This window comes from Rhizobium leguminosarum (assembly GCF_004123835.1).
Classification (GTDB): domain Bacteria; phylum Pseudomonadota; class Alphaproteobacteria; order Rhizobiales; family Rhizobiaceae; genus Rhizobium; species Rhizobium leguminosarum_M.
Genome location: NZ_MZMU01000028.1, coordinates 57,672 through 114,182 on the forward strand (window position 1 = coordinate 57,672; position 56,511 = coordinate 114,182).

54 protein-coding genes and 1 pseudogene (1 of these 55 cut by a window edge) are annotated in these 56,511 nt (G+C 61.0%); 34 read left to right on the top strand and 21 right to left on the bottom strand.

Going from position 1 to position 56,511, the window contains the following annotated elements; all coding sequences use genetic code 11:
* On the bottom strand, positions 1-2,178 hold the 5' portion of the coding sequence (locus B5P46_RS33835) for a PAS domain-containing protein (RefSeq protein ID WP_129422523.1). The gene continues 1,458 nt to the left of window position 1, outside the view; only the first 2,178 of its 3,636 coding nucleotides appear in the window; its start codon is at positions 2,176-2,178; the stop codon falls past the left edge of the window.
* 351 nt (positions 2,179-2,529) lie between these two features.
* Here B5P46_RS33835 and B5P46_RS33840 point away from each other — a divergent pair, with 351 nt between their 5' ends.
* From B5P46_RS33840 to B5P46_RS33900, 13 genes are all read left to right on the top strand, one after another.
* On the top strand, positions 2,530-3,282 hold the full coding sequence (locus B5P46_RS33840; RefSeq protein ID WP_129422524.1) for an SDR family oxidoreductase: 753 nt from the start codon (positions 2,530-2,532) through the stop codon (positions 3,280-3,282).
* Positions 3,283-3,370: 88 nt separating this feature from the next.
* Positions 3,371-3,604, top strand: coding sequence for an AbrB/MazE/SpoVT family DNA-binding domain-containing protein (locus tag B5P46_RS33845; protein ID WP_129422525.1), 234 nt, complete (start codon positions 3,371-3,373; stop codon positions 3,602-3,604).
* Positions 3,601-4,005, top strand: coding sequence for a type II toxin-antitoxin system VapC family toxin (locus B5P46_RS33850; RefSeq protein WP_129422526.1), 405 nt, complete (start codon positions 3,601-3,603; stop codon positions 4,003-4,005). The genes B5P46_RS33845 and B5P46_RS33850 overlap by 4 nt, the downstream gene beginning before the upstream one ends.
* A 118-nt stretch (positions 4,006-4,123) precedes the next feature.
* The gene (locus B5P46_RS33855; protein ID WP_129422527.1) at positions 4,124-5,440 is read left to right on the top strand and encodes a hypothetical protein; all 1,317 of its coding nucleotides are present in this window, start codon (positions 4,124-4,126) and stop codon (positions 5,438-5,440) included.
* A 271-nt stretch (positions 5,441-5,711) separates the two neighbouring features.
* Complete coding sequence (gene repA, locus B5P46_RS33860) at positions 5,712-6,905, top strand: plasmid partitioning protein RepA (RefSeq protein WP_129422528.1); 1,194 nt, start codon at positions 5,712-5,714, stop codon at positions 6,903-6,905.
* Positions 6,906-6,909: 4 nt separating this feature from the next.
* Complete coding sequence (gene repB / locus B5P46_RS33865) at positions 6,910-7,911, top strand: plasmid partitioning protein RepB (RefSeq protein WP_129422529.1); 1,002 nt, start codon at positions 6,910-6,912, stop codon at positions 7,909-7,911.
* Positions 7,912-8,065: 154 nt separating this feature from the next.
* A complete protein-coding gene (gene repC / locus B5P46_RS33870; RefSeq protein WP_129422530.1) occupies positions 8,066-9,370 on the top strand; it encodes a plasmid replication protein RepC in 1,305 nt (434 codons plus the stop codon).
* Positions 9,371-9,479: 109 nt separating this feature from the next.
* Positions 9,480-10,364, top strand: a complete 885-nt coding sequence (locus tag B5P46_RS33875; protein WP_129422531.1) for a dihydrodipicolinate synthase family protein — start codon at positions 9,480-9,482, stop codon at positions 10,362-10,364.
* Positions 10,365-10,371: 7 nt separating this feature from the next.
* The gene (locus tag B5P46_RS33880) at positions 10,372-11,049 is read left to right on the top strand and encodes a GntR family transcriptional regulator (RefSeq protein ID WP_206735447.1); all 678 of its coding nucleotides are present in this window, start codon (positions 10,372-10,374) and stop codon (positions 11,047-11,049) included.
* Positions 11,050-11,104: 55 nt separating this feature from the next.
* On the top strand, positions 11,105-12,433 hold the full coding sequence (locus B5P46_RS33885; RefSeq protein WP_129422533.1) for an ABC transporter substrate-binding protein: 1,329 nt from the start codon (positions 11,105-11,107) through the stop codon (positions 12,431-12,433).
* Positions 12,433-13,371 (top strand): carbohydrate ABC transporter permease, encoded by a 939-nt coding sequence (locus tag B5P46_RS33890; protein ID WP_129422534.1) that lies wholly within the window; start codon positions 12,433-12,435, stop codon positions 13,369-13,371. The genes B5P46_RS33885 and B5P46_RS33890 overlap by 1 nt, the downstream gene beginning before the upstream one ends.
* The gene (locus tag B5P46_RS33895) at positions 13,371-14,186 is read left to right on the top strand and encodes a carbohydrate ABC transporter permease (protein WP_027664817.1); all 816 of its coding nucleotides are present in this window, start codon (positions 13,371-13,373) and stop codon (positions 14,184-14,186) included. The genes B5P46_RS33890 and B5P46_RS33895 overlap by 1 nt, the downstream gene beginning before the upstream one ends.
* An 18-nt stretch (positions 14,187-14,204) precedes the next feature.
* The gene (locus tag B5P46_RS33900) at positions 14,205-15,188 is read left to right on the top strand and encodes a sugar kinase (RefSeq protein WP_129422535.1); all 984 of its coding nucleotides are present in this window, start codon (positions 14,205-14,207) and stop codon (positions 15,186-15,188) included.
* 25 nt (positions 15,189-15,213) lie between these two features.
* Here B5P46_RS33900 and B5P46_RS33905 read toward each other — a convergent pair whose 3' ends face one another.
* The 4 genes from B5P46_RS33905 to B5P46_RS33920 form a co-directional block, all read right to left on the bottom strand.
* Positions 15,214-16,059, bottom strand: coding sequence for a carbohydrate ABC transporter permease (locus B5P46_RS33905; RefSeq protein WP_129422536.1), 846 nt, complete (start codon positions 16,057-16,059; stop codon positions 15,214-15,216).
* 5 nt (positions 16,060-16,064) lie between these two features.
* A complete protein-coding gene (locus B5P46_RS33910) occupies positions 16,065-17,003 on the bottom strand; it encodes a carbohydrate ABC transporter permease (RefSeq protein ID WP_129422537.1) in 939 nt (312 codons plus the stop codon).
* Between the two features lie 88 nt (positions 17,004-17,091).
* On the bottom strand, positions 17,092-18,339 hold the full coding sequence (locus tag B5P46_RS33915) for an ABC transporter substrate-binding protein (protein ID WP_129422538.1): 1,248 nt from the start codon (positions 18,337-18,339) through the stop codon (positions 17,092-17,094).
* A gap of 143 nt (positions 18,340-18,482) precedes the next feature.
* Entirely contained in the window at positions 18,483-18,806 is a 324-nt protein-coding gene (locus tag B5P46_RS33920; RefSeq protein WP_129422539.1) for a hypothetical protein, read from the bottom strand.
* A gap of 33 nt (positions 18,807-18,839) precedes the next feature.
* On the opposite strand from B5P46_RS33920, the gene B5P46_RS33925 reads away from it, so the two are divergent.
* On the top strand, positions 18,840-19,874 hold the full coding sequence (locus B5P46_RS33925; protein WP_129422540.1) for a LacI family DNA-binding transcriptional regulator: 1,035 nt from the start codon (positions 18,840-18,842) through the stop codon (positions 19,872-19,874).
* A gap of 19 nt (positions 19,875-19,893) precedes the next feature.
* Here B5P46_RS33925 and B5P46_RS33930 read toward each other — a convergent pair whose 3' ends face one another.
* The gene (locus B5P46_RS33930; RefSeq protein WP_129422541.1) at positions 19,894-20,829 is read right to left on the bottom strand and encodes an alpha/beta hydrolase; all 936 of its coding nucleotides are present in this window, start codon (positions 20,827-20,829) and stop codon (positions 19,894-19,896) included.
* Positions 20,826-21,974: a Gfo/Idh/MocA family protein gene (locus B5P46_RS33935; RefSeq protein ID WP_129422542.1), complete on the bottom strand. Its 1,149-nt coding sequence runs from the start codon at positions 21,972-21,974 to the stop codon at positions 20,826-20,828. Before B5P46_RS33935 ends, B5P46_RS33930 begins: the two co-directional genes overlap by 4 nt.
* Positions 21,975-22,258: 284 nt before the next feature.
* On the opposite strand from B5P46_RS33935, the gene B5P46_RS33940 reads away from it, so the two are divergent.
* A complete protein-coding gene (locus B5P46_RS33940; RefSeq protein WP_129422543.1) occupies positions 22,259-23,077 on the top strand; it encodes a sugar phosphate isomerase/epimerase family protein in 819 nt (272 codons plus the stop codon).
* A gap of 92 nt (positions 23,078-23,169) precedes the next feature.
* Here the strand turns inward: B5P46_RS33940 and B5P46_RS33945 are convergent, their stop codons facing one another.
* Positions 23,170-23,931, bottom strand: a complete 762-nt coding sequence (locus B5P46_RS33945; RefSeq protein ID WP_003550157.1) for a DeoR/GlpR family DNA-binding transcription regulator — start codon at positions 23,929-23,931, stop codon at positions 23,170-23,172.
* 243 nt (positions 23,932-24,174) lie between these two features.
* On the opposite strand from B5P46_RS33945, the gene B5P46_RS33950 reads away from it, so the two are divergent.
* The 8 genes from B5P46_RS33950 (at position 24,175) to B5P46_RS33985 (ending at position 32,033) form a co-directional block, all read left to right on the top strand.
* The gene (locus B5P46_RS33950; protein WP_128461455.1) at positions 24,175-24,975 is read left to right on the top strand and encodes a class I fructose-bisphosphate aldolase; all 801 of its coding nucleotides are present in this window, start codon (positions 24,175-24,177) and stop codon (positions 24,973-24,975) included.
* Between the two features lie 3 nt (positions 24,976-24,978).
* Positions 24,979-25,920, top strand: coding sequence for a PfkB family carbohydrate kinase (locus tag B5P46_RS33955; protein WP_129422544.1), 942 nt, complete (start codon positions 24,979-24,981; stop codon positions 25,918-25,920).
* Between the two features lie 340 nt (positions 25,921-26,260).
* Entirely contained in the window at positions 26,261-27,406 is a 1,146-nt protein-coding gene (locus B5P46_RS33960) for an ABC transporter ATP-binding protein (protein ID WP_129422545.1), read from the top strand.
* Positions 27,407-27,526: 120 nt separating this feature from the next.
* Positions 27,527-28,603 carry a Gfo/Idh/MocA family protein gene (locus tag B5P46_RS33965; RefSeq protein WP_129422546.1) on the top strand — a complete coding sequence of 359 codons (1,077 nt, stop codon included), beginning with the start codon at positions 27,527-27,529 and terminating at the stop codon, positions 28,601-28,603.
* Positions 28,603-29,448: a sugar phosphate isomerase/epimerase family protein gene (locus tag B5P46_RS33970; protein WP_129422547.1), complete on the top strand. Its 846-nt coding sequence runs from the start codon at positions 28,603-28,605 to the stop codon at positions 29,446-29,448. The genes B5P46_RS33965 and B5P46_RS33970 overlap by 1 nt, the downstream gene beginning before the upstream one ends.
* Positions 29,445-30,254 (top strand): alpha/beta fold hydrolase, encoded by an 810-nt coding sequence (locus B5P46_RS33975; protein ID WP_129422548.1) that lies wholly within the window; start codon positions 29,445-29,447, stop codon positions 30,252-30,254. The genes B5P46_RS33970 and B5P46_RS33975 overlap by 4 nt, the downstream gene beginning before the upstream one ends.
* 4 nt (positions 30,255-30,258) lie before the next feature.
* Positions 30,259-30,960 carry a ribulose-phosphate 3-epimerase gene (locus B5P46_RS33980; protein ID WP_129422549.1) on the top strand — a complete coding sequence of 234 codons (702 nt, stop codon included), beginning with the start codon at positions 30,259-30,261 and terminating at the stop codon, positions 30,958-30,960.
* A 116-nt stretch (positions 30,961-31,076) separates the two neighbouring features.
* Complete coding sequence (locus B5P46_RS33985; RefSeq protein WP_129422550.1) at positions 31,077-32,033, top strand: ROK family protein; 957 nt, start codon at positions 31,077-31,079, stop codon at positions 32,031-32,033.
* 26 nt (positions 32,034-32,059) lie between these two features.
* Here the strand turns inward: B5P46_RS33985 and B5P46_RS33990 are convergent, their stop codons facing one another.
* The 5 genes from B5P46_RS33990 to B5P46_RS34010 all read right to left on the bottom strand — a co-directional run bounded on the left by B5P46_RS33990 (position 32,060) and on the right by B5P46_RS34010 (position 37,237).
* Positions 32,060-32,455, bottom strand: a complete 396-nt coding sequence (locus B5P46_RS33990) for a DUF4112 domain-containing protein (protein WP_129422551.1) — start codon at positions 32,453-32,455, stop codon at positions 32,060-32,062.
* Positions 32,456-32,625: 170 nt separating this feature from the next.
* Entirely contained in the window at positions 32,626-33,699 is a 1,074-nt protein-coding gene (locus tag B5P46_RS33995; protein ID WP_129422552.1) for an alcohol dehydrogenase family protein, read from the bottom strand.
* A gap of 14 nt (positions 33,700-33,713) precedes the next feature.
* The gene (locus tag B5P46_RS34000; RefSeq protein ID WP_129422553.1) at positions 33,714-35,093 is read right to left on the bottom strand and encodes an aspartate aminotransferase family protein; all 1,380 of its coding nucleotides are present in this window, start codon (positions 35,091-35,093) and stop codon (positions 33,714-33,716) included.
* Between the two features lie 29 nt (positions 35,094-35,122).
* Positions 35,123-36,619 carry an NAD-dependent succinate-semialdehyde dehydrogenase gene (locus tag B5P46_RS34005; protein ID WP_129422554.1) on the bottom strand — a complete coding sequence of 499 codons (1,497 nt, stop codon included), beginning with the start codon at positions 36,617-36,619 and terminating at the stop codon, positions 35,123-35,125.
* A 120-nt stretch (positions 36,620-36,739) separates the two neighbouring features.
* The gene (locus B5P46_RS34010) at positions 36,740-37,237 is read right to left on the bottom strand and encodes an Lrp/AsnC family transcriptional regulator (RefSeq protein ID WP_129422555.1); all 498 of its coding nucleotides are present in this window, start codon (positions 37,235-37,237) and stop codon (positions 36,740-36,742) included.
* Positions 37,238-37,337: 100 nt separating this feature from the next.
* On the opposite strand from B5P46_RS34010, the gene B5P46_RS34015 reads away from it, so the two are divergent.
* The 10 genes from B5P46_RS34015 to doeB all read left to right on the top strand — a co-directional run bounded on the left by B5P46_RS34015 (position 37,338) and on the right by doeB (position 47,045).
* Positions 37,338-38,723, top strand: coding sequence for a PLP-dependent aminotransferase family protein (locus B5P46_RS34015; protein WP_129422556.1), 1,386 nt, complete (start codon positions 37,338-37,340; stop codon positions 38,721-38,723).
* 122 nt (positions 38,724-38,845) lie between these two features.
* Positions 38,846-39,631, top strand: coding sequence for an ectoine/hydroxyectoine ABC transporter ATP-binding protein EhuA (gene ehuA / locus B5P46_RS34020; RefSeq protein ID WP_129422557.1), 786 nt, complete (start codon positions 38,846-38,848; stop codon positions 39,629-39,631).
* Positions 39,632-39,687: 56 nt separating this feature from the next.
* Entirely contained in the window at positions 39,688-40,536 is an 849-nt protein-coding gene (ehuB, locus tag B5P46_RS34025) for an ectoine/hydroxyectoine ABC transporter substrate-binding protein EhuB (RefSeq protein ID WP_064248671.1), read from the top strand.
* A 179-nt stretch (positions 40,537-40,715) separates the two neighbouring features.
* Complete coding sequence (gene ehuC / locus B5P46_RS34030) at positions 40,716-41,375, top strand: ectoine/hydroxyectoine ABC transporter permease subunit EhuC (RefSeq protein WP_003550191.1); 660 nt, start codon at positions 40,716-40,718, stop codon at positions 41,373-41,375.
* 4 nt (positions 41,376-41,379) lie between these two features.
* Positions 41,380-42,039, top strand: coding sequence for an ectoine/hydroxyectoine ABC transporter permease subunit EhuD (ehuD, locus tag B5P46_RS34035; RefSeq protein WP_003550192.1), 660 nt, complete (start codon positions 41,380-41,382; stop codon positions 42,037-42,039).
* A gap of 2 nt (positions 42,040-42,041) precedes the next feature.
* Positions 42,042-42,821: an ectoine utilization protein EutA gene (eutA, locus tag B5P46_RS34040; protein ID WP_129422558.1), complete on the top strand. Its 780-nt coding sequence runs from the start codon at positions 42,042-42,044 to the stop codon at positions 42,819-42,821.
* A gap of 4 nt (positions 42,822-42,825) precedes the next feature.
* Positions 42,826-43,827 carry a hydroxyectoine utilization dehydratase EutB gene (gene eutB, locus B5P46_RS34045; protein ID WP_129422559.1) on the top strand — a complete coding sequence of 334 codons (1,002 nt, stop codon included), beginning with the start codon at positions 42,826-42,828 and terminating at the stop codon, positions 43,825-43,827.
* Positions 43,824-44,816, top strand: coding sequence for an ectoine utilization protein EutC (gene eutC, locus B5P46_RS34050; RefSeq protein ID WP_129422560.1), 993 nt, complete (start codon positions 43,824-43,826; stop codon positions 44,814-44,816). Before eutB ends, eutC begins: the two co-directional genes overlap by 4 nt.
* 32 nt (positions 44,817-44,848) lie before the next feature.
* Positions 44,849-46,030, top strand: a complete 1,182-nt coding sequence (gene doeA, locus B5P46_RS34055; RefSeq protein WP_129422561.1) for an ectoine hydrolase DoeA — start codon at positions 44,849-44,851, stop codon at positions 46,028-46,030.
* Positions 46,031-46,037: 7 nt separating this feature from the next.
* Positions 46,038-47,045: a N(2)-acetyl-L-2,4-diaminobutanoate deacetylase DoeB gene (gene doeB / locus B5P46_RS34060; RefSeq protein ID WP_129422562.1), complete on the top strand. Its 1,008-nt coding sequence runs from the start codon at positions 46,038-46,040 to the stop codon at positions 47,043-47,045.
* A 43-nt stretch (positions 47,046-47,088) separates the two neighbouring features.
* On the opposite strand, the gene B5P46_RS34065 is transcribed toward doeB, so the two are convergent.
* Positions 47,089-48,906, bottom strand: coding sequence for a methyl-accepting chemotaxis protein (locus B5P46_RS34065; RefSeq protein ID WP_129422563.1), 1,818 nt, complete (start codon positions 48,904-48,906; stop codon positions 47,089-47,091).
* Between the two features lie 238 nt (positions 48,907-49,144).
* On the opposite strand from B5P46_RS34065, the pseudogene B5P46_RS34070 reads away from it, so the two are divergent.
* Positions 49,145-49,255: pseudogene (locus B5P46_RS34070) on the top strand (plasmid stabilization protein); the annotation flags it as partial.
* Between the two features lie 108 nt (positions 49,256-49,363).
* Here the strand turns inward: B5P46_RS34070 and B5P46_RS34075 are convergent.
* From B5P46_RS34075 to B5P46_RS34105, 7 genes are all read right to left on the bottom strand, one after another.
* Positions 49,364-49,612 (bottom strand): hypothetical protein, encoded by a 249-nt coding sequence (locus B5P46_RS34075; protein ID WP_129422564.1) that lies wholly within the window; start codon positions 49,610-49,612, stop codon positions 49,364-49,366.
* A 255-nt stretch (positions 49,613-49,867) separates the two neighbouring features.
* The gene (locus B5P46_RS34080) at positions 49,868-50,959 is read right to left on the bottom strand and encodes a DUF5666 domain-containing protein (RefSeq protein ID WP_129422565.1); all 1,092 of its coding nucleotides are present in this window, start codon (positions 50,957-50,959) and stop codon (positions 49,868-49,870) included.
* Positions 50,956-51,855: a DUF6502 family protein gene (locus B5P46_RS34085; RefSeq protein WP_129422566.1), complete on the bottom strand. Its 900-nt coding sequence runs from the start codon at positions 51,853-51,855 to the stop codon at positions 50,956-50,958. Before B5P46_RS34085 ends, B5P46_RS34080 begins: the two co-directional genes overlap by 4 nt.
* A gap of 155 nt (positions 51,856-52,010) precedes the next feature.
* Positions 52,011-52,385, bottom strand: a complete 375-nt coding sequence (locus B5P46_RS34090) for a hypothetical protein (RefSeq protein WP_129422567.1) — start codon at positions 52,383-52,385, stop codon at positions 52,011-52,013.
* An 11-nt stretch (positions 52,386-52,396) separates the two neighbouring features.
* Complete coding sequence (locus B5P46_RS34095) at positions 52,397-53,443, bottom strand: flagellar hook-associated family protein (protein ID WP_129422568.1); 1,047 nt, start codon at positions 53,441-53,443, stop codon at positions 52,397-52,399.
* Positions 53,444-53,445: 2 nt separating this feature from the next.
* Positions 53,446-54,906: a flagellar hook-associated protein FlgK gene (flgK, locus tag B5P46_RS34100; protein WP_129422569.1), complete on the bottom strand. Its 1,461-nt coding sequence runs from the start codon at positions 54,904-54,906 to the stop codon at positions 53,446-53,448.
* A 13-nt stretch (positions 54,907-54,919) separates the two neighbouring features.
* Complete coding sequence (locus B5P46_RS34105; RefSeq protein ID WP_003550208.1) at positions 54,920-56,212, bottom strand: flagellar hook protein FlgE; 1,293 nt, start codon at positions 56,210-56,212, stop codon at positions 54,920-54,922.
* Positions 56,213-56,511: the final 299 nt, after the last annotated feature.

The following is a 56,511-nucleotide window of genomic DNA, read 5'->3' on the forward strand; positions in this document are numbered from 1 at the left end:
CCAGAGCAGGCTCGGAACCATGTCCACGAGTTGGGAAAGCTCCCGTTCCCGGTCGCGTAGCGCTTCCTGCGCGCGCATCTCATCGTCGATGTCGACGGATATGATATACCATTGCATGATCGCGCCGCTTTGATCGCGCAGCGGCTCGGCTCGGCCATCGACCCAGCGATAGGCTCCGTCGAAACGGCGCATGCGATATTTTATCGAGAAGGGATCGCCGCTGGCGAGGGAATGATGAACCGTCTCCAGCAACCTCGATGCGTCATCGGGATGGACGAGGGTGTGAATGACCGAGGAGAGGCGGCTCATGCCGGGCCTGTCCATATCGCCAACATCGAGACCGAAAAAGTCGATCAGGCGCTTGTTGAAGAACACCGGCTCGCCTTCCGGCGTCAGGCGCCTGATCTGGACCGGGACCAGGTCCACGAGCTGCGACAGCTCGCGTTCGCGGTCGCGCAACGCCTCCAGCGCGCGCACCTCCTCGTCGATATCGAGGGAGACGCCGTACCATTGCACGACCGTTCCGTCGTCATCGCGCCGCGGCTCCACCCTGCATTCGGCCCAGCGGTAGACGCCATCCTTTTCAAGCCAGCGAAACCGCATCGCGGAGCCGCCGCCGGTTTCGAAACAGGTCCTGAGCGTGCGCTGAACGTCGGGAGCGTCTTCAGGATGAACCAGCTGCTGCAGCAGATCGTCGATGCGCGGCGCGCCGAGAGCGTCGAAGTTGGCGATGACGGAGCGGAAATGGTCCTGGTATCGTTTGTTGAAGTAGATTGATCCGCCCGCGGGCTCGACGCTCCAGATGCGGACCGGCACGGCATCGATCATCTCCTGAAGCTGTCGTTCGCTTCGCCGCAGCGCCTCTTCGGCATGGACCTGATCATCGATGTCGTGACAAAGGCCGTACCACTGGACGATGTTTCCGGCCTGATCGCGCATCGGCTCGGCGCGGCTCGACATCCAACGAAAGAGGCCGTCGGCGCGCCGCAGCCGATACCGCATGACGAAGCTCTCGCCGGTGGCGAGGCAATGGCGAAGGGCGTCCCTGAAACCGGCTGTATCATCGGGATGAACGGTGGCCTGCAGGACCGCCTCCAGCCGGCTCATCCCTGGTCTGTCCGAGTCCGCCACGTCAAGACCCAGGAAATCGACCATCCGCCTATTGAAGAAGGTCGGTTCGCCCTCGGGCGTCAGACGCCAAACATGGCTCGGAACCATGTCCACGAGTTGCGAGAGCTCCCGTTCCCGGTCGCGCAACGTCTCCACGTTTTGGCGCAATGTGAGCACTGCCAGCTGGTGCTGTCGGGATATGGCGGCGACAATCAGCGCCGAAAATGCCGAGATGGCCAGAAACAGCTGCAACATGATCTGATTGTGTTTCTGGGATTCGGGATCACCGGCAAACTGGCTGGCGCCTGTTATCGTGAATACCGCCGTGATCAGAGCAAGCAGAGCGAGCGATACCGCGGCGCCCTTGAACTCGAAGCGGACGGCGGCCCAGAGAAGAGGCGGCATGATGATATAGGCGAAAGGAAGGTAGCCGCTCAGTGAAAGAGCCGCGACACCGAGAAAAATGAGCCCCAGGACGCAAGCTTCCACCCATTGCGCGGCCGAGAACTGCGTCTTGCTGCGCCAGCTGTGAAAGAGGACCAACGCCAGCGGCGAAACGATGAGGACACCGGTTGCGTCTCCGATCCACCATAGCGGCCAGGCCGTCGTGAAGGATTGCGATTGGATCGCGAACCAGGCAAGCGTGGCACTTCCCACGGTCGCGCTCACGATCGGCGCAATTCCGGCAGCCAGGACGACGAATGTGAGAACTTCCTGCAGAGTTTCCATCTGAACAGGGTGCTTCAAGGTCCGGTTCACCAGCCATGCCGCGACCATTGCTCCAAGAGCGTTGCCGACATAAATCAGGAAGGCCGCAGGCACGGGGCTGTAGAACCACAGGAAATTGCTGAACATCTCTGCCAGGCAGCCCGCCAGGATCCACCATGGCCAGCTGTGCCTGGAGGCGAGGATGAGGGTCGCGACGAAAAGCCCGCCCGGAGGCCAGATGGAAATACCCGTTCCCGGCACGATTGCCAGCGACTGTGCGAAGCCGCAGGCGAGTACATAGGCGAGGAAGAAAAGCCCCAGATGCAGGAACCGGGGACGGTGCAACCAGACGCTCAGCATCAACTGCTCCTGCCGGACAGAGAAAACCGGGGGATCATCGGCATTTCCTGCAGCAGTCGTTCTCGATTTCGGGGCTGGCGAGCTCATGGTACAAAGCGTAATCCCGCCGCACCACAACCGCAACTCATGGAAACCCATGCATTGCGCGGGAATGTAGCCGGAATTTTCGGGCGAACGACGGATCGGAAGGCTGTTATGGTTTCCCGATGGCGCATCCTAGACTTCAGGCTGGTTCCGCTATGCCCTACGGCTAGGGCGCCAGACCTCAGGCACGATGGAAGGCGTCCGGCTTTCCGGTCATTGTCGATCCGCGTGAGGCATTGCAGAAAACATGCAACAAAGGATGCCGATATGAAAGTCACGGTGGTGGGAGCAAGCGGTCTCATCGGAACGCGGCTCAGCGAGAAGTTGCGCCGATCGGACCACGACGTCGCGGCCGCATCATTGTCGCTGGGCGTCGACACGGTTACCGGCAAGGGTCTGGACGTGGCGATGGCGGGAACCGAAGTCGTTGTGGACGTGACCAATGCCGCATCCTTCGGTGACAGTTCGGCGTTCGATTTCTTCAAGGCGTCGACGAAGAACTTGCTCGCAGCCGCGGCGGAAGCCGGCATCCGGCACTATCTCGCACTCTCCGTCGTTGGCACGCCGCGCCTCGTGGAGAGCGACTATTTTCGTGCGAAAATGGTGCAGGAAAATCTCATCCGGGCGTCAGGTCGACCCTACACGATCCTCCGCTCCACGCAATTTTACGAGTTTATAAACGGATTGATCGACATCGGTGCTGAAGGCAGTGTCTTTCGGTTGCCATCGGCCTTCATGAGGCCGGTCGCGGCCGGGGACGTCGCTGCATTCCTGGCGGAACTGGCAGCCGGTGCTCCCTCGGGCGATGTCGTCGAAATCGGCGGCCCGGAGCAGCTCGGCATCGATGAAATCGCCCGGATCTATCTCGCCGCGAACGAAGACGAACGGCAGGTGATAACCGATCGATCCACGTCGTATTTCGGCGTCGAACTGACCGACGACGCACTGATTCCCGGCGCCGGTGCGCGTGTGGCGCGCCAGACGCTTTCCGACTGGCTCTACCAATCGATGGCCGCTTAACAACCTGTTTCTGCAGCAAGCGCTGGGCTTGAAATTTTCCTACGCAAGTAATACTTTCTAACAGGAGAGTATTACAAAGGCGCCCGATATGGCCACGACCGTTACCGCAAAAGGGCAGGTGACCATTCCAAAGCGGGTCCGGGATCTGCTTGGCATCGTTCCCGGCAGCCAAGTCGATTTTCATCGCGCTGCCGACGGCAGTGTGGTTCTGACGCGTGCTGATCAGAAGCGGCCGGCCAGTCGCTTCGAGAAGCTGCGCGGCCATGCCGGCAAGGGCCTCGATACCGACGCCATCATGGCTTTGACGCGTGGCGAAACGTGACGCTCGTCGACACCAATGTTCTTCTGGATCTCGTGACCGATGACCCCAAATGGTCGAGTTGGTCCATAACCCAGCTCGAGACGGCGAGCATCGAAGGTTCCCTGCTGATCAATGATGTCATCTATGCCGAACTTGCGGTTCGATACGACAGGATCGAAGCGCTCGAGACTTTTCTGGAAGAGGCCGGCCTCGAGATGAAGCCCATGCCGAAGGCCGCCCTGTTTCTTGCGGGCAAGGTCTTCACGCAATATCGCAAGGCAGGCGGGTTACGCACCGGTGTGCTTCCCGATTTCTTCATCGGCGCTCACGCAGCCGTAGAACAACTGCCGCTATTGACCCGCGATGTCGGCCGCTATCGCACCTATTTCCCGTCATTGAAATTGATAGCGCCTGTTTCCTAAGCTCCCTGATAGGGCGTGTGTCGAAGCATTCAATAAACCTTCATGAAGCTCAGGGTTGAAATGGTTGCGCCCAGCTCCAAATCCCGTCGGCGGTAGTCGAAACGCGAGGGGAGGGCGCATGGGCAACGCGCATATCGATCGGATCGGCCGGGGCAAATCGGCCTTGGGCTTCGTTCTCGTCATTTTCTGCCTTCTGTCCTGCTCCCAGGCATTGGCGGCGCCTGCCGATATTGGCGGCCTGACGGTGACCCTGCCCGATGCCGCTTCCGGCTGGAGGAAAGCCGGCAAGGGCAATCTGTTCATGCTGCAGAAGGATTTTCCGGAAACCGAGGACGACAAGCGCGGCAGTGCGTTAATCCAAATCACCAAGCCGCTCTCGGCAGCGCGCAATTCTCTGCAGGCCGGCATGAAGACCTTCGTCGCGACGCTTCCCGACATGGCAAAGGAAGATATCCTGATCAAGCATTATGGGGTCACGGTGAACGGCTACGACATCCGCGTGGAAGAACGCTGCTGCGTCCATCAGAAGAACGTGACCATTAACCAGATCGTCGTCGGCATCGCCGGCGACGAGAGGCAGACCTATCTGCAGCTCGTGCTGCTGAATGTGAACGGCGACAGAAGCAGTAGCGCCGAGGCCGATTTCGCAACCCTCGTGCGCTCGGTGAAGCTTGATCCTTCCGACAAGGATTTCGATCTCGTGCCGGCGAGCGATGACGGCGGGCTGGACGGCGTTTTCACCCATCTCGATACCGGTCTCCGGCCGAATGTCTTCGGTGGTATGGATTTCTATTCGGACAGCACGATCACCATGTTCGACCCGAAGGGCCTGTTCAGCACGGAGCTGCCGAAAGGCGGCCGGAGCATTGCCGAACATTGCAGGGAGACCCCGACCGATTGCGGCCTCTACAAGCTTGCCGGCGGAGGTTTCTTTTCCTCCGCCGGGTCGTCGATCGAAATGCGCAGAGTCACCTCTGCCTACGGCACGATCGAGATCGAGACGAAACCGTTCTCGAAAAAGGGTGAGGATCTGGTGATTTCAGACGCAGATTATCGCGCCGTGCCGCCATTTGATGAGGGCACGACGCTCGACGGCGAATGGGTCTCCACCTTTGCCTCGAGCGGCATGACTGCGACTTCATCGGGGTCGGTGGCGTCCAGCCATACGCTGACGCTTCATCGAAACGGTACTTTCGAACGCACAGGCTGGTCCGGCGCCTCGATGACGAATGAAATCGGCGGATCGCGATCGGGCGTGACCACATCAGGCAACCGGCCGGGCGCAAGCGGACGCTACAAGCTTTCCGGCTACCGTCTCGACCTGACCGACGCCAGCGGCAAGACGGAAAGTATGAGCATATTCGAACCGGACAAAGGTTCCGACGGGCTTCTGGTGATCAACGGCAACAACTACCTGAAGGACGATGGGAAATAGAGGCAGCGCCCAAGCTATTGATAAATCGGGATTATTCGGCGACGTGATCGACCACCCAGTCGGCTGGAAAGCCACCGTAGTTATCATTCACTTCGAGTCATCGGCAATGCGCGAATCACTTGAAATCTGGCTCATGTCGCCAGCCGTCTCGATAGGCTGAAACGGACGGTTTGGTTAAGCATTTGTAAATTGGTAACGAATCGAGGCATATAGTAACTGCGCAACTGAAGCGCTTTCGTTCAAAATTGCGCAGTTACCTGGGAAAAAGATCATGCAGCCGAGTCTTGCTCTTCAAGACGATCAAGAGCACCTCCCATCGCTTCTGGCAACAGATGCGAAGGAGTTATCCTATCAACTTCAGCAGCATCAGGCAAAAATCTTTCCCCCGCTCTCGCAAAAGACCATCAGAACATTTTCGCCGGCGGAAGCTGCTGCCTTCATCGGCATCGGCGAAGGTTATCTCCGCCAGGTGGCCGCCGACGGCCATGGGCCGGATCCTCTCGCAAACGGACGGCGGCTTTACAGTGCAACCGATATGGATCGAATTCGCCGGGTCCTCGACGAGCGAAACGGAACGCCGAAATATGTGCCGGCCCGCAGGCCGGGCGAAAAACTCCAGATCATCTCGGTCATGAATTTCAAGGGTGGCTCGGGCAAGACGACCACCGCGGCCCATCTGGCGCAGTTCATGGCGCTCAGGGGCTACCGCGTGCTCGCCGTCGACCTCGATCCGCAGGCCTCCTTGTCCGCCTTGTTCGGGCATCAGCCGGAGTTCGATGTCGGAGAGGGCGAAACGATCTACGGTGCGATCCGATATGAGGAGCCGCGCCCCATCGCCGACATCGTGCGCGCCACCTACACGCCCAATCTGCATCTCATTCCGGGCAATCTCGAGCTGATGGAATTCGAGCACGAGACCCCAAAGGCGATGGCGTCGGGCACGGCGGAGACGATGTTCTTTGCCCGCATCGGCGAGGTCCTGACGGAGATCGAAAGCCTTTACGATGTCGTGGTCATCGACTGCCCGCCGCAGCTGGGATTCCTGACGATGTCGGCGCTCTGCGCGGCAACCTCGGTATTGATCACGGTCCACCCGCAAATGCTGGATGTCATGTCGATGTCGCAGTTTCTGACGATGACGAGTGAGCTGATGTCGGTCGTGGAAAAGGCCGGCGGGCGTACCAGCTATGACTGGATGCGCTATCTCGTGACGCGGTTCGAGCCGAACGACGGACCGCAAAGCCAGATGACCGGTTTCATGCGGGCGATCTTCGGCAATCGAATGCTCCGCAACGCCATGGTGAAGTCGACGGCGGTCGCCGACGCCGGCGTCACCAAACAGACACTCTACGAGGTCGAGCGGTCGCAGTTCACACGCGGAACCTACGATCGGGCACTGGAATCCCTCAACCTCGTGAACGGCGAGATCGAGGCGCATATTCGCTCGACCTGGGGGAGGAAATAGATAGATGGCGCGCAAAAACCTCATCGAAATTTCCGCTCCGAACCCGGCAAGGGCGGACGCGGTCGCGCCGCGCGACAATCGTCCGATCGCTGGATTCGTGCCGCAGGAGCGCAGTGCCGCGCCTGTCGGCGGCATTACCAAGACGCTCGGCAACATTACCGAGAAAATGGAGCGTGCGAGTGAACTGGAACGGCAGCTTGCCACCGGCCAGACTATCGTCGAACTCGATCCCGGCCTGATCGACGCTTCCTTCGTCAGCGATCGATTGGCGATCGATGCGGCCGAACTCGCGCAACTTGTCGAGCAGATCCGCGAGCATGGGCAGCAGGTTCCGATCCTTGTCCGCCCGCATCCCGAAACCAGGGGACGCTATCAGGTCGCCTACGGCCATCGGCGCCTGGCTGCCACCCGAGAAATCGGCATCCGGGTGCGCGCGGTCGTCCGCGATCTCACCGACGGTCAACTGGTCGTCAGCCAGGGACAGGAAAACAGCGCTCGAACCAATCTCTCCTACATCGAGCGCGCGCTCTTCGCATCGCGGCTCGAGGAACGCAGCTTTGGCCGCGATGTCATCATGGCGGCTCTCGGCGTGGACAAGGCGGCGCTGTCGAGAATGCTGATCGTCATACGACAGGTCCCCCTGGGGCTCGTCAACGCCATAGGTGCGGCACCTGATATCGGCCGCCGGCGATGGTTGGAACTGGGCGAGCGGCTTGAGAACGCCGACGTCGAAAAGATCATCGCGGAGTTGTCCGCGGACGACGCGCGCAAAATTTCGAGCGACGAGCGGTTTCAGCGGGCACTCGTTCTGGCAACGAAGAAGACGGCAGCGCCGAAGCCGGCGGTGGCCAAAACCCAGGTTAGTGGCGTGCCTGTCATGATCAAGAAGACAGCATCCGGTGCGACCTTTATCTTCGACGGCAAGACCGCGCCCGGTTTCGATCAATTCGTCCAGGAAAGGCTGAAAGGCCTGTTCCAGGAGTTCAACAAGGACAGAGGAGCGTAGCGCGCAAAAGAAAAAGGCCCCCAACGACGACGCCGTGGAAGCCCTTCTCAGATCTTAAGCACATCGAGAATCGCATTTCCCCGAATCACAGTCAAGCGTCTTAGGCGCCAAATTGGTGGATGGTTTTCTTTTGCCTGAACGAAGGTGAAGGCAAATGGAGAGTGGATATGTGACGACGCCCTTTGGGCGGCGGCCGATGTCGCTTGGCATGCTGGCAAGCCAGCAACTGGCCGAGACCATCGAGCCGGGAATGAAACGCAGCAAATGGAAGCTGTTCAGGGCGATCTGCGAAGCGCGGCCGGCGCTTGGCGTCACCGATCGGGCGTTGACGGTGCTCGACGCGCTTTTGACCTTTTACCCCGACGACGAAATCTCCGAGGAAAAGGGACTGATCGTCTTCCCGTCGAATGCGCAGCTTTCGTTGCGCGCTCGAGGCATGACGCCAGCCACCCTCAGGCGGCATCTTGCCGTGCTGGTCGAGGCCGGCCTGATCCTGCGCAAGGACAGCCCGAATGGCAAACGCTATGCGCGCCGCGACAGGGCAGGGGCCATCGGCGAGGCGTTCGGCTTCAGCGTCGCACCGCTTCTGGCCCGTGCTGTCGAAATCGAAAGCTTGGCTGCCCAGGCGGTTGCCAACCGGGAACTATTACGGGTGACCAGGGAACGCCTGACGCTGTGCCGGCGCGATATCTCCAAGCTGATAGCGGCAGCGCTCGAAGAAGGGGTTTCCGGTGATTGGGAAGACATTTCGGTGATGTTTCGAGCGCTTCTTGCCCGAATTCCACGCGTGGCGACCGCCGAAGACCTGGCACCGCTGCTCGACGAGATGGGGCTGCTGCGCGCCGATGTCGTCAACATGCTGGAAAGACGGATAAAAACAAAAAAAATAGACGCCAATGAGTCTCAAATTGAGCATCACAAACAGAATTCAAACCCCGACTCCACTTATGAACTTGAACCAAGCTTCGAGACGAAGCAGGGCGAAAAGGCAGCGGCCGATAAAGACCCGAACGCCGGGCCGTCGGACGAACGAAGATTGAAACAGCAAAAGCCGGCCGGCGGGATGAGCAACAGGGCGGGGGTCGCGGCCGATCCGGGCGCCGGACCAGGCCTGAAATCCTTCCCGCTCGGCCTCGTCCTCCAGGCCTGCCCCAGTATTCTCGATTACGGGCCTGGCGGAAGCATCGGCAATTGGCGAGATCTGATGTCGGCCGCCGTCGTCGTGCGTTCGATGCTCGGCGTCAGTCCCTCAGCCTATGAGGAAGCCTGCTCGGGCATGGGGCCGGAAAACGCCGCAACCGTGATCGCCTGCATTCTGGAAAGGGGAGGGCACATCAATTCGCCCGGCGGTTATCTCAGAGATCTGACCCGGAGGACCGAAAGGGGCGAATTTGCGATCGGCCCGATGCTGATGGCGCTCGTGCGGGCGAACGGGCCGACGGTGAGGCATGCCAGTTGATCGTGAGAAAGCGACTGCCTGGACATTCGTGTAGGCAGCGCGCAATCACCTCTTTACAGCTAACATGTTAGTTTGCTACATCTGATCCGTTGATTGGGAGGAAGCATATTTGACACAAAAATTCGGGCTCTCTGTTGCTCTTGCCACGCCGTTCGACAGCAATGGCGATATCGCGATCGAGGCGATGATCGAGCAGGCACGGCGGAGCCTCGCTGCCGGATGCTCGAGTGTGACCCTGTTCGGGACGACGGGTGAAGGTTCTTCCATCGGCACGCAGGAACGTGAGCGTGTTCTCGCTTCCATGCTCGATAGCGGAATAGCAGCAAAGCAGATCATCGTCGGCGTGCTGGTCGACGCGGCCGAGGATGCGGCGATGCAGGCCGGCCATGCGCTTTCCAAGGGAGCCCGCAATATCCTTCTTGCTCCTCCTTCCTATTTCAAGAACGTCAGTGACGATGGCGTCTTCCAGTGGTTTTCGGCCGTCTTCGCCATCCTCGGCGACAAGGCGCGAGACATTATCGTCTACAACATTCCCTCGCTCACCATGGTTCCGCTGACCGTATCGTTGATCGGCCGGCTGCGGACCGCCTTTCCCAATGTGGTTACGGGCGTCAAGGATTCCTCCGGCGACTGGCCTTTCACGGAAACACTATTGAAGGCGCATGGCGATCTCGTCATCCTGGTGGGGGACGAACGTCATCTGGCGAAGGGCGTGCGGCTTGGCGGCCAGGGTGCGATCTCCGGCATGGCGAATTTTGTGCCACGCGAGGTCAAGCTGATGGCGGAGGAAGGCATGGACGATTCCCGCATCGAGGATTTTGTGGAGGAACTGCTGAAATTTCCGGTGACTGCCGCCGTGAAAACCATGGTCACTCACGTGACGTCGGATGAAATCTGGCTTGCGGTTCGTCCGCCACTCGTCTCAATATCCGCGGAAGGGCAGGCGCAACTCTTTCTTGCCTTCGACACTCTTTTCCGCTCGAAAGCGGCATAGGGCGGACATGTTTCTGGGAGAGGCGATGGACGGACCGGACGAGCAGCCGACACTGCGGGAAAAGGCGTATGAGAGCTTCACACGCCACCTTCTTGCGCGTGACGTGCGCCCCGGCCAATTCGTTTCGCAGCGCCGCCTCGTCGAGTTGACGGGGCTGACGCTTGGCGCCATCCGCGAACTCATCCCGAGGCTCGAAGCCGAAGGGCTGATCAAGACGGTACCCCAGCGGGGGTTGCAGATCGCGCATATCGACCTCAACCTCATTCGCGAGGCATTCCAACTGCGTGTGTTCCTGGAGAAGGAAGCAGTCGCGCTTTTCACCCGCTCTGCGTCCGACGAGACGATCGCCAGGCTTTTGAAACAGCATCGGGATATCGCCGACGCCATTCGAAATGGGGATGGATCGCACGAATTGGAAGTGCATGCGCAGGCTGTCGATTGGGGCATGCATGACGCCTTTATCGATGCTTTGGGAAATACCATCATCTCGAACGCCTACAGAGTGAACTCGATCAAGATGCGCCTGATCAGTCAGGACCGTTTTCGCATCGATGGTCACGTCGGACCTGTCATGGTTGAGCACCTAAAGGTGCTCGAGGCGATCGACCGACGATCGGCGGAGGACGCCGTCAACAGCCTTGTCGCACACATCAATCATGCAAGAGATCGTGCGCTCAGGATATAATCGGAAATAAGCAGCCGGGGGTGAGGAGATCGCCGGCAAAAGGAGGAGGAATCACATGTCATCGTTTTTGAACCCGACGAGACGCGGCTTTCTGGCGGGTACGGCCGCTTTTGGCGCCAGCAGCATGCTCGGCGTGCGGTTGGCATCGGCTGCCGTCGATTGGAAGCGCTTTGCCGGCACGACCCTCGAAGTCAACCTGGTCAAGAGCCCGCGCAGCGAAATACTGCTGAAGTACCTGTCCGAATTCGAGGAACTCACCGGCATCAAGGTCAATGCCGAAGCGACGCCCGAACAACAGCAGCGTCAGAAGACGACCATCGAGCTGAGCTCCGGCAAGCCCAGCTTCGATGTCGTGCACATGAGCTACCACGTCCAGAAGCGGCAGTTCGAAAAGGGCGGCTGGCTTGCCGATATCGGCGGTTTTCTCAAGGACCCCTCACTGACCGACCCGTCTCTGGTTGAAAGCGACTTCGCCGAAGCCGGCCTGACTTTTGCCAAAGATCCGGGCGGCGTTCTGCGTTCGCTTCCATTCTCGGTCGACTACTGGATCATCTATTGGAACAAGGCGCTGTTCGAGAAGAAGGGGCTGGCCTACCCGACGACGTTCGAAGAACTCGCCAGCGCTGCGGAGGCGCTCACCGATCCTTCCACCAACACCTACGGCTTCGTCGCCCGCGGCCTGAAGAACGCCAATACGCCGGTGTGGACGTCGCTGCTGCTTGGCTATGGTTCGAGCCCGCTCGGCCCTGATGGCAAGCTGCGCACGACATCGCAAGAAGCGATCGATGCGGCCAAGCTTTACCAAAGACTGATGACCAAGACAGCCCCTCCCGGCGTCTCCGGCTTCAACTGGGCCGAGGCACAATCTGCCTTCCTGCAGGGCAAGATCGGCATGTGGCTGGATGGCGTCGGTTTTGCGCCGCCGATCGAGAATCCGGAAAAGTCGCGCGTCGTCGGCCAGGTCGGTTACGGCATCATGCCGAAAGGTCCGAAGGCACAGGCCGCAGGCACCTTCGGCGACGGGCTTGGCGTCGTCGCGGCAAGCCAGAAGAAAGAAGCCGGGTACCTCTTCTGCCAATGGGCGATTTCGCATGAAATGGGTGCACGTCTGCTGCAGGCCGGCGCCGGCGTTCCTTTCCGCCAGTCCGTTCTCGAGGATGCGAAGGTCCGCGAAGGCGTCAAGATGCCGGGCGCATGGCTTGATGCCGTCGTCGGTTCCGGCAAAATCTCGCAGCTCGCGCTTCCGGTCATTATACCGGTCACCGAGTTCCGCGACGTCTATGGTGTCGGTCTCACCAACATGATCGGCGGCGCCGATCCCGAAACCGAACTGAAGGCAGCGACGGCACAGTTTGAACCCGTCCTGGCGAAAAGCGAGGGATAATGGCCTCGACAAGCATCGAAACGGCGGCAGTGGCCAAGACGTCGAAAGGAAGGAGCAAACCGGATCGGTTTGCTCCCAACTACTGGCCTTTCGTTATCCCGGCGCTCATCGTCATTGCGGCCGTCATCGTTTTTCCATGGGTGTTTACGCTTTGGATGAGCGTCAACAGCTGGACGCTTGGCCAGTCCCAGGTCTTTGCGGGACTGGACAACTATGCCCGGCTGGTCGTGGACATGCGCTTCTGGGACTCGCTGTGGCATACGGTGCTCTATACGACGCTTTCCGTGGTGGTCCCCCTTTTCCTAGGGACGCTCGCCGCACTGATCTTCGATGCTCAATTTCCGTTGCGCGGTCTTATCCGTGGCATATTCGTGATGCCGATGATGGCTACACCCGTCGCCATCGCCCTCGTCTGGACGATGATGTACCATCCGCAGCTTGGCGTCCTCAACTATCTCCTCTCCTTCATCGGCATCGGCCCGCAGGAGTGGATCTATAATCAGAGCAGCGTCATCCCGTCGCTGGTGCTGGTCGAGACCTGGCAATGGACGCCGCTTATCATGCTGATCGTGCTCGGCGGTCTGGCGGCGGTTCCACGTGAGCCCTATGAAAGTGCTGAAATCGACGGAGCCAATGTCTGGCAGAAATTCCGCTATCTGACGCTGCCGATGATCGCGCCGTTCCTGATGATTGCCGTGATCATCCGCAGCATCGATGCGGTGAAAAGTTTCGACATCATCTATGCCATGACCCAAGGCGGTCCCGGCACGGCGTCGGAGACGATCAACATCTATCTCTACAACACCGCTTTCGCCTACTACGACATCGGCTATGGCTCGGCCATGGCGGTTGTCTTCTTCATCCTCATTGTCCTGCTTTCCTTCGTCCTTATGATGCTGCGGCAGCGGGTGAACTGGTCCGACGGGGGGGCACGCTGATGAAGCGCAAGACGCTCGATCGCATCGGACTGCTGTTTGTTGCCCTGGTGATGATCTCGCCGGTCGTCCTGTTCTTCCTCTGGATGATCTCGCTGTCGCTAAAATATGAGATCGACAACGGCGCCTACCCGCCGATCTTCATTCCAGAGCGCTTGGCCTGGTCGAACTATCTGAAGGTTTTCGAGGAGAACAATTTCTTCCTCTATCTTTGGAATTCGGTGCTGGTGACGGGTGCCGCCACGCTTCTGGCGCTGCTGATCGGCGTGCCGGCCGGATATGGCATCGCGCGGTTGAAGGCGGAGAAGTCCGCGATGGTCATCATGATCGCGCGCATGACGCCGGGCCTTTCCTTCCTGATCCCGCTCTTCCTGCTGTTTCAGTGGCTGAATCTGCTCGGCACGCTCCTGCCGCAGATCATCATCCATCTCGTCGTCACCGTGCCGATCGTCGTGTGGATCATGATCGGTTATTTCGAGACGACGCCGATGGAGCTGGAAGAGGCTGCAAGCATCGACGGCGCAACGCCCTGGCAGGTTTTCCGCCTGGTCGCCTTGCCGATCGCCAGGCCGGGCATCGTTGTCGCCTTCATTCTGTCGGTCATCTTCTCGTGGAACAACTTCGTCTTCGGCATCGTGCTCGCCAGCCGCGAGACGCGCACGCTTCCTGTCGCGGTCTATAACATGCTGTCTTTCGAACAGGTCAGTTGGGGCCCGCTCGCCGCAGCCGCATTGATCGTCACCTTGCCCGTGCTGATCTTGACGGTGTTTGCGCAACGGCAGATCGTGGCGGGTCTGACGGCCGGAGCCGTCAAGTAAGCGGGTGAGACAACGAACTTGACGACTTCTTCTGCCTTCGAACCGCCTCCCGGTCCGGCGCGCCGCGTTCTTTGTGTCGGCGCGGCGGTGATGGATACCCTGTTTCGGGTCCGCTCTCTGCCCACCGGCCAGGGCAAAATTCTGCCCTACGACATGCTGCAGATCGCCGAGGGCATGGCGTCGAGCGCCGCCTTTGCGGTCGCCCGGCTGGGCGGCAATGCCAGCCTCTGGGGCGCAGTCGGCAACGATGCCACCGGCGAACGCATCATTGCCGACCTCGGCAACAGCGGCATAGACACGAGCGGCATGCTGCGCGTGGACGGCGCCCGCTCGGCCGTCTCGACCATTCTCGTCGATGATCAGGGCGAGCGCCTGATTGTGCCTTTCTACGATGCGGGCCTGCACGAGACGGTCAAGCCGGTCACAAGAGAGGACGTTTCTTCTTTCGATGCGGTGCTGGTCGACGTCCGGTGGCCGAAGCTTGCGTTGCGGACGCTGTCTGCGGCCCGAGAGGCGGGCAAACCGGCCATTCTCGATGGCGATGTCGCAGGCGATGGCGTAATCGAGATGCTTGCACCGGTTGCGAGCCACATCGTCTTCTCGCAGCCGGCGGCCGAGCGGCTTGCCGGCGGAACGGCCGAGCTGGTGAAGGTCGTCGGCCTTCTGAAGCGAAAGTTCGAACATGCCTTCATCAGCGTCACCGCTGGCGAAAAGGGCTCTTTCTGGTTCGATGACCGAACCGGCGAAATCGTCCATCTTACCGCTCCGAAGGTGAGGGCGGTCGATACGCTCGCAGCCGGCGATATTTTTCATGGTGCTTTCGCGCTGGCTGTCGCAGAAGCCTTGCCGATCGAAGAGACGATGCGCGTGTCATCCACTGCAGCGGCTCTCAAATGCAAGGTGTTCGGCGGTCGTACCGGCGCGCCAACCAGGGCCGAGGTCGGCGCTGCCCTGCGGGATTGGGACGTCGGCGTTAGCCGCAGCACTCTGCTCCCGCTATGAGTTTCGAAACACGATCAGCGCTCCATCAGCTTTTGACTGAGCCGGCGGTCATGCCTGCCAGGAAGTAGCGTTGAGCAACCAGGTAAAGCACCAGAAGGGGAAGGGAACCGAGCACGCTCATCGCCATCATCTCGTTCCATTCGAAGGCGTGCTGGCCCATCAGAAGCTGGATGCCAATCGGAACCGTCCGGAGGTCCATCGATTTTGTCAGCGTCAGCGCGAAGAGGAATTCGTTCCAGGCCAGCAGGAAGGTGTAGACCGCGGTGGCGACGATCCCCGGGATGGAAACGGGAACGATGACGCGCCAAAGCGCCGTCCAGCTTGAACCGCCGTCGACAAGGACGGCCTCATCCAGCTCTTTCGGCAGGGTGTTCAGGTAGCCTGTCATCAGCAGGACGGCGTAAGGCAGAGTGAAGACCATGTAGGTGAGGATCAGCGCCAGATAGGTATCGAAGATCCTGAAGGCGACCACCATTCCGAAATAGGGGATGAGAAGGGTGATCGGCGGAACGGTCTGGGTGCTGATGATGAAGATGTTCAAGGTGTTCTTGAACCGGAACGAATAGCGGCTGAAGCCGTAGGCGGTTACGATCGCGACGACCAGGGTCAGGCCGGTGACGACGCCGGCGACGAAGTAACTGTTGATGAAGAAGCGCACTTTCACTGGATCGTTGAAAATCGTCAGATAGGCGGCCACCGTAAAATCATCCGGCAGCAGCCGTGGCGGAAGGGCGAAGATTTCGGTATTCGATTTCAGCGAACTGAAAAACATCCACACGATCGGAAAGGCCGAAAAGACGAGGCCGATCGCCAGGCCGAGATAGGTCAGGATGGTCGGCAATACCGAGCTCTTGAAGGAACGCTTTGCCATGGCGATCACCTGCGCTGCTGGTGTTTGATGTAGAAGTAGGTGACGCTCATCGAGATGATGAGGATGATCATTGCGCTCGCCGAAGCCAGCGAGAATTCATACTGCGAGAAGGCGAGTTTGTAAGTGAAGGTGGAGAGCACTTCCGTCGAATAGATCGGGCCGCCGCCCGTCGTCATCCATACGAGTGGAAAAACCTGCATCGTCCAGATGAAGTCGAGGAGCGCGATGCTGATGATGATCGGCATCAGCTGCGGAATGGTGATGTACCAGAACTTTTGGAATTCGTTCGCGCCATCGATACCGGCTGCCTCGTAAAGCTCCTTCGAAATGCCCTGGAGGCCGGCGAGCAGGCTGACCATGTAGAGCGGATAGCCTGCCCAGATGTTTGCGAAGGTCAAAGCGTGGATGGCGGTGCGCGTGGAGGAGAACCACTCGACCTTGAAGTTGATGATATGGAGCGCCATCAGCACGCTGTTGACGACGCCGTTCGGGTCAAGCAGCAGGCGCCAGATGATGGCGATAATGACGGCCGTGAACAGCCAGGGCAGGATGAAGAGCACGCGTAGGATGCTGCGAATGAGCGGATCGACGCGGTTGGTGTTCAACAGCAGCGCGAAGGCCAGGCCGATGATGAAGTGGAAGATGACGCTCATGATCGTGAAATAAAGCGTCTGCACGACCGACTGCCAGAAGACCGGATTCTCGAAGATGGTCATGTAATTCTGGACGCCCGCGAAGGCAGCGTCCTTTTTCATGATGGCGCCGTCCATCAGTGAATATTTGAAGACCATCACCATAGGAAATAGCATCAGCAGAACAAGCAGCAGGGTCGCCGGCGAAACGTAGAAATACGGCACCAGCTTCCTCAAGGTGCTGTAACGAAGCCATCCTTTTCTTCGCGCTTTGGCTTGCGCAGCGACCAGAGCCGTAGCCGAATGATTCATGAGCTGTGACTTTCTATTCTGCCGAAATTTGACGACTTGCACCGGCAGCGCCTGGTTGCGCCGCCGGTGATCCGTGAAAGCGACGTGCTTAGAACTTCGCCAGCCAAGCCTTCTCAGTGTTGGCAGCTGCCTCCTTGGCTGACTGCCCGCCGTCGAACATCTTCTGAACTTCGACGTTCATGTCGCGCATCAGCTCTTCGGCAACCGGAAGGCCGACGAATTCGTTCGCAGGATAACCGCTCTGGAAGATTTTGAAGGCTTCCGCGAAGATCGGGTCCGAGGCCACGAAGTCCGGCTTGGCATGGACGTTGCCGGGGAAGGCGTTGGCAATCGAGACGAGACGGCCGTTGACGTCAGGGCTCATCAGGTATTCGACCAGCTTCCAGGCTTCTTCCTTGTGCTGGCTGCCTTCGCTGATGCCGATGCCCCAGGAGGCATAGGGCATGCCGCGCTTGCCGGTGTAGCCGTCAGTGGCCGGCAAAGCGGAGATGCCGAAATTGAGCTTCGGATTACGCTCGCGGATGAGGTTCACATGGGCGAGGGAATCCACCATCATGCCGACGCGGCCATTGACGAATTCCTCGACCTTGTCCTGTTCCTTCTTGGCAAAAATGCCCGGAGAAATAACGCCTTCCTTGTTGAGGGAAGCGATATAGTCGAGCGTGCCGACGACGGCGTCATTTTCGAGGTCAGGCTTGCCGTCCTTCAGCATCGAGGCGCCGGAGGCCCAGACCCAGGACATGACGTCGTTCTGGATTCCGCTCGGAGACTGCAGCGATAGCGGCAGGACCCAGCCGTACTGGTTCTTCGAGGCGTCGGTCATTTTCTTCGCGGCTTCGGCAAATTCCGTGCGCGTGGCCGGCAGCTTGTCGACGCCGGCGGCCTTGGCGATATCGAGGTTCACGAAGACGGGGTAGACGAAGGATGCCAGCGGGAACATCACGCTCTTGCCATCGATCTTGACGATGTCGGTGATCTGGCTCTTGTCGTATTTCGCCTTCTCCATCAGTTCGTCCATGGAGGCGATTGCGCCCTGCTTGGAGAGCCCGTTTACCCAGGCACCATCGAGGCCCACCACGTCGCTCAGCGTTCCGGAGGCTGCGCCGACGACGATCTGGTCACGCGTTGTGGCATAGGGACCGCTGACCAGCGTCACCTTGATGCCTGGGTTTTTGGCTTCGAAATCGTTCATGATGCCGCGCAGAGCGCCCGACGGCATTTCGGGTTCCCACCATTGAATGAACTCGATGGTGGTGTCGGCAAATGCCGATGTGGCGCAGAGCGCCCATACCGCCACGGCAGCCCGCATCGTCACGCCGAATTTTCTGATATTCATTTGTGCCTCCCAAAGATTGTCCGTTAATCGATCCTCCTCAAGATCGTAGGCAAAGTAGGTTCCCTGAAGCCCCTATCTGTCAACGAAGAACTGCGATCAGGAAAAGATGGGGGGCCGGCATTCACCGCGCGTGTTGCGTTAAATCATTGATAAAAAATCATAAAATTGATTGACATCATCAGTGTTTTTCTGCAGCATTTGTATTGCTTGTGACGCATTTTTTCTTTACTTTCGTAAACAAATGAAAGTTTACCCAACAAAATGAAAAGCGTGGCACCCGGCTTCTTCATTGCAAATTTTCGAATTTTAGGTGCCGAAACAAGCGCCTTTTGAAACCACGCGGCGCAGACTGCACAAGTCGCAAATGGAGGGAATATTTCGATTTTCGAAAGGGAGGGCAGAGCCTGTACAAAAAGTGAGATTTGGCGCGTCGGCGGATCTGCCGTTGAGTGCGAAATCGTTCCCAATCAGTTGTCGTCGTCCCGCCAATAAGGAATTGAATGGCCAAGAAAAGTTATAAATCGATGGACGACTTCGCGAGCGCCTCCGGCGTGTCGCGTCCGACCTTGTCGAAATATTTCGATGATCCCTCGCAGATCAAGGAGGTGACCCGCAAGCGTATCGAGGCGGCTCTCAAGAAGTCGCATTTCGAGCCGAACCTTTTCGCGCGGCATCTCAATCGCAAGCGGACCAGGAATATCGGGATTCTGGTCCCGACCATGTCGGATCCCTTTTATGTGCAGGTCGTGTCGCTGATCGAGCTGGAGTTGCGCGAAAAGGGATTCTGGCCCGTCCAGATCTCGTCGCACACGCGGCCGGAGCTGGAGGCGGAGGCCGTGCGGACCTTGCTCTCGCTGAAGGTCGCGGGTGCGATCGTGGCGCCGCTCGGAGCCGGTTCGCGCCGTTCCGCGCTGGAAAGGCTGAGGGATGCCATCCCCGTCGTCTGCTTCGACAATCCTGCCGACGCAGACCTTCCGTATGTCGGCAACGACAACGCGCAAAGCATGGCAGCCATTGTGCAATATCTCTGCCGGTCCGGTGAGCCGCCGATTTTCCTGGAAATTCCGCATATGACCGAAAATGCCGGTGAGCGGCAGGCGGGTTACCTCGCGACGATGGCGAGGGAAGGGCATTCCCCGCTGGTCATCGATTGCGACGCACCACCTTCCTGGGAATTCGAGCGTCTCGGATACGAGCAGATGCAGAGAATTCTTGTGAATGGCGGTCTTCCGGGCAAAACGCTGCTATGCGCCAACGACCGCTTTGCTTTCGGCGCGATGGCAGCCGCGTTCGCTTCGGGACTGAAAATCGGCCGGAACGACGCTTGCGACGTGCGCATCGCTGGGCACGACGACCACCCGCTAAGCCGATATACCTGTCCGTCGTTGACGACGATGGCCCAGAACGCGCCCGAGATCGCGGCGAAATCCGTGGAGCTTTTGCTGGCACATATCGAAAGCGAGGACGATGGGACGACCCCTGTGACGAACAGGGTAATCCTCGAAGCGACGCTGGTCATGCGCGACTCGGCTTGAGACCGAGCGGATTCCCGCTTCAACGGGCAAGCGCAGGGTCCATGGCGCGCCATGCCGTTGCGATGGCTTCGAGGGCCTCTTGCCCCTCCGGTATGGCCCGTCTCTTCGACACGAAGCCATGGATCTGTCCGGGCCAGGTCCGGGTCGTTGCCTTCGCCTCGGTGCTGAGCCGCTCGGCATAAGCGGCCCCTTCGTCGAACAGCACGTCATGTCCGGCAAGGATCACGAGGGCCGGCGCCACGCCTCGCAGCGACGCTACGTTCAGCGGCGAGGCTCGCCAGTCCGACCGGCTCGCGGCGGCCGGCAGATAGTGGTCGCGGAACCATTTCATCGCGGCTGCCGTCAGGCCGAAACCCTCTTCGTAACGTGAGTAGCTGTCGGTTGTCTGCAACTGGTCGGTCACCGGATAGATCAGCACCTGTCCGATGACAGGCGGCACCTGTCCGTCCCGCGCCAGCAGGGCGACGACGGCGGCCAGATTACCGCCGGCGCTATCGCCGGCGACGACAACCCGCAAGGGATCGATGCCGAGCGCGTCAGCCTGCTCCGTCATCCAGACGAGTGCGGCGGCGCAGTCGTCAATGGCAGCGGGAAAGGGATGTTCCGGGGCGAGGCGATAGTCGGGCGAAACCACGACGGCGCCTGCCATATTGGCAAGCGTCCGGCAGATATCCTCATGGGTTTCCGGCGCTCCGATCACAAAGCCGCCGCCATGGAGATAAAGCAAGGCCGGTGCGCCCCGGCGCGGCGCGGTCCGTCCGCGCCATATCTTCAACCTGATTGCGCCCAGATGGCTTTCCACGATCTCGGCCACGTCTTCGAGCGGCCGCTGGATGTCTGCGAAACTATCCAGATATTGCTGCCGCGCCAGCGCCGGCGTGCAGTTTTCGACCGGCGTTTCCGGATCGCCAGGCCATGCAAGCGCGCGTTTGGCGGATTCATCCAGTTGTGTCATTTGAGCAAACTCCTCGCTTCGTCTTCCCGCAATTCCCTCGGCTGCGCGACAATACCCGAAATGGTCTGCGCGGCTCCGGTTTCGCCGGCACGCAGGATCGCTTCCATGACTTCGAGCACATGCAGCGCCAGATCGCCCGAAGCGCGGGGGTTACGGCCTTCGATGATTGCGCGTGCGAGATCGGCAAGACCAAGCATGCGATAGTTGGCACGATCAGGTGCTGCGATCGGCCAATTGACGGCACCGAAGAGTTCGCCTGATGTATCCGTTTCCTGCCAGGGCGCGCCGCGGCCGGAGAGCGCGACGGAGCCTCCGAAATTGTCGGGGTCGGGCAGGCGCAGCGAGCCTTCGGTCCCGTGGAGTTCGATGGGATGGTTGGAATGGCGGAAGACGTCCCAGGAGGTACCGAAGGTGACTGCAGCACCGCAATCGAATTCCAGCAGCGACAGCACGCTGGTCGGCGTGCCGACCTTGAATGTGGTGCCCTGCTTCGGTCCCTCCGCCGTGATGAGCCGCTCTTCCTGCCCGCTTGTGGCGACGGCCTGCACACGACGGATCGGCCCCATCAGATTGACCATCATCGTGAGATAATAAGGCCCCATATCCATGAGCGGGCCTGCGCCGGCCTGGTAATAAAAGCTGGGATCCGGATGCCAGTGCTCCATGCCGCGCCCCATCATGAAGGCTGTCCCGGTCACCGGCTTGCCGATGGCGCCGGCTTCCATCTGCCGCCGGGCATGGCGTCCGGCCGCGCCCAGGAACGTATCTGGCGCCGAGCCGAGCATGAGGCCCTTCGCGGTGGCCGCATCCACCAGCCGGCGTCCTTCCGCGGCCGTGACGCCGAGCGGCTTCTCCGTGAAGACATGCTTGCCTGCCGACAGCGCCCGCATCGAAACGTCAAAATGTGCAGTCGGGATCGTCAGATTGAGGATGAGGTCGATGTTCTTGTCGTCAATGAGGCTATCGACGTCAGCCGCACGCAGATCGAACTCCGCTGCGCGGCGCTTGGCGGCGTCTGCGTTGAGATCTGCACAGGCGATGATTTCGACGCCACGGAACAGCGGCGCGTTGCGCATATAGGCGAGCGAAATATTGCCGCATCCCACAACGCCGATCCTGAGTTTCATACCATTGGTCTGTGCCATCTAAGAACCTGATTTTACCGTTGCGGGTGCGAAGGGTTGAGGGGTGCGTTACATTTTAATCGCAAGGAATAAAATATATTGACGCACGGTAACATTTGACCGTACGTAATGGCAAGACGCTGGGGTCGCAATCCTCGCTGAAGAGCCCGCCGTTCCGGTCTTCGGCCGCGTCTCCAGGCGGAAGGGGCTTTCGGCAAGGCTGGCGAAGCCCCCGAGGATTGCCGCGCAGGGAAGCCGCCGGCTTCGGTATCGGCTGTCATCAACGAATAGGTCAGGACCGCGATATGAAAAATGCTGAGCTGCAGATCGGCTGCCAGACATTCACCTGGGAGATGCTGGGGAGAGATTGGGGCGGCAGCCCGGACGATCTGGTGCGCGCCATCGCTGATGGCGGATATGCCGGTATCGAAATCACCGACACGATGATCGGTCACTACGCGCTCGAGCCCACCGACTTTGCCCGTACTCTGACGGATGCCGGCTTGACGCTGGTCTCCTTTGCCTTCGGCTCCGCCAGTGGCTTCACGGTGGCGGAAAAAATTGCCTCCGATCTCGACACGGCGCGGCGATGGGTCGATTTTGCGGCGAACTTTCCCGGCGCGATGGTGTCGATGGGATCGGCGACGGTCGTCTCGGATGGTCCGCGCGATGAGAAATTCTCCATCGCGGCCGAGTGCTACAATCGTGCGACCGAAATCGGACAGTCGACTGGCGTCACGGTAGCTGTCCATCCTTCTTCGCACCACAATACGCTGCTCTTCACGCGGGACGACTATGATCGGCTGTTTGCTCTCTTGGATCCACAAGTGGGTTGGGTGCCGGATACCGGCCATATCCTGCGTGGCGGCCAGCAGATCGGCGATACGCTGGCGGCCCACCGGGACCGGATCCGCTACGTGCATCTGAAGGATGTCGACGCCGGCGGGATCTGGGCGATGCTGGGCGAAGGCGTCTGCGACGTGCCTGCCGTGATTTCGGCCGTTCGGGATGCGCCGAAGTTTATCGGCTGGATCGTCGTGGAAGAAGAATCGGACCACGCCGGAACCAATCCTGCAGCCGCCGTTCGCACGAACCGCGAGACGCTTCGACGTCTGGGGTTCTAGCTCATCTTGTTTTCCCCCGCGTCGGCCTAAGCCACTGGCCGGCGCCCAAGCTCCTCCCGGATCTCTTCTAAAGTGGAGAGGTGGACTGCAGGTCACGCGTAGCGAACCTCCACGCCCAGCTTGTCGAGCCTGTGGCGAATGCTGTGCGGCATGTTGCTGTCGGTGATGATCAGGTCGACGCGCGACAGCGAGAAGGCTTTGGAGGAAGCGCCGATGTCAAATTTACTCGAATCCGCCACGAGGACAACACGCCGGGCCATGCGAACCAGGTTGCGCTTGGTCCGCGCCACGTCCTCGGAAACGTCGACGACGTCGAAGGCCTGATCGATCGCGTGGGCGCCGACGAAGGCCTGGTGGGCGACGAGACCGCCGACCGCCTTGTCGGAATCCTGTACGATCGTGCTCACGGTGCTCGGAAACACGCGGCCGCCGATCATGTGCACGTCGAGCCCTGGCCGGTACATCAGATGCTGGGCGATGTTCATTGCCGTCGTCGCGACCACGACGTTGTTGACCGGTGGCATCTGCATGGCCACCTGCAGCAGGGTCGAACCGCTGTCGAAGACGATCGACTGGTTATCGATGATCTGTCGCGCAGCCATCTGGGCAATGCGTCGCTTTGCGTCGAAATTGCGCTGCATACGTTCCTCGAAGGCCGCTGCCGGCGAGTCGGACGGCAGGGCGATTGCCCCGCCATGTGTTTTGATCAGCTGCTTCTTAGCGTCCATAATTTCGAGATCGGAGCGGATTGTCACTTCCGAGACTTCGAAGAATTCCGCGAGTTGGCGGGTGCGTGCCTGCCCGACCCGTTGAAGTTCCAGCATGATCTGCTGCCGCCTCTGTTCTGCAAGCATATGTGATCCTGACTGCGGTAATTGCAACAACGCGACTTTTGAAAAACGAAAGCTCGCCGTCTCATTCCACGGCTACTGCTGCAGAAATAGCCGTCCGATGACAAAAATGCACGTCAAAAATTCACCAGTCACGCAAAAACGAAAGATATCGAAATATTGAATATTTGTTTGTTTTCGAGTTAGGGTTTCCCCAGCATCGGCGCCAGCAATCCCAATGCCGGCAATCACAAAGGAAGTATCGCCATGGGTCTCGGAACCAAAGTCCGCCTCGCACGCCTGTTCTCGAACCCATCGGGTCATTTGTTCGGAGGCGCCGTCGATCATTTTGTCGGTTATGGCAATGTGCGCGAGGGCGGGCTTGCCGATCTGCCGGGTGCGCTGAGACGCGTCATGGCGGGAGGCCCCGACTACATTAGCATCCAGCCTGGCGCGGCGCGCCACCTGTGGTCGGAATATGCCGGAAAGGCAGCGCTGGTCATTCAGGGTGGTTGCTTCACCGCCGACGATCGCATTCGTCAGCTCATTGCGACCCCGGAAGATGCGGTGCGTTATGGCGCGGACGCTCTGGCTGTCGCCATTCCCGTGCGCGGCGCCACCGAAGGAGAGTATATCCGCTGGCTCACCGATACGGTCAACGCCGCCGCCCGCTTCGAAATGCCGGTGGTCGCCCATGTCTATCCCCGCGATTTCTCCGACGGCGGCAAGATCGTGTTCACCCCGGATGAAATCGCTTACGCCGTGCGCATCGGCTTCGAGGCCGGCGTCGACGTGATCAAGGTCGGCTACACCGGCGATTTTGAGTCCTTCCGAGAGACCGTTGCGACCTGCCCGATCCCCGTCGTGATCGCCGGCGGCCCGAAGACCGATACGCTGCTCGGAGCGCTCGTCCAGACCTCGGAAGCATTGCGCGCTGGGGCCAAAGGAGCGGTCGTCGGTCGCAACCTTTGGGGTCACGGCGATACGACCATGGCCGCACGCGCCTTCAAATTCGTTATTCATAAGGGCATGACGCCGGAGGATGCGCTGGCGGCGGCAGGTGCTTGAGACATGTCGCGCCCTTTCCAGGTTCTGGGCTTCGGCGCCCTGGCAATCGATGACATCATCTATGTCGATCGGGGGCTGACGGCTGGAAAGGGGAAAGTGACGAAGCGCGCCACGGACCATGGCGGCAACGTGGCGACGGCCCTTGTTGCCGTCGCCCGGCTCGGCGGTCAGGCCGGCTTCATCGGCTGGCTCGGTGATGAGCCAACGGCCGACGTGGCGGGCAGCGAACTCGAGCGGGACGGCGTCGACATATCGCTGGCTCCCCGTCACGCTGATGCCGCGCCGATTCGCTCCGTGATCACGGTCGGTCCCGACGGCGACCGGTTCATCGCTTATGATGACGATGTGCTGCACGGCACGTCGGATGCGCTGCCCGATGACGTTCTGATGCAGGCCCCGGTACTGCTGATCGACGGCTATGCCACGCACTCCGAAAGTGTCGTGGCGCGTGCACGCGCCTTGGGCTTGGCCGTGATAGCCGATATCGAATGGACGGTCGGTGCCGCAACCGACCGGATCCTGGCTTTTGCCGATCATCTGGTGCTGCCGCTCGCCTTTGCGCAGGAGTACACCGGCGAAGATGATCCAACGATGATCCTGGACAAGCTCTGGTCCGGGGATCGATCCGCGGTTGTCCTGACTGACGGCGAACGAGGGACCTACCTCCGCCAGAAAGGCGATACCGTCAGGTGGCATGTGCCGGCCTATCAGGTTCAGGCGGTCGACACGACCGGTGCCGGTGATTGTTTTCACGGTGCCTACGCCCTTGCCCTCGCTAGGGGTAAGAGCCCGCTTGATTGCACTGCCTATGCCACAGCGGCGGCCGCCATCTCGGTGACCGCACGGGGAGGGCGCAGAGGCCTGCCAGATCACCAGACGTGCATGGCATGGATGGCGGCGGAGAATGCGCCCGCGCCGCTCTCGATTCCCGGATGTCAAGAATGAGCGCGGGCGGCGATGGGTGCTGGCTCCGGTCGACCGCCCCAACAGAGCCTCACGGGTCACGTGTCATTGAATCGCATTGAGCGATCTCCCAACGGCTGCAACTTCGACCATAAAAGTTACGCGCGGTAAAAAATATAATTCCGCATTTGATTTTTAATTTATCTCAAAAGATTTATATTTTTCAAATAGATATTAGAAACTGCTGGTGATCTGCGGCGAACTATCCTCGATTCTTTGGTTGACTCTGAAGCCCGGGCCTGAGCTTTCTTGTCGAAAGGATCGGAGACGTCGGGGAGCGCCGTTGGAAGATATGATCCGAACTGGTACGGGAGGACGAGACGTGGCTGTGGTTGTACTCGACAAAATCTGCAAGACCTATGGAAACAGCTACCATGCGATCAAGGATCTGAGCCTGACGATCCATGATGGCGAGTTTCTGATTCTCGTGGGGCCGTCCGGATGCGGAAAATCGACAGCTCTGCGCATGATTGCCGGGCTCGAGGAAATCAGCAGCGGAACCTTGAGTATCGGCGGTCAGGACGTCGTGGATCTCGCGCCCAAGGACCGCGACATCGCCATGGTCTTTCAGAGCTATGCGCTTTATCCGCACATGACCGTGTTCGACAACATCGCCTTTTCGATGAAGCTGGCCGGAAAGAACAAGGCCGAACGCACCAAGCGCGTGCACGAGATAGCCAAGATCCTGCAGCTGGAGCCCTTGCTGGGCAACAAGCCCGCGCAGCTCTCCGGCGGCCAGCGCCAGCGTGTTGCGATGGGCCGCGCCATGGTCCGCGAGCCTGCGGCATTCCTCATGGACGAACCGCTCTCGAACCTCGATGCGAAGCTGCGTGTTCAGATGCGGGCAGAGATCGCAAGCCTGCAGAGACAGCTGGGCGTGACGACGATCTATGTGACGCACGACCAGACCGAAGCGCTGACCATGGGCGATCGGGTCGCGGTGCTGAAGGGCGGCGTGCTTCAGCAGGTGGATACGCCCAAGGCTCTCTATCATCGCCCGGTCAATGCGTTTGTCGCGGGCTTTATCGGTTCGCCGTCGATGAACCTTTTCGAAGGGCGTCTGCAGGGCGGGCGGATCCATCTGTCGGGCTTCTCCATTCCCTTGTCCGACGGCGCCTTCGAGCGTGCTCCCGGTCTATCGGCTTTCGAGGGAAAGGCCGTGATCTTTGGGGTCAGGCCCGAGGACCTCTATGACAGCCGGTTGCCGTCCGGCGCCTCCCATCCGACGATCCCGGTTGTCGTGAAGTCGATCGAGGAGCTCGGCTCCGAGTTGATCGTGCATTTGAAGATCGACGCGGTCCGGATCGACTCGGGTGATCCCGATGCCGTCGAGGACCTGAGCGGGGCCGCCAACGCCGTCGCGCGGTTCGAAGCCGTCAGCGCGGTCGAGACAGGCCAATCGATCGATCTGGCCATTGACCCGGCGAAACTTCATTTTTTCAATCCTCAAACACATATGGCGCTGTGAAGTGACGAGGGAGAGCCGACACGACGGTGGCGGTCCGGCCAGAAGACGACGGCGACGTTCGATGTCTTGAAAGCATTCCATCCGCGTTCATCTTCAGTAACCGATCCAAAGGGCTTATCGATGCCAGCAAAACAGGAACGACGTCTCCGCATCGGCGTATTGGGAGCGGGCCAGATTGCCCAGGCCGCGCACTTCGAGAGCTGCACGAAGGCAGCCAATGCCGACCTCTATGCGATTTGCGACGTCGCCGAGGATCTCCGCGAACGCATGGCTATCACCCACGGGGCGGAAAAAACCTATGGCGATTACGATCAGATGCTGGCCGATCCCGACCTCGATGCCGTGGTCATCGCGACGGCCGATGCCTTTCACGTCCCGGCTTCCCTACACGCCCTTCAGGCGGGCAAACATGTCCTCTGCGAAAAACCGGTCGGCGTCACCATCGAGGAATGCCTTGAACTGAAGGCCGCAGTCGACAAGTCGGGAAAGGTGTTTCAGGTCGGGCATATGAAGCGTTTCGACGCGGGGCTCCAGGCTGCCAAATCCTTCATCCGCGATGAAATGGGCGAGATGGTCGCTTTGAAAGCATGGTATTGCGACAGCACGCACCGCTATCCGATGACCGATGCGGTCCAGCCGCTGATCGTCACCAGCGCCAATGCGCGGAAGCCCTCCGCCAATCCGAAGGCCGACCTGCGGCGCTACTACATGCTTGCGCATGGTTGCCATCTGATCGACACGGCACGTTATTTCGCCGGCGACATCGTTTCGGTCAACGCTCGTCTGTCCGAGCGAGCCGGCATCTGGTGCTGGTTCGTGGACGTGGAATTTGCCTCCGGCACGCTCGGCCATCTCGATCTCACCATCCAGGTGCGCATGGACTGGCACGAAGGCTTCCAGATCTATGGGAAGAACGGCAGCATTTTGGGCAAGACCTATAACCCGTGGTACTACAAGACCAGCGAGGTGGACATTTTCCGAGAGGCGGACGGCGCCACGCATCGCGTTCTCGGTGCCGACGGCCATTTCTACCGCCGTCAGGTCGAAGGCTTCGCCCGCACCATTCTGGATGGCGCGGTGATGGAAGGCGCCGACATCGATGATGGCCTGGCATCCGTCCGCGCCATGGTCGCTGTCGCCCGTTCGGCCGAAAGCGGCAAGGCGGTTGCGCTGGCCGACGTCACGGGTGGCGTGTGATGAAGCTCGGCATCTTCGCAAAGACCTTCGAGGGAAAGGAACCCGCAACCGTTCTCAACTCGGTTGCTGGCGCCGGGTTCACCTGCGCACAATACAATATGGCCTGCTCGGGCCTTTCGCCGATGCCGGAGATCATTACGGAAGCCCAGGCCCGCTCGGTTGCCGAAGCGGCGCGCGAAAGCGGCGTCGAGATCGTTGCCGTTTCGGGCACCTTCAACATGATCCATCCGGATCCCACCGTGCGCGAGGCCGGCCTTCGCAACCTGGCGACTCTGGCCGAGCGCAGCACCAGCATGTCTACCGCCCTGATCACGCTCTGCACCGGCACGCGCGATCCCATCGACCAATGGAAGGCGCATGCCGACAACGACACGCCGGAGGCCTGGCGGGACCTCCTCGAAGCCATGGGTGCGGCCATCGAGATCGCCGAGCGCTACGATGTCGATCTCGGCATCGAGCCCGAGCTTGCCAATGTCGTCAATTCGGCCGAGAAAGCCTATCGGCTGATCACGGCATTGAAGAGCTCCCGCATCAAGATCGTGCTCGATCCGGCCAATCTCTTCGAGGTCGCGACGCTCGATGAGCAGCGGAGCATTGTCTCTTCCGCCATCGACCTTCTGGCCGATCGGATCGTCATGGCGCATGCGAAAGACCGCAAGCCCGACGGTAGTTTCGCGACCGCCGGCAAGGGCGTCCTCGACTATGGGCATTATCTCGGCCGCCTCAAGGCGATCGGCTTTAACGGCGGTCTCGTCGCGCATGGTCTTTCGGCCTCGGAGGCGGCCGGTGTGGCGGCTTTCCTGAAGACTAACCTCGACGGGGAACCCGCGGGGGCAGGAAGATGAGACGGGCCGAACCGTTCGAAACCAGCGACGGAACCATTCTCAATGTCGACATGGCGGGCGAAGGCGCGTCTGTCATATTCCAGCATGGTTTATGCGGAGACGCGGCGCAGACCGATGAAGTCTTTCCGCTCGAAGCGGGGTTTCGCCGGGTTACGATCGAAGCGCGCGGCCACGGCCACTCCCAAGCCGGCAATCCGGAGCAGTTGTCGATCGCGACCTTCTGCGATGATATCGCCGCCTATATCGAGAAAAACCTCTCATTGCCGATCGTGATCGGCGGCATCTCGATGGGTGCTGTGATCGCCTTGCGTCTCGCGGTCAAGCGGCCCGATCTTGTCAAGGCTCTGATCATCGCAAGGCCGGCCTGGCTGACGGCAGCCGCGCCGGAGAATATGGCACCCAATGCCGAAGTCGGGCGGCTTTTGAAAACTCTGCCACTGGGCGAGGCAAAGGCCGCATTCCTCGCCGGGCCGGTGGGCGTGCGGCTCGCCGCCGAGGCGCCGGACAACCTGGCCTCGCTTGCTGGCTTTTTTTCCCGCACGCCTTTGGATGTGACCGCCGAACTGCTCACCACGATTTCCAATGATGGTCCCGATGTGACCGACGAGGAGGTCGGCAATCTCACCGTGCCGACGCTGGTTATCGGCCATGATCGGGACAGCATTCATCCTTTCGCCTACGCGCGTGCTCTTGCCGAGCGGATTCCCGGCGCGCGCTTCGTGCAGATTACATCGAAGACCGAGAGCCGTGCGCAATACGTCGCCGACTTCCGGCTTGCCATGGGCAATTTTCTGAAGGAGCTCTGAAACAATGACGACCCCCTCCAAGTCCTGGATCGCCGATCTTCCGAAGGATCGTCTGATTGCCGAATTCTCCGTCTGGTCGGCCGAGCTCGTGCGTCTCGCGGATGATCTGGCGCGTGTCGATCCTCACGTCGACATCCTCCACATCGATGTCGCCGATGGCCATTTCGCGCCGGCAATGTTATTTTTCCCTGATCTTGTTGCCGGTGTGCGCAAAGTTTCCTCGCGCCCGATCCATGTTCACCTGATGGTCGCCGACAGCATCCTGCTGTCGCAGATCGAGCAGTTCGCCGATGCGGGCAGCGATCTGATCAGTCTTCATGTTGAAAACGACAGTGTCGCCGCTGAGGCTCTCGATCTTCTCGAGCGCCGCGGCGTCGCAGCCGGCATGGTGCTGAAGGTCGATACCGCCGTCGAGCGGGTCGAGAAATATGCTTCCCGGCTGAGTTTTGTGACGCTGCTCGGCACGGCGATCGGCGTGAAGGGCCAGGGCCTCGACGAGAAGGCCGGCGCGCGGCTTCAGCAGGCAAAGCAGATCATCGCCGGCTGCGGTGCGGCGCATCGGATCGTGCTTGCCGCCGACGGCGGTATTCGCGAGCACACCGTGCCTCTTCTGCGCCAGTCGGGTGCGGAAACGGTCGTTCTCGGTTCCCTGGCTTTCAATGCGCCGTCGCTCGACGAGCGGATGGCATGGGTCCGCGCACTCTAGAGCGGTTCAGCTTTTAAAGGAGGCGCAGAACCGCTCTGTCCTTTTGTTTTTACGCAATTCCGGACGGAAAACCGCTTCGCACTTTTCCTGGAATTGCTCTAACTCATGGTCTTCACATGCAGCAGATTGCTATTGGAATCGACCTCGGTGGGACGCAGGTGCGCGCTGCCCTCGTCGATGAGCAGGGCAGGATCCTGGCACGCGCAGCCGAACCGACGGATGCGCTGGCAGGCCCCGACCGCGTGCTCGCCCAAATCTGCGGCCTGACCGATGGACTGCTTGCAGCATCGAACCCCGCTTCGGTGGTGGGTGTTGGCGTATCCGCTCCGGGCCCGCTCGATACGGTCGCCGGTGTCGCCTCGAATATCCCGACCCTCTCCGGCTTTGTCGACTATCCGCTTAAGGCTGAGTTGCAGAAGCGGTTTCCGTTTCCGGTCGACCTCGAGAATGATGCGATTGCCGCTGCCATCGGTGAGTGGCAGTTCGGAGTCGGCAAGGGGCTCGACAATTTGGTTTATGTCACCGTCAGCACTGGCATTGGCGGTGGCGCTGTGTCGGACGGTCGCGTCCTGCGCGGCCGCAAGGGCATGGCAGCCCATGTCGGGCACATGTCGGTCGTGCCGAACGGAGAGCTTTGCCCCTGCGGCAACAGGGGTTGTTTCGAGGCCTACGGATCCGGAACGGCTTTTGCGCGCCGCGCCCAAATCAGGGCTGTGGAATCCAGCGGGACGACGATAGGCAGCGATGGCGGCGCCATCGACAGCCGCAGCGTTTTTGCGGCGGCAAGAAATGGCGATCGTCTCGCAAATCAACTGATCGACGAGGAAGCGGAAATTCTCGGTCGCGGCTTCACCAGCCTGATCCACATCTTCAGTCCCGATATCATCGTGATGGGAGGCGGTCTTTCCCACGAGTTCGACCGGCTGCAGCCCGGCATTCAAGGCTACATCACGCAATGGGCAATGCCGGCATTCAAGGATGTCAGGGTAATGCTGGCGGCATTGGATCAGAACTCGGGCCTCGTCGGCGCCGCGGCTCTGGCGTTTCTGACCGGTAAGGGCGTTCGGACCTGATCCAACCCTCGAGGCGACAGGCCTCGTCAAATGCGCCGGTTGAGCTCATCTTCGCTGATGCCGAAGTGGTCGAGAATGATGCCGACGTTTCGACGATGAGATTTGAAATAGACGTCGAAGATATCGCCAAGCAGGGGAACCGTTCCGCCGGCGGCGTCGATCCCGAGATTGACGGCCATGCGTGCAAGCTTGTGGCTGGGAATGCCGAGGCGTCTTGCCTCATCGATGATGAAAAGACCGATCAGGGATCCGGCAATGTCGCCGACGGCGGGGATGAGGCCGAGAATCGAGTCCGCGCCGATACGCACGCCGATGACAGGCAATCTGACTGCGGTATCCATCAGGCGCGCTATGCCGACGGCGCGCCGAATTCTTTCAAGTTCGATGGACGTCAGGTGTTTCGCGCTGGCGGAGGCTGGCATCAGCGACCTTTTGGCGCGAACGACCGTTCCGCCTCCTCGAATGAGGGCGCCGGAAGGATGTCGTCGCATTGCTGCGAAATAGTCCGATGCAGCGAAAGCTCGGTGCCATCATGATTTTCCATTGCCGTGAAACGCTACAAACCCGATAAGGTTCGCCGCGAAAGCAAGGATCATCTCTCGTCGGGAACCACGACCAATTTGCCGACGAAGTTCTTCGCCATGAAATCGGTCTGTGCGCGGTGGAATTCCGACAGTGGATAGACGCCGCCGACGAGAGGCCGGATTTTTTTGCCTTCGATGTAGCCGACGATCCGACGAAAGTCGGCGCGGCTTCCCTGGCTAGAGCCGTGCAGCTCCAACTGCTTCAGATACATGGTCCGCAAATCGAGCTGGACGACCGGGCCGGCGATGGCGCCGGCCGTCGTGTAGCGGCCTTCGGGGCGCAGGATCTTCAGGAGATCGTTGAACAGCGGTCCGCCGACGAGATCGGCGACGACATCGATCGGCTGGCCACGGCTAGCGGAATGGACGGCTTCGACCAGATCGCCCTTGCCGCGGGTCACGACCGCCTCGGCGCCGATATCGAGCATCGCCGCCTCCTTCCCACGCCCTGCGACCGCGATCGGGATGGCGCCGCGGGCCCGCGCGAGCTGGATGATCGCCGAGCCGACGCCGCCCGAGGCGCCGGTCACGAGGACGCGTTCACCGGCGACAAGCCTTGCCCGTTCCAGCATGCGCTCGCCGGTCAGATAGGCGCAGCAGAAGGTAGCGAGTTCGACGTCGGTCAGATCGGTTGCGACAACATGCGCGTTCTCGGCCGGCAGTGCCATGTATTCGGCATAACCGCCGTCGCGGCCATGGCCCATGTAATCGATGTCGGCGAGGCTGTCGTCGTCGCGGTTATAGATCGAGAAGTCGACCATGACGCGTTCGCCGATGCGTTTGGGATTAACGCCGGCGCCGACGTCGACGATATGGCCGACCGTATCGGTGCCCTGAATGCGCGGGAATGTCAGCGTATTGCCTTGCCTGCGCCATGTGGAGACGGCGGAGGGATCGTCCTCGGTGCCATAGGCGCCTTGGCGGACCCAGACGTCGGTATTGTTCATGCCGCAGGCCGTGACGCGGATCAGAACCTCGCCGTCCGCGGGTCTCGGGACGGGCACGTTCATGCTATAGACGAGCTTGTCCAAACCGCCATGGCCGGTGAGCAATACGGCCGCCATCTTTTCCGGGATCGTCATACCGCTCTTTTCCTTCAGATGTTCTTGAAGACGGTTTCGATCGCATCCGCCGCGGCCTTGACCACGATGTCGGCCTCCTCGCGGGTCAGGCAGAGCGGCGGGGCGAAGCCGAGGATGTCGCCCTGCGGCATGGCGCGACCGATGACGCCGCGTTCGAGGAGGGCAGAGGCGACCTGCGGGCCGATCTTGCGGCCGGCATCGAAGAACGTGCGGTCGGCCTTGTCCTCGACGAATTCGACGGCCGCCATCAGCCCGTCGCCGCGGACTTCGCCGACGTTTCGGTGGCCGCCGACGGCTTTTGCGAGTTCCGAGCGGAAATAGGCGCCGGTCGTGCCGGCATTCTCGACAATGCCGAGTTCATCGATCAGTTCGAGATTGGCAATGCCTGCGGCAGCACAGATCGGATGGGCGGAATAGGTCCAGCCGTGCCCGATCGCGCCCAGCTGATCGGAACCCTGCACCAGAACTTGCCAGATCTTGTTCGAAACGATCGTGCCGGAAAGGGGAGCGTAGGCCGAGGTCAGGCCCTTGGCGATGGTGATGAGGTCCGGCTTCATGCCGTAATGGTCCGAGCCGAACATTGTGCCGAGACGGCCGAAGCCGGTGACGACTTCATCGGCGACGAGCAGGATGTCATATTTGTCGAGCACGGCCTGGATCTTCTGCCAGTAGGTTTTCGGCGGCGGCACGATACCGCCGGTGCCGAGGATGGGTTCGCCGATGAAGGCGGCGATCGTTTCCGGGCCTTCGGCGATGATCATCTCCTCGAGCTTGTCGGCGCAATATTGCGAGAACTGCTCCTCGCTCATCGACCGGTCGGGGCGGCGGAAATAATAGGGTGCTTCGGTGTGCAGCACCGGCGCCCGCGGCAGATCGAAAGCGTTGTGAAAGAGCGCAAGGCCGGTGAGGCTGCCGGTCATGACGCCGGAGCCGTGATAACCGCGCCAGCGCGAGATGATCTTCTTCTTTTCCGGACGGCCGAGAATGTTGTTGTAATACCAGATGAGCTTGATGTTGGTCTCGTTGGCATCCGAGCCAGAGAGACCGAAATAGACGCGGCTCATGCCGGCGGGCGCGCGGTCGATGATCATCTTCGACAGCGTAATCGAGGTTTCCGTGCCGTGGCCGACATAGGCATGGTAATAAGCGAGGTTCTTCGCCTGTTCGGCGATCGCATCGGCAATCTTCTGGCGGCCGTAGCCGACATTGACGCAATAGAGGCCGGCAAAGGCGTCGAGGCTTTTGCGGCCTGTCGTGTCGGTGATGTAGACGCCTTCGCCGCCGGCAACGACGCGGGTCGGCGTCTCGCCGCGGGCATGCCCGCCCATATGGGTCGATGGGTGGAAGAAGTGATCGCGGTCCCAGGCGGTGAGTTCGTTGCTTCTGTCGAGCATGTCTAGCCTCTTTCTTGAAATGGGGCGGCTCAGGCGGCCGTATCGATGCAGAGATATTTGAGCTCGGTGAAGGCCTCGAGCCCGTGGCGTGAACCTTCGCGGCCGAGACCGGACTGCTTCCAGCCGCCGAAGGGAATGGGCCCGCCGGTGATCTTCACCCGGTTGACAGCCACCATGCCGTATTCCAGTGCGCGGCCAAGCCGCATCTGGCGGGCGCCGTTTTCTGTGACGATATAGGCGATGAGGCCGTATTCGCTATCGTTGGCGCGGGCGACGACCTCGTCTTCCGTATCGAAGGCGGTAATGGCCGCTACAGGCCCGAAAGTCTCCTCGCGCATGATCAGCGCATCCGCCGGCACATCGGTCAACAGCGTCGGCTCATAGAAAAGCCGGCCGGCCTTGTGACGCTTGCCGCCGGTGACGAGCCGTGCGCCATGTCCCAGCGCGTCGGCGACCTGTTCCTCGACCTTGGCGACGGCGCGTTCATGCATCAGCGGCCCGATCTCGGCGCCATCCTCGAGCCCTGGACCAACCTTCAGTTCGGCAATGCGGTCTGCGAAGGCCTTGGTAAAGCCATCGGCGATCCGCCGCTGGACGAAAATGCGATTGGCGGCGAGGCAATCCTGGCCTGATGTGGCAAACTTGGCGTTGACGGCGATCTCGACCGCCTTTTCGATATCGGCGTCGTCGAAGATGATCAGCGGAGCGTGGCCGCCGAGTTCCATCACCAATTGCTTCAGGGTCGGTGCGCATTGGGCGGCGATCAGCCGTCCGATTCCGGTGGAGCCGGTGAAGCTCATGGCGCGCACGCGGACATCGGCACACATCCGTCCGACGATCGTTGCGGCATTGCCGGTGACCACGTTGAAGACGCCGGCCGGAATGCGGGCCCTTTCGCCGAGCTCGGCAAGCGCAAGTGCCGAAAGCGGCGTCTCGGAAGAGGGGTGGGCGACAACCGTACAGCCGGCGGCCAGCGCTGCGGCAGCCTTTCGGGTGAGCATGGCAGAGGGGAAGTTCCAGGGCGTGACGATGCCGACGACGCCGAGCGCCTCGCGCCGGACGATCATTTCCGCGCCGGGCAGATGGCTGGTGACGCTCTCGGCGTTCAGCCGTTTGCCTTCCTCGGCATACCATTCGACGAAAGAGGCGGCGTAGTCGATCTCGCCACGCGATTCCGCGATCGGCTTGCCCTGTTCGAGCGTCATGATCAGCGCCAGATCCTCCTTGGCCGCCAGCATCAGCTCAAACCATTTGCGCAGGATCGCCGCGCGGCTCTGCGGCAGCATCGCGCGCCATGCGGCAAAAGCCTCCGACGCCGCATCGATCGCTACCGCCGTCTCATCGGCGCCAAGGCTTGCAACCCAGGCCAGCGTCGCCGGTGAGGCGGGATCCGAGACCTCGAAACTTTTCCCTGATTTGCCGGCGATCCATCGGCCGCCGACATAGGCCAGATCGCGCAGGAGATGACGGTCGGCAAGCCGCGACAGCGCGTCATGATAGGCGGGGCGGGCAAAGACGGCGGTCATGTCCATTCTCCTCGTGGCGGTTGACGTCAGTCTTCCACGGGAGCGGGCGAGAGATTGTCTGTTGGCGGATGCGAAAAGAGAGAGATGGTCTAAAGGACGGCGGCTTTGCAGAGAGATTGTCTACGGCGAGGGCTGTTCTTCGCCGGCGGCAGTGAAGGAGGAGACCGGAAGGACTGTTTCCTCCTTTACCGTCTTTGTGACGATGTAGGTGAAGTAGCGGTCGATGCCGAGTTCGCGGTCGAGAAGCCCGTCGACCAGCCGCTGATAGGCGTCGATATCGGGCGCGATGATCTTCAGAATGTAATCGACGCCGCCGCCGACCGACCAGCAGGCAACGATCTCCGGGATTGCGCCGATGGCGCGCTCGAAGCGCTCGAAATCCGTCTGGCGATGATTGGCGAGCGTCACTTCCATCATCACGCTGGCGACCGGCGCGATGCGCCGCGGCGCGATGCGTGCGTGGTAACCTGTGATGATGCCGGCCTTTTCGAGCTTGCGCAGCCGCATCCAGCACGGCGTCGGCGACAGTCCGGCCTTTTCGGCCAGCGCCAGTTTGGTGATGCGGCCGTCGCGCTGGACGGCGTCGAGAATGCGCAGGTCGATGGCGTCGAGCTTCATGGTGCCTTCTTAAGAAGAAATCATTTCAAACGCAGGGAAAAGACAATGGGAGCGCATTTTTGCATTGTCAATTGAACTGATTTTCAGCAGTGTTAAAATCATGACAAAGTGGCGCCCCGATCCCTCGCAACTCCGCCGTCCGGCCTATCTCTCGCTTGCCGAGCAAATCGCAAACGCGATCACGGACGGCAAGCTCACCGACGGCGCACAATTGCCGCCGCACCGGAAGATGGCGGATGATCTGCATCTCTCGGTGCAGACGGTCAGCCGCGCCTATGACGAGTTGATCCGGCGGGGGCTGATATCCGGCGAAATCGGACGCGGCAGCTTCGTCCAGACCAGGCCGCGTGAGCCGGAGCCGCCGTATCTGCCGGAACGGCTGGGCGAAGTGATCGATCTGTCGATCCTGAAGCCGGTCTGCGAGCAGATCCATTTGGAAAGGCTGCGGCAGGCCTTCGGCTGGCTTTCGGAAAACCTGCCCTCCAGCTCCGCCCTTTCCTTCAGGCCGAACATGGTGTTTCCGCGCCACCGTGCCGTCGCCACGGAATGGCTGGCGCGCTGCGGGCTGGAGGTATCGCCGCTGAACATCAGCGTGACGAATGGTGCGACATCGGGCATGACGGTGGCGCTGATGAGCGTCGCCCCGCCCGGCTCGACGGTTGCGACCGAAGCGATCAGCCATCACACGCTCGTTCCGCTCTCCACCTATCTCGGTCTGCACCTGGAAGGGCTGGCGATCGACGAGGAGGGCATGATCCCCGAAGCACTGGACGAAGCCTGCCGGAAGGGACCGATCCGGGCAATCTTCCTGCAGCCCTCGGTGATCAACCCGATGGCGGCGCTGATGAGCGCGGAGCGCAGGCAGGCGCTTGCCACCGTCGCTGCGAAACATGATATCGCGATCATCGAAAACGACATTCTCGGCCCGATGGTCGAGGGTCGTGCGCCGCCGATCGCCGCGTTTGCGCCGGAACGGACACTCTACGTCACGAGCTTCACCAAGATTACCGTTCCTGGTTTGCGGATCGGCTATCTCACCGCGCCCGACCGTTATGTCGCCGCCGTCGCCAACCGGCATCTCGTCTCCAACTGGATGGCGACGCCTGCCATGGCCGAGATCGCCACCCGCTGGGTCAGCGACGGCACGGCGATGGAACTGGTCAACTGGCAGCGCCGCGCCCTTTTGAGCCGGCACGCGATCGCGGCGGAGATGCTGGCCGGCCTACCGTACCGTGCGCACCCGCAAAGCCTGCACGTCTGGCTGCCGCTCTCCGGCAATCATACGGAAGACGGTTTCGTATCGCAGGCAAGACTGCGCGGCGTGGCGATCGCGCCCGGCAAATCGTTCCGCACCGGCGATCAGGGCTGGACGCCGGCCGTACGCATCTCGCTTGGTTCGACGACCGAAAGCGAGCTGCGGACCGGGCTCGGCATCGTCGCCTCATTGGCGCTAGGGAATCCGGAAGAGCTGCTGCTTGCGATCTGATGCAAATGCCTTGCGTTTGAGCATGCGCAGAATAATTGTCATGATATTATTTTACGAATTGACATGATTTTGATGGGCCGTCATCGTTAGGACATTGCTTGTCTCAACAGGGAGAGACATGAATGCTTCCGCCCATCATCCGCATTGACAACATCGTCAAGAAATACGGACCGCTGACCGTGCTCGACGGCCTGTCGATGAACGTCATGCCGGGCGAGAAGCTGGCGCTGATCGGGCCATCCGGCTCCGGCAAGACGACGATCCTGCGCATTCTGATGACGTTGGAGACGATCAGCGGCGGCCATATCGAGGTCGACGGCGAACAGCTCTATCATGTGCCTGATAGCAGTGGGCTGGTGCCGGCCGACGAACGGCATCTGCATCGGATGCGCGAAAAGATCGGCATGGTCTTTCAGCATTTCAATCTGTTCCCGCACAAATGCGTGCTCGACAACGTGACGCTGGCGCCGATGCTGACGAAGGGCATCAAGCGGCCCGTGGCGGAAAAGCGGGCGATGGAGCTTCTCGACATGGTCGGCCTGGCCGACAAGGCAAAGAGCGTTCCGGCGCAGCTTTCCGGCGGGCAGAAGCAGCGCGTCGCCATTGCTAGGGCGCTGGCGCTGTCGCCGAAGATCATGCTGTTCGACGAGGTGACCTCGGCGCTCGATCCGGAACTGGTCGAGGAGGTGCTGAACGTCATGCGGCGGCTCGCCTCCGAGACCGACATGACCATGCTTCTCGTCACCCATGAAATGGGCTTCGCCCATGATTTCGCCGACCGTGTGCTGTTCTTCGATCGCGGCAAGATCGTCGAGGAAGGCAAGCCGGGTGACATCTTTCGCAATCCGACGCAGGAGAGGACGCAGACCTTCCTGCGCAAGATCATTGCGGCGGGGCACCGCGTCTGACCTCAGACATTGCCCGCAAGAACAAAACTCAAGGAAAATCAGAGGAGTTGGGAACGATGAAAGCAGGATATCTTTTGAGCGCCGCCAGCCTGTCGGTGCTTCTGATCACGGCGGCCGCCCCGGCCTCCGCCGCCGATGACAAGCTCGAGCAGCTGAAGGAGCAGGGCTTTGCGCGTATCGCCATCGCCAACGAGCCGCCGTTCACCGCCGTCGGCGCCGACGGCAAGGTGTCCGGCGCTGCACCCGATGTGGCGCGCGCAATCTTTGAAAAGCTGGGCGTCAAGGAAGTGGTCGCCTCGATCTCGGAATATGGCGCAATGATCCCCGGCCTGCAGGCCGGCCGTCATGACGCGATCACCGCAGGCCTCTTCATGAAGCCCGAGCGCTGCAACGCCGTTGCCTATTCCGAACCGATCCTCTGCGACGCCGAAGCTTTCGCTCTGAAGAAGGGCAATCCGCTGAAGTTGACGAGCTACAAGGACATCGCCGACAATCCGGACGCCAAGATCGGCGCGCCGGGCGGCGGCACCGAGGAGAAACTGGCGCTCGAGGCCGGTGTGCCGCGCGACCGCGTCATCGTCGTTCCGGATGGCCAGAGCGGCATCAAGATGCTGCAGGACGGCCGCATCGACGTCTACTCGCTGCCGGTTCTGTCGATCCATGACCTGATGGCCAAGGCGAATGATCCGAACCTCGAAACCGTCGCTCCTGTCGTCAATGCGCCGGTCTATTGCGATGGCGCTGCCTTCCGCAAGCAGGACGTTGCGCTCCGCGACGCCTTCGATGTCGAGCTGAAGAAGCTGAAGGAATCGGGCGAATTCGCCAAGATCATCGAGCCCTATGGCTTCTCGGCCAAGGCGGCGATGTCGACGAGCCGCGAAAAGCTCTGCGCCGCGGCGAAGTAACAAGGGGTAAGAAGCCGGCCATGCCATGGGCATGGCCGGATTGTCCCCGAACGATCCCCTAAAGCGCGTCGCGACCTTTCAGATGCATTCCTCGCGCTTTAGGTCCTTGTTTTTACGCATGTCGTTATCGCAAACCGCAGCGCACTTTTGCGCGACATGCTCTAAGAAGCGAGTTGCCGATGTCGGTATGGTCCGGCTATCTGACACTGATCCTTGAGGGCGCCCTGGTGACGCTCGAACTGACGATCATGGGGTCTGCGCTGGCGCTGGTAATGGCCTTCCTGGCGGGCCTCGGCCGCCTGTCGCGCTTCTTTGCCGTGCGCGCGCTGGCAACGGCCTATATCGAATTCTTCCGCGGCACCTCGATCTTCGTCCAGCTTTTCTGGGTCTATTTCGTGCTGCCTTTTGCGGGTTTGACCCTGACGCCGCTGCAGGCGGGCGTGTTGGCGCTCGGGCTGAATGTCGGCGCCTATGCGGCGGAGGTGGTGCGCGGCGCCGTCAAGGCCGTCGGGCGCGAACAGTCGGAAGCCTGCATCGCGCTCAACCTTTCGCGATACCAGCGCATGCGCCACGTCATCCTGCCGCAGGCGCTGCCGCTGATGCTGCCGACCTTCTGCAACAATGCGATCGAACTCTTGAAGGGCACGGCCGTCGTCTCGCTGATCTCGCTGACGGATATGACGTTCCAGGCACAGGTTGTGCGGGCGCAGACCGGCAATACGCTGGTGCCCTTCGCGACGATCCTCATCCTCTATTTTCTCATGGCCTCGGCGATCTCCGCGACGATGCGCTGGCTGGAGCGGCGGATGGCGCGCAGCCTCGACGGCATAAGGACCTGATCAGATGGAATGGGATTGGGACTTCGTCTGGCAGATCATGCCGACCCTGCTCGAGGGGTTCAAGATCACTCTTCTCGCCACCATCCTCGGTGCTGCCGTGGCCATGATCGTCGGCCTGGGGCTCGCCATTGCGCGGCGCTCACCGGTCGCCGGCATTTCGAGAACGGTCGCTTTCGTCTCGGAATTCATCCGCGGCACGCCGCTGCTGGTGCAGCTCTATTTCATCTTCTACGTGCTGCCGGATATCGGCATCCGGCTGGCGCCGCTGGTCGCAGGCGTCATCGGCATGGGCATTCACTATGCGACCTATACCGCCGAGGTCTATCGCGCCGGCATCGAGAATGTGCCGCGTGGACAATGGGAGGCGGCCAAGGCCACCAATCTGTCGACGCGCCAGGCCTGGATCCACGTGATCCTGCCGCAGGCGATCCCGCCGATGATCCCGGCGCTCGCCAATTATTTCATCGCCATGTTCAAGGAAACGCCGCTGCTTTCGGCGATCACCGTGCTCGAACTCATGAACCAGGCAAAGAGCATCGCCAACAGCAACTACCGCTACATCGAGCCGATGACGCTGGTTGGCGTCTTCTTCCTCGTCATCAGCCTGATCTCGGTCGTGGGATTACGTTGGCTCGAGGAACGTTACGCCAGGATGGATGACTGACCATGACCGTAGAGATCGAGATCATCCCTGCCGGCCGGCTGCCGCGACTGGAGGACCGGCCGCTGGAAAAGCGCATCGGCCTGGTCATCCTCGCGACGGATCACACGACGGAAGTCGACTTCCAGCGGATGGTCGCCGGCGATCGCCTCGGCGTCTATGTCAGCCGCATCCATTATGCCAATCCGGTCACGCCGGAAAACCTCCTGAAGATGCAGCCGTCGCTGACGGAAGGCGCAGCACTGATCCTGCCGGACGAGGCGCTCGATGCCATCGTCTATTCCTGCACCTCCGCCTCGGTGGTGATCGGCGACCGGAACATCGAGGCGGCGATCCATGCGGCCAAACCCGGCGTTCCCGTCGTGACGCCGACGGCTGCCGCCGTGACCGGCCTGAAGGCGCTGGGCGCCAGACGGATTTCGGTGCTGACGCCCTATACGATCGAGACCAGCCGGCCGATGGCGGACTATTTCGCGGATCTCGGCTTTGCGATCGACCGCTTCACCTGTCTCGGCCTGACCGATGACCGCGAGATGGCGCGGATCGCGCCGGACGAGATCGTCGCCTTCGCACGCCAGGCGCTGGCGCCGCAGTCCGATGCGCTGTTTATCTCCTGTACGGCGGTGCGCGCCGCCCAGGTTGCCGCCGGCATTGAAGCGGAGGCCGGCAAGCCGGTGATCACCAGCAATCTTGCGACCGCCTGGGCCTGCCTGCGGCTTTGCGGCGATGATCGGGCGCGGCCCGAACTCGGTCAATTGATGACCAAGCCCTATCGGGAAGGCTGAGATCATGGTGAGCACCTTGCCCGTTTCGCTGGAGGATATCCGCGCTGCGGCGCGCAGGATTGCCGGCCGCGTGATCGGCACGCCGATGGTGCAGTCCGCTTCACTTGGCGAATTGGCCGGCGTGCCTGTCCATCTCAAGCTTGAGCATCATCAGACGACCGGCAGCTTCAAGCTGCGCGGCGCAACCAATGCGGTGCTCTCCTTGTCGCCGGCCGAGCGCTCGCGCGGCGTCGTCGCAGCCTCGACCGGAAATCACGGCCGGGCGCTTGCCTATGCGGCAAAGGCGGAAGGTGCCGTCGCGACCATCTGCATGTCGCGGCTGGTGCCGGAGAACAAGGTTTCGGAAATCCGCCGCCTCGGCGCCGATGTCCGCATCGTCGGATCATCGCAGGACGAGGCGCAGCAGGAGGTGGACCGGCTGGTTCGCGAGGAGGGGCTGGTGATGGTCCCGCCCTTCGATGATCCTGATGTCGTAGCCGGGCAGGGGACGCTGGGGCTCGAAATCATCGACACCGTGCCGGAGGCGGCAATCGTGCTGGTGCCGCTCTCGGGCGGCGGCCTTGCGGCCGGAGTTGCCGCCGCGGTCAAAGGCATCAGTCCGACGACCAAGGTGATTGGTCTGACGATGGAGAAGGGGGCTGCGATGAAGGCAAGCCTCGATGCCGGACGGCCCGTGCAGGTCGAGGAAGTGCCGAGCCTTGCCGACTCGCTCGGCGGCGGCATCGGCCTCGACAATCGCGTGACCTTTGCCATGTGCCGCGACCTTCTCGACGAGGTCATCCTGCTGACGGAAGCGGAAATCGCCGCCGGCATACGCCATGCCTATGCCGCTGAACGCCAGGTCGTCGAAGGCGCTGGCGCGGTCGGTATTGCAGCGCTGCTTGCCGGGAAAATCTGGGGCGACGGTCCCATCGTCGTGATCCTGTCCGGGCAGAATGTCGACATGGAACAGCACCGGCGGGTGATCAATGGCAAGGCGGCACTCTGTGGGGAGGAGAGACCATGAGCCGGATGATCATTCTGACGGAAGCGGAACTGAGGAAAGTCATCGCGCTTGATCGCGATGCGGTTGATTGCGTCGAGGCCGCTTTCGCAGCGCTTGCGACCAAGGCCGTCGCCATGCCGCCGATCCTGCGGCTCGACATTCCAGAATATCGGGGCGAAGTCGATGTGAAGACGGCCTATGTGCCCGGCATCGAGGGCTTCGCGATCAAGATCAGCCCTGGTTTCTTCGACAACCCCAAGATCGGCTTGCCGAGCACCAACGGCATGATGGTGCTGCTGTCGAGCCGAACCGGACTGGTGCAGGCGCTGCTGCTGGACAATGGCTATCTCACCGACGTGCGCACCGCAGCAGCCGGCGCCGTCGCGGCAAAACATCTGTCGCGGGAAAATGCGTCCGTGGCCGCGATCTTCGGTGCGGGCATGCAGGCGCGGCTGCAACTTGAAGCACTGACGCTGGTCCGGTCGATCCGCGAGGCGAGGATTTGGGCGCGCGATGCCGCCAAGGCGCAAAGCGTGGCAGCGGAATTGGCCGCAAAGCTCGGCTTTCCCGTCACCGCGATAGCGGACGCCAGAGGCGCAATGACCGGCGCTGATCTCATCGTCACCACCACGCCGTCGGAAACGCCGATCATCGAGGCCGGATGGCTGGAACCCGGACAGCATCTGACGGCCATGGGCTCGGATGCGGAGCATAAGAACGAGATCGATCCGGCCGCCATCGCGGGGGCCGACCTCTACGTCGCCGACAGCTTGAAGCAGACGCGGCGCCTCGGCGAGTTGCATCACGCAATCGATGCCGGGCTGGCCGCAGGCGATGCGGTCTTTGCCGAGCTCGGCCAGATCGTTGCCGGCCGGACGCCGGGACGGACGCGCAACGACCAGATCACCATTGCGGACCTGACCGGGACCGGCATCCAGGACACCGCCATCGCCACGCTCGCCTTTGCCCGCGCCGGCGCGGCAAATGCCGGGACCACGTTCGAAAGCTGACCGGCGCGACGCCGGAAAAGAAGGGAAGAAACATGACCCAGCCCAATCTCAAATTCTCGCTCGGCGAATATGCCGCGCGGCTGGAAAAGACACGGCGTGCCATGGAGACGAAGGGCGTAGACCTGCTGATCGTCAGCGATCCGTCGAACATGGCCTGGCTGACCGGCTATGACGGCTGGTCCTTCTACGTGCACCAGGCGGTGATCGTGCCGCCGCAGGGCGAGCCGATCTGGTTCGGCCGCGGCCAGGATGCCAATGGCGCCAAGTTCACCGCCTATCTGAAGCACGACAACATCGTCGGTTATCCCGATCACTATGTGCAATCGACCGAGCGCCACCCGATGGACTACCTCTCGGGCATCCTGACGGAGCGCGGCTTCGGCAAGCTGACGATCGGCGTCGAGATGGACAATTACTGGTTTTCGGCGGCGGCCTTTGCGGCGCTGCAGAAGCACCTGCCGAATGCGCGCTTCGTCGACGCGACCGCCCTCGTCAACTGGCAGCGAGCGGTCAAGAGCGAGACCGAGATCGGCTATATGCGGAATGCCGCCCGTATTGTCGAAGCGATGCACGCCCGCATCTTCGACAAGATCGAGGTCGGTATGCGCAAGTGTGATCTGGTCGCGGAAATCTATGATGCCGGCACCCGTGGCGTCGACGGCATCGGCGGCGATTATCCGGCGATCGTGCCGCTGCTGCCGTCCGGCGTCGAAGCATCCGCGCCGCACCTGACCTGGGACGACCGGCCGATGAAGAAGGGCGAGGGCACCTTCTTCGAGATTGCCGGCTGCTACAACCGCTATCACCTGCCGCTGTCGCGTACCGTCTTCCTCGGCAAGCCGACGCAGGCCTTTCTCGATGCCGAAAAGGCGACGCTGGAGGGCATGGAAGCCGGTCTTGCGGTCGCCAGACCCGGCAATACCTGCGAGGATATCGCCAATGCCTTCTTCGCGGTGCTGAAGAAATACGGGATCGTCAAGGACAACCGCACCGGCTATCCGATCGGCCTTTCCTATCCGCCGGACTGGGGCGAGCGCACCATGAGCCTGCGTCCCGGCGACCGGACGGAGCTGAAGCCCGGCATGACCTTCCATTTCATGACCGGCCTCTGGCTCGACGACATGGGTTTCGAGACGACCGAGAGCATCCTCATCACAGAGAGCGGTGTCGAGTGCTTCGCCAAGGTGCCGCGCAGACTGATGGTCAAGAATTGAGGCGGCGATGACAGAGATTGGCTTGCGGCCGTCGCCGATCAGCGCGACGGTCAATTTCGCCGCCGAGGGCGTCCAGCACGGCTTCCTGCGCCTGCCTTACAGTCGCGACGATTCCGCCTGGGGATCGGTGATGGTGCCGATAACGGTCGTCCGGAACGGCAAGGGATCCACGGCCCTTTTGACCGGCGGCAATCACGGCGACGAGTATGAAGGACCGATCGCCCTCTTCGATCTTGCCCGCACGCTGAGGGCCGAAGAGGTGAACGGCACGGTTATCATCGTGCCGGCCATGAATTATCCGGCATTCCAAGCGGGAACCAGAACCTCGCCGATCGACCGGGGCAACATGAACCGCAGCTTCCCGGGCCGACCGGACGGCACGGTGACGGAGAAGATCGCCGACTATTTCAGCCGCGTGCTTCTGCCGATGGCGGATCTCGTCCTCGATTTCCACTCCGGCGGCAAGACGCTCGATTTTCTGCCATTCTGCGCAGCCCACATCCTGCCGAACAAGCAACAGCAGGAAAAAGCCTTCGAATTCGTCAGGGCCTTTGCCGCTCCCTATTCGATGAAGATGCTGGAGATCGATGCGGTCGGCATGTACGACACCGCGGCCGAGGAAATGGGCAAGATCTTCATCACCACGGAACTCGGCGGCGGCGGCACTGCCACGGCCAAAAGTGCGGCGATTGCCAAGCGCGGCACCATGAACGTGCTACGCCATGCAGGGATCGCCGCGGGCGCCGTCGATCCCGGTCCGACGACCTGGCTCGACATGCCGGACGGCCGCTGCTTCTCCTTCGCAGAGGAGGGCGGACTGATCGAACCTGTCATCGATCTCGGTGAAGCCGTCACAGCCGATGCCGTCATAGCTCGCATCTATCCGACCGGACGGACCGGGGTGGCGCCCCGCGATATCCGCGCCAGCATGAACGGCATTCTCTGCGCCCGGCATTTCCCGGGGCTGGTCAAATCAGGCGATTGCGTTGCCGTCGTGGCGATTGTTGACGATTGACGTGATCGGGCAGGCAGAGACGAACGAATTTCGACGGTCAACGTCAAGCAGCTTTCTGCGGTCTTGACCCGCCGGCGGCCGCGTCGATCTGAAAGCGGCTGACGACCCCTTCCAATGTCTGCGTCTGGCTGCCGAGCGCCCGGCAGGCCGAGGCGGTTTCGACGGCCATGGCGGCGTTGCGTTGCGTGACCTGATCGAGGGCGTTGACGGAGGCATTGATCTCGCCGATCGCTACCGCCTGCTCGGAGGAGACCGAGACGATGCGGGCGATCAGGCCGGCAACCTGCTCGACCTGTCCTTCGATTTCCAGCAGCGCCTTGCCCGTGCGGTTGACGAGCTGCACCCCGGTGGAGACCTGAGACGAGGAGGTGGAAATCAGAGCTCTGATCTCCTTGGCGGCGTTGGCCGAGCGCATGGCAAGTTCGCGCACTTCCTGGGCAACGACCGCAAAACCCTTGCCCGCTTCGCCCGCGCGGGCTGCTTCAACCCCGGCATTGAGCGCCAGAAGATTGGTCTGGAAGGCGATTTCATCGATGACATTGACGATGTCGCCGATCTGGGAGGATGAGCCTTCGATCCTTTCCATGGCGGCGATTGCTTCACGAACGACGGCCGCCGAATGTTCGGCACTGGTGCGGGTCTCGGCCATCATGCCGGTTGCCTTGCCGGCATGGTTGGAGGCGTCTTTCGCCTTGGCATTCATCTCATCGAGCGCGGCTGTGGCCTCTTCGAGCATCGCGGCCTGCTGTTCCGTGCGCGAGGCAAGGCTGTCGGCGGCATCGGTGATGCCGGCCGAGGAATTGCCCACTTGCTTGGAGGTCTGGGCGATCTCCGCCATCGAAGCGCAAAGCGCGTCCATACTGTCGTTGAACTTTGCGCGCAAAGTTTCATAGGCCGTGGCGAAGGGCGTCTTGATGCGGCAATCGAGATTGCCGTTCGACAGCTGTTCCAGGCCGTATGTCAGCTGGGCGATCACCGTTTCGCGGATCTGCTCCTCAGCGGCCTTTTCGGCCAGCTGGCTGCGTTCACGCTCGAACTCCGCATCGCGAAGCGCGGTCTCGCGTTTCTGCGCGTCCTGCCGCTCCAGCGCGTTGCGGCGGAATACCGCGACGGCCTTGGACATGGCGCCGATCTCGTCGGAACGGTTGGCATAGGGAACTTCGGTCGAAAAATCGCCTTCGGCAAGATTGCCCATATAGGCCTTCATACCGTCGAGCGGCACGATCGCCCGGCGGCGCAGGAGATAGAGCCCCACCAACAACAGTCCGAACGAGCCGAAGCCCGCGGCACCCGCATAGATCGTCCAGGTCACGATTTCCGAGGCGGCATTGCGCTCCTCGCCCTTCAGGAAGGCGTCGGAATTGGCAACGAGTTTCTCGACCGCGTCCTGATGCGAATGAAAGGCGACGCGCAGTTGTTCGATCGCACCATGCGCCTGGTCTTCATCCCGGGCATTTAAGGCGGGGATGATCTCGCGGTTCATCACCCCCCAGAATGCATCGCCCTTGGCGATGACATCGTTTTCAAGCTCGTCCTTCAAAGCTTGCGGCAGCCGGGTGGTTTTCCAATAGGCGCGGCGGTCGTCGTAAGCGGCCTTGAGATTGGCGATCTTGGCAAGGTTGGTGTCTGTGAGTTCGGGAAATTTGCTCGCCTCGAAGGAAAGCATGTAGGATTCGACCACAAATAGCGGCGGCGGCAGAATATCGGCGATCAAATCCTTGCCGTAGACGACCTGCTCATAAACCGGCCCGTTGACTTTCAGCCGTTCGAGCGCCGATTGCTGCAATCCGATCGACATGAAAAGACCTACTGAAACGGCGACGCCGAACGCCACCAGACTGCGAGCAATGGTGAATGCCAAGACTGTCTCCAAATAACTTTTGGCTTCTCTACTTCGAGAGGCCTGATCTACGTACGGCATTATTTGGCAAGAACACTGAAATATGGTTAATTCTTTTGATATCAGGGCTTAGCCAGCTCTTTCAGGTCTGGGGCAACCGTCCAAAATTGGGTTGATAGGTTGAAGCCGTAGTACCAAACCATCGCCAGCCATCGTGACGGCTCAAGGCGTCATTACATTCATCGCAAAGGAGATCAGCATGGCTGACCCTCCGCTTTCCGCATGAAGCGCAAAAGCGCGTGATCTTGCTCACCGGCTTGGCCGCCGTGAAAGCCGCTCGATAGCCGACATTGTTGAGCGTGCCCTCGAATGGGTACTCACTCGCAACCTGGCGTGCTTTCTCCTGGTGTCGAGGCTCCGCGGAGAGTGTCAAGCGGTTAGCCTCTGAATGGGTCGATTGTCGCGCGTTAAACGCCTTTCAGGCCAATCGCATGAGAGTTTCATTCAAATCGCCGATCTGTCGCAGCAGCTCGACCAACTTATCCGTATCATCTTGACTGAGCCGGCCCGTTCCGCCGCTGCTCTGCCAAAGATGTTGAAATTGTTGGCTCGTCTGGTGCGCGCTGCTCATGATTTCGATGATTTGAGCGCGGTTTTCCCAAGTTGCAACGATGGTCGGTTCGTCCATCTCCACCGACATGTCCAGTTCGCGTTCCAACAAAAACAATTCCTGATTCCTCTTGGGCGATGACGGTTTGGTTCGGATGGCGCCATCCCGCCTACGGGATCGGCCATTCCTGCAATGACTCAGGAACATGGGTTTGACAGTCTCGGAACGATTGAAAATCAAACGATTGGCTAGCGGGTGTGGGGCGGACCCGTTAGCCAATCGGCAAACCCTTCCTGGAATCACCCGAAGCAGAATTCGCATGAACAATAAATGGGAAAATTTCCCATTTGTCAACACGGAGCGACCGCGTTTTCAGTGCGGACCCGGACCCGGACCCGGACCTGGGCCTGGGGGCGGCGGCCCAGGCGGCGGGGCGTCCTGCCTTGGTGGCCCCCCTCTATCCGGAGCGGAAAAATCTCGGTCCGGCCCGCCTCTGCCGAAGGGCGAACGATCGGGCGGCGGTCGATCCGAAGGGCCACCCGGACGTCGCGAACCGAAGCCGTCTGGAATGCGCCCGTCGGGAAAACCGGTCATTCTGCTTGAGTCCCGCACGCCGACATCGACGAAGCCATGACCATCAGGAGATGGCGGCGTCGAGCCGAAAGGCGCGGACCCTCTGGGTCCCGCGCCCGGCCCGTCCTTATCGGTCGGCCGGAAGGTCTCGACGTTGACGATGCCGCGTTTCAAGCCCGGGACCAGGGGTTCAGCCTGAATGCGCGTGATGATCAATCGATCGGCGACGGCCTTGAGACGCACGAGCGTTTGCTTACCGGCCAGGTATCCATGCGTGCTTCCAAGCGAAAGGCCGCCGATCAGGACGCGATTGCTGCTCTTGACGGGGATGCCTCGAACATGGGCGCCTTCGGAAACGGAGCGGGGCTCGATGCGCCGGGCAATGATCGTACCGTCAGGTTTGCGGATGCCGAACACGGCGACCCGCTTGCCCTTGCGCAGACCCTTCGTCGCGACACCCGTCGTGTCGATCGTCTGCCCCAATACGGTCATGCCGGTCTTGTCTATCCGGTCGATGCGGCCCTGGACTTCGCTGGCGATCGTGATGCGGGCGGCAAGCTTGCCCGTCAGCAGCACCCGGGCGACATGACCGACCTTCATCGCGCTCGCGCGAACGCGTCGGCCGTCGATTTCGATCGGTGTCGTCGCACTGAACGGTATGTGGATGTTGTTGACGATGATGCTTCCAAAACCCTGGATGGTCCCGACGATGCCCGTCCCGCCGATCCCGTGATCTTCGTTCTCCCCGCCGCCCCGGATGGAAAGTCCGGACCCGCCGATGCCATGATCGCCGGTGCCCGTCGGCTGCGCGGCGGCAATCTTAGGCCCCAGAACCTGAAGCGCTATTCCGGCCAACAGAAATTGCCTTCTCGAGAGCGCCGACGGGGTCATTCGTCCGTCTCCGTCTCCGTCTTGGATGCGGCGTCTGCCTGAAGATCTGCCTCGCCCTCCTCGGTCATCACATAGAGCCCAGCGATCCAGCGGCTGTTGCCGCCGGGGTCGTCCTTGATGGCCTGATGGGCGATCTTGTTGAGCTTCAGGAGCAACGCCATTCCTTCCGCACGCGCGATCTCCTCGAGCCGGGCGGCCAGAACGGGCGATATCCCGTCATAATGGACCGCGCGTTCGAAGTTCGGGGGAGGCTCGTTCATCAGGTTCATGACCGACGCCTGCACATGGTCACGGAGGTTGCGCGTAAAATAATGCCGGCGAGCTTCGTCACCGGCATTGGGGACGATCGATGAGAGGTCGAGCTGGATCCAACCGTTCTGATCGAGAACGACGATGCCTTTATCCAGCCAGTCGTCCAGGATGGAGCGGGGGTGGACGTCCTTGGTGATGTCACTCACCAGGCTCTCGAATGACGGACCGCCGTCGCTGGAGGTCCGGGGCAGGGCACTCGGCCGATCCTCCGCATCGCAATAAAACGGATCGGCAAGCCATCTGGCGAGAATGCGGCTCGTCTGCGAAACGCCAATGGTCAGGAAGGATGCCGCAAGCACCTGTCCGCGCAGCCGGTTGACGTCCTTGCGGTGAATGCCGGTCAGAAGCGAGATGCGGCTATCCGTCTGGTTCTTGTTCGGCAGCGCGAATTCCTTCTCTGCGACCTCGATATAGAGACGGCGAAGAACGGTCGAAAAAGAGATGAAGTTGAAGCCGGAGGCGAGTGCGAGCTTGACCAGCGGGCGAAGCACGCGGATCAGCATGGCCTGCAAGGTCTCTTCGGAGAACGGTAGTTTCGCGCGCGGCTTTGACATCAAGAACACACTCGGTCTCTGAAAGACCATTGCCGGCAGACCTTCGGCAAACGTCCTCAGTCTCCCCTATGGGAAAGTCCAGACTGCCGCAACGGACAAGCGATATGCAAGACCAGCCTATGCCATGCTTCCTGGCGGCGCGGCCGTGATCGCGTCGCCATTGGGAAGGCATTTTGCCTCTTCTGTCAATGCGTTATCGGATGAGGTTCTGGTGACAGCACTGCGCCGTGGCGCCAGTCGATCAGCCGGTCGATGCGTGCAATCTTGTGGAAAACCTCGAAAACGTCGAATGACGTGCCTTTCTCGATGTGGGCTGCCAGCAGTTCGCAAAGCTCGAATATTTCAGGGGGCGTACCGGTCATCTCGACGCCGTCATCCGTGAAGACACCCGATCGCGGCCATGCCCGCGTCTGTTGCTCGTCGAGTTTGCTGCCGACGAAGGGGATCGTATCGATGATGCCGGAGGCAAGCGCGAAGGCCGCCTCCGCCACGATTTCGGAACACGCCGTGTTGGGCTCCTTCGCCAGGGCCGGTATTTGCAACTGCTTGAGTTCCCGCATTTTTCAATCCGTCAGAGATAGTTGACCAGGCTCAGGCTCTGGAGTTTTGACACGAGCGTGTAGGCCGTTTCCAATTGCGTCTGCAGTTGGTTGACGAGCGTCGAGGCCTCATAGGTATCCACGCCCTGGAGATCGACGAGATTTCCCTGAAGCAGAGTGGATTGAGCGTCGAGCGCGTCATTTGCCTTTTCGAGCCGTTCCTGGGCGAGGCCGAGTTCGCTTTGCTGCGTCACGATCCCGGAGGTCGCCTGCGCCGCATAGGCGATCGCCTTGGATGCGACGGTGCTCTGCGCGTCGGAGCTGAGATCCTGGCCGAAGAGGGCGGAGACGACGACGGAGGCGAGCGCGAGATAGCGCATGCCTTCGGAATTGGCATTGGTCGACGAGGTGATGGTTTCCGATCCGCTGATCCGGCTCGTCATGTTGGTGCTGGAAGCGGCCGACCAGCCTTCGGAAGCGTCCGTCCAGGCGCTCTCGGAGAACATCGGCTCGACTGTGTCGGTGATGAAGCTGCCGATTTCCTCGCCCGTCAACTCGCTGACGTCTTTTCCGAGACCGGTTGCATAATCGCTCAGCGCCGAAACGATCGTAGCCGAGACCGCCGAGGATTGATCGGTCAGAGGCTGGCTGTCGAGGTTCGTTCCGCCGAACAGGAATTCGCCATTGACCGACGTGTTTGCCGTCGAGACCAGCTGCGAAATCGTGGCGCTCGCCGTCTGCAGTGCAACGGCGATGCTCGTCGTATCCTGGCTCGCCTGGAGCGCGGTCAGGTTCGAGACCAGGCTGTCGCCAGCATCCTTGAGGCTCGAAAGGGCGGTTTGCGATGCGTTCATGCGCAATTCGACGACGGCATTGCTCATCTTGAACGAGGCGGCCTGGGCGATGGCGCTGGTGAGATTGATCGACTTTGCAGCGCCGGCGCCGAGTGATACGCCGATATCGGCGTAGGTTCCTGTGGTCGCTTCCGTCGAGGCCTGCTGCAGCTTGTTTTGGGACTGGCTGATGGTGAGCCGCAAAACATTCTGCATCGCCGATGATGAGACAAAAGATGCTTTCATGACTAGCTCGCTATGTCGAGGAGCGACTGGAACATCTCGTCGATGACGTTCAGGATCTTTGTCGCCGCTTTGTAGGATTGTTCGATGTCGAGAAGCAGTGTCAGTTCCTCGTCGAGGTTGACGCCGGTTTCGTTGGAATAGGCCTCGTCGGAGCGCGACAAGGCGGCAGCCGTGGTTTCGGAGGCCGACGTGGCGTCGCTTCGATATTGCTCGAGCCAGCCGATAGAGGCGCTGGCGTAGTCCGTCAGGCTTTGCGTCGTCGAGAGACCGGCGTCGGACGAGAACGAGCGCTGTTCCGTCAGCGCCTCATACAGGGCGTCGAGATTGTCCGAGAAGCCGCTGTCTCCCGAGGTGTTGAGATCGGTGATGCCGCTGATGGAGCCATCGCGCAGCTTCGTCGCATCGCCGCCCTCGCTGGTGACGACGGCTGGATTGACCGAGATGGTGGAGGCGATCCCTGTCGTATCGTCGGAAGCCGCAGGTGTTCCCCCGGTTGCGCCTGACGCCGTGGTCCACACGAAAAGTCCCGGGGCGCTCGTGCTGCCGTCGGTTTCCGAGAAGATCTGGACGAGCGATTTGGCGATCTCGTCGAGCTGGGCCTGGAATGTCGGGGCGATCTCGTCGCGAAGCTGCAGCAGCGCCTGCAGGCTGCCCGAGGCACTCGTCGTCGATCCCTCGCCGGCGTCGAGCGCAACGCCGTCGATATAGATGGAGTTGCCTTCCGTTCCGGCGACGTAGGTTGCCGTCGAGGCGAACGTGACGGCGCGGGGTATGGTCTCGAACAGCACGGTGCCGTCCGAGGTGTAGAGCGCCATATCGTTGTTGTGGCGTACGGCGGAGGTGACGCCGACGATCGATGAGATCTGCTTCAGGAGCTTTTCACGCTCGTCGAGCGCCGAGGATGTATCGGCGCCGGTCGATGTCGCCAGCTTGACCGCATTGTTGGCCGCCTCGAACTCAGACAGCAGCGTATTCAGGGTGGAGACCTGTGTGGCGATCTCCGCATCCGCCTCGGCTCTGATCGACTGGACACCGTCGCTTGCGGTATTTAGCGAATTGGCGAGATCCTGCGCGGCGGTCACGGCCGATTGCGCTGATGTCGTGCTGCTCGGCGACGTGCCGAATGTCTGAAGCGCCTGCTGGAATGCCGTGAGATAGGTACTCGGCGAGGTCTCGTAGTCATTGCCGCCCACCAGCGACTTCAAGCTTTCGAGGCCGGTCATCAGCGTCTGCTGGGCGCTGTCCTTGGCATTCGTTTGCAGATACTGGGCAAGCAGCGCAGTTTCCTGCGCCCGGCTGATGCTGACGACCTGGGCGCCGGAAAGAGACGTCGTAACCGACGCCTCCCGTCTCACATAATCGGAATTTCCGACATTGGCGATATTCGTCGAAATGACGCTGCTTTGCTGGCCCGTATTGTTGAAAATACTTTGCACGCTGTTCAAGGCGGAGGTGAGCGACATGCCGGCGCCCTCCCTATCGTTTCAGATTGACGAGGACATCCATGATATCGGAGCCGGTCTGAAACACCTTGGAATTGGCGGTATAGCTGCGCTGCGCCTCGATCATCTCCGTCAGTTCGCCGGCGAGATCGACGTTCGAGCTTTCGAGAGCGCCGGACTGGATGGAGCCAAGCCCGTTCGTCTGCGGGAAGCCGGTGACCGTGACGCCGGACAATCCGTTGGCACTGTAGACATTGCCACTGAGCAGCGTCAGATTGTCCGGGCTGGCGACCGTTGCAAGAGGGATCTGATAAAGAGCCTTTGTTGCGCCGTTCGCATAGGAGACCGACACCACGCCGTCCGCACCGATAGACACCGAGCTTACGGCACTTGCGGCCTGGCCGTCTGCGGAGCCCGTCGCCGAGAAGTCGGAGGCAAGCTGGGTAAAGTCGGAATAGTCCATGGTGACCGTCTTTGCCGTCACCGGATCGACGATGTCGGTGTCGGTTGCGGAGGTCAGCTGGCCATCGGCGTCGAAGGAGAGCGTTGCAACGCTCACGGCATCGGAGGAGTAGGGAAAGGATGTTGTGCTGCCGGTGGCTGCATCGGCATTGCGGTAAACCGCGACCTCCCAGGTGCTGCCGGTGACCGCGCCGCTCGCATCCGTCGTGACGCCGGTCTTGGTGAAGTAATAGTCGTACTGGACGGTGCCGCCGAGGCTGTCATAGGCAACCAGCGACATCTTTTGCGTGTCGTCGGTGACGCTTGCCGTGTTGGCGCTCGGCAGCGTCGTCGTATCCGTGACGACGGTCGCTTCGGAGTTCAGGTTGCCGCTGAAGTAGGCGCTGCTCGAAGCGACGGCGCTCAGGCCCGATTGGGATACGTTGACCGGCACCAGGCCGTCGAAGCCGTTGACGACCACAGCCGGCACGCCGGAATCATAGGAATATCCCATGAGCGTGAAACCGGCACCGTTGACGAGATTGCCGTCGCTGTCGACCGAGAAGTCGCCGGCCCGGGTGAGCACAGGCGTGCCGTCGGCGCTTTCCACGATGAAGAACCCGTCTCCCGAGATCGCCAGGTCGTAGGCCGAAGTCGTATAGGAAATGTCGCCCTGCTGGGAAATCGCCTGGCGCACGGATGTCTGAACGCCGCCCGAATTGTAATTGCCCGAGGAAGACGGCAGGACCAGCGACGAAAAGGACGTGGAAACGGCCTTGTAGCCGGTGGTGTTCGCGTTGGCGATATTGTCGGAAACCGTGCTCAGCCGGTTTGCCTGTGCACTCATGCCGGAGACGGCGGTTTTCATGCTTCCAAAAATGCTCATGGCTCGATTCCTTATGGTTTGGGAACATGCCATGTGACGACAGGCTTCCAGGGCCCGGATTGCGGGCGCACGACATCGCTGGCGCCGGGCAAGGCCGACACCGGTCGATGATCTGATTGTCTGGACTGACCCCGTGATGGCGATAGGCGCTTCGGCTCATCCGCGCGCTAGTATTGTGCGCCTGTGGCGGCACACCAACGTTTCAGTATTTCAGGAGCGGCCCGGATGAGGGCTCTGCCGGCTCCACTGCCGGGCCGCTTTCAGATCGTCTCATTGCAGTTCTCCAGCAACTGCAATGG

What these genes read in the sequence shown, in the direction of transcription:
- B5P46_RS33840 (WP_129422524.1), top strand. Translation starts at nt 2,530, where the DNA reads ATGAAAGTCACGGTGGTGGGAGCAAGCGGTCTCATCGGAACGCGGCTC.
- B5P46_RS33845 (WP_129422525.1), top strand. Translation starts at nt 3,371, where the DNA reads ATGGCCACGACCGTTACCGCAAAAGGGCAGGTGACCATTCCAAAGCGG.
- B5P46_RS33855 (WP_129422527.1), top strand. Translation starts at nt 4,124, where the DNA reads ATGGGCAACGCGCATATCGATCGGATCGGCCGGGGCAAATCGGCCTTG.
- repA (WP_129422528.1), top strand. Translation starts at nt 5,712, where the DNA reads ATGCAGCCGAGTCTTGCTCTTCAAGACGATCAAGAGCACCTCCCATCG.
- repB (WP_129422529.1), top strand. Translation starts at nt 6,910, where the DNA reads ATGGCGCGCAAAAACCTCATCGAAATTTCCGCTCCGAACCCGGCAAGG.
- repC (WP_129422530.1), top strand. Translation starts at nt 8,066, where the DNA reads ATGGAGAGTGGATATGTGACGACGCCCTTTGGGCGGCGGCCGATGTCG.
- B5P46_RS33880 (WP_206735447.1), top strand. Translation starts at nt 10,372, where the DNA reads ATGTTTCTGGGAGAGGCGATGGACGGACCGGACGAGCAGCCGACACTG.
- B5P46_RS33885 (WP_129422533.1), top strand. Translation starts at nt 11,105, where the DNA reads ATGTCATCGTTTTTGAACCCGACGAGACGCGGCTTTCTGGCGGGTACG.
- B5P46_RS33890 (WP_129422534.1), top strand. Translation starts at nt 12,433, where the DNA reads ATGGCCTCGACAAGCATCGAAACGGCGGCAGTGGCCAAGACGTCGAAA.
- B5P46_RS33895 (WP_027664817.1), top strand. Translation starts at nt 13,371, where the DNA reads ATGAAGCGCAAGACGCTCGATCGCATCGGACTGCTGTTTGTTGCCCTG.
- B5P46_RS33905 (WP_129422536.1), bottom strand. Translation starts at nt 16,059, where the DNA reads ATGGCAAAGCGTTCCTTCAAGAGCTCGGTATTGCCGACCATCCTGACC.
- B5P46_RS33910 (WP_129422537.1), bottom strand. Translation starts at nt 17,003, where the DNA reads ATGAATCATTCGGCTACGGCTCTGGTCGCTGCGCAAGCCAAAGCGCGA.
- B5P46_RS33915 (WP_129422538.1), bottom strand. Translation starts at nt 18,339, where the DNA reads ATGAATATCAGAAAATTCGGCGTGACGATGCGGGCTGCCGTGGCGGTA.
- B5P46_RS33925 (WP_129422540.1), top strand. Translation starts at nt 18,840, where the DNA reads ATGGCCAAGAAAAGTTATAAATCGATGGACGACTTCGCGAGCGCCTCC.
- B5P46_RS33930 (WP_129422541.1), bottom strand. Translation starts at nt 20,829, where the DNA reads ATGACACAACTGGATGAATCCGCCAAACGCGCGCTTGCATGGCCTGGC.
- B5P46_RS33935 (WP_129422542.1), bottom strand. Translation starts at nt 21,974, where the DNA reads ATGGCACAGACCAATGGTATGAAACTCAGGATCGGCGTTGTGGGATGC.
- B5P46_RS33940 (WP_129422543.1), top strand. Translation starts at nt 22,259, where the DNA reads ATGAAAAATGCTGAGCTGCAGATCGGCTGCCAGACATTCACCTGGGAG.
- B5P46_RS33945 (WP_003550157.1), bottom strand. Translation starts at nt 23,931, where the DNA reads ATGCTTGCAGAACAGAGGCGGCAGCAGATCATGCTGGAACTTCAACGG.
- B5P46_RS33950 (WP_128461455.1), top strand. Translation starts at nt 24,175, where the DNA reads ATGGGTCTCGGAACCAAAGTCCGCCTCGCACGCCTGTTCTCGAACCCA.
- B5P46_RS33955 (WP_129422544.1), top strand. Translation starts at nt 24,979, where the DNA reads ATGTCGCGCCCTTTCCAGGTTCTGGGCTTCGGCGCCCTGGCAATCGAT.
- B5P46_RS33965 (WP_129422546.1), top strand. Translation starts at nt 27,527, where the DNA reads ATGCCAGCAAAACAGGAACGACGTCTCCGCATCGGCGTATTGGGAGCG.
- B5P46_RS33970 (WP_129422547.1), top strand. Translation starts at nt 28,603, where the DNA reads ATGAAGCTCGGCATCTTCGCAAAGACCTTCGAGGGAAAGGAACCCGCA.
- B5P46_RS33975 (WP_129422548.1), top strand. Translation starts at nt 29,445, where the DNA reads ATGAGACGGGCCGAACCGTTCGAAACCAGCGACGGAACCATTCTCAAT.
- B5P46_RS33980 (WP_129422549.1), top strand. Translation starts at nt 30,259, where the DNA reads ATGACGACCCCCTCCAAGTCCTGGATCGCCGATCTTCCGAAGGATCGT.
- B5P46_RS33985 (WP_129422550.1), top strand. Translation starts at nt 31,077, where the DNA reads ATGCAGCAGATTGCTATTGGAATCGACCTCGGTGGGACGCAGGTGCGC.
- B5P46_RS33990 (WP_129422551.1), bottom strand. Translation starts at nt 32,455, where the DNA reads ATGCCAGCCTCCGCCAGCGCGAAACACCTGACGTCCATCGAACTTGAA.
- B5P46_RS33995 (WP_129422552.1), bottom strand. Translation starts at nt 33,699, where the DNA reads ATGACGATCCCGGAAAAGATGGCGGCCGTATTGCTCACCGGCCATGGC.
- B5P46_RS34000 (WP_129422553.1), bottom strand. Translation starts at nt 35,093, where the DNA reads ATGCTCGACAGAAGCAACGAACTCACCGCCTGGGACCGCGATCACTTC.
- B5P46_RS34005 (WP_129422554.1), bottom strand. Translation starts at nt 36,619, where the DNA reads ATGACCGCCGTCTTTGCCCGCCCCGCCTATCATGACGCGCTGTCGCGG.
- B5P46_RS34010 (WP_129422555.1), bottom strand. Translation starts at nt 37,237, where the DNA reads ATGAAGCTCGACGCCATCGACCTGCGCATTCTCGACGCCGTCCAGCGC.
- B5P46_RS34015 (WP_129422556.1), top strand. Translation starts at nt 37,338, where the DNA reads ATGACAAAGTGGCGCCCCGATCCCTCGCAACTCCGCCGTCCGGCCTAT.
- ehuA (WP_129422557.1), top strand. Translation starts at nt 38,846, where the DNA reads ATGCTTCCGCCCATCATCCGCATTGACAACATCGTCAAGAAATACGGA.
- ehuB (WP_064248671.1), top strand. Translation starts at nt 39,688, where the DNA reads ATGAAAGCAGGATATCTTTTGAGCGCCGCCAGCCTGTCGGTGCTTCTG.
- ehuC (WP_003550191.1), top strand. Translation starts at nt 40,716, where the DNA reads ATGTCGGTATGGTCCGGCTATCTGACACTGATCCTTGAGGGCGCCCTG.
- ehuD (WP_003550192.1), top strand. Translation starts at nt 41,380, where the DNA reads ATGGAATGGGATTGGGACTTCGTCTGGCAGATCATGCCGACCCTGCTC.
- eutA (WP_129422558.1), top strand. Translation starts at nt 42,042, where the DNA reads ATGACCGTAGAGATCGAGATCATCCCTGCCGGCCGGCTGCCGCGACTG.
- eutB (WP_129422559.1), top strand. Translation starts at nt 42,826, where the DNA reads ATGGTGAGCACCTTGCCCGTTTCGCTGGAGGATATCCGCGCTGCGGCG.
- eutC (WP_129422560.1), top strand. Translation starts at nt 43,824, where the DNA reads ATGAGCCGGATGATCATTCTGACGGAAGCGGAACTGAGGAAAGTCATC.
- doeA (WP_129422561.1), top strand. Translation starts at nt 44,849, where the DNA reads ATGACCCAGCCCAATCTCAAATTCTCGCTCGGCGAATATGCCGCGCGG.
- doeB (WP_129422562.1), top strand. Translation starts at nt 46,038, where the DNA reads ATGACAGAGATTGGCTTGCGGCCGTCGCCGATCAGCGCGACGGTCAAT.
- B5P46_RS34080 (WP_129422565.1), bottom strand. Translation starts at nt 50,959, where the DNA reads ATGACCCCGTCGGCGCTCTCGAGAAGGCAATTTCTGTTGGCCGGAATA.
- B5P46_RS34085 (WP_129422566.1), bottom strand. Translation starts at nt 51,855, where the DNA reads ATGGTCTTTCAGAGACCGAGTGTGTTCTTGATGTCAAAGCCGCGCGCG.
- B5P46_RS34090 (WP_129422567.1), bottom strand. Translation starts at nt 52,385, where the DNA reads ATGCGGGAACTCAAGCAGTTGCAAATACCGGCCCTGGCGAAGGAGCCC.
- B5P46_RS34095 (WP_129422568.1), bottom strand. Translation starts at nt 53,443, where the DNA reads ATGAAAGCATCTTTTGTCTCATCATCGGCGATGCAGAATGTTTTGCGG.
- flgK (WP_129422569.1), bottom strand. Translation starts at nt 54,906, where the DNA reads ATGTCGCTCACCTCCGCCTTGAACAGCGTGCAAAGTATTTTCAACAAT.
- B5P46_RS34105 (WP_003550208.1), bottom strand. Translation starts at nt 56,212, where the DNA reads ATGAGCATTTTTGGAAGCATGAAAACCGCCGTCTCCGGCATGAGTGCA.